We start from the raw sequence: 54,970 nt of genomic DNA on the forward strand, positions 1-54,970 counted from the left end.
CGCCACACACGTCAGGTATGCGTCAAGAATTTCCTCGGTTCTTTGATCTTTCAAGCTGGGGCGTGCCATGGCTTCCTCGTTTATTGTCACAAATGACAAATAAACACTCGAAGTAATTTGTCAATCATGACAATTAATGTTTGCTGCGATCATCCTCGACCTTGCAGCAGAAAGCGGCCATCGATCTGCACAAGGCAAACCACCTTTCTGAAGAGCAAATTCGGATTCATAGTTCTGTGCGCGGATGGATACGCAAGGCGAAACCAGTGAACATATTTTGCGCGCCTGTGCCGAAAAAGCCCAAGATGGGTCAGGCGGCAGAGTTTTTGCGTTTGCAGAAAAGGTCCTATTGACCTCAATTTTCGCTTGTTCTAGTTAGTAATTCTACTGCGCGGGCGTTGTGTAGTGGTAAGACCTTAGCCTTCCAAGCTAATGACGCGGGTTCGATTCCCGCCGCCCGCTCCAAACCTTCCCGAAATCTCTGGAACTGCGGCCAACCGGTCTGTAATTCGCCTTGATCGCGCGTCAGTCTTCGATCTTGCGTGCTTCGTCGACCAGCATCACCGGAATACCGCCACGGATCGGAAAGGCCAGATTGGCGGCCTTTGACAATAGCTCTTGCTTGTCCGCGTCATAGGTCAGCTGGGTCTGCGTAACAGGGCAGACCAGTGCTTCGATCATGCGGCGGTCGAACTTGGTTTCCGCTGGGGTGGTCATTGAACTTTCTCCTCGCCCGCGCCTTTGCGCAACGCAAATTCCATAAGAGTTACCAGAGTTTCACGGCGCGTTGGCAGCGAGGGGGCCTCTAGCAGTGCCTGCTTATCCTCGGCCGCAAAGGGGCACAACATGGACAAGGCATTGATCAACAATTCGTCCTCGGCCGCTTCAAGGCTTTCCCAATCGGTCTGCAATTCCTGCAGATTGAAATAGCGGGTCAGCAGCGTCAGAAACGCCTCTCGATTCAGACCTCGGTCATGCTCTGGCTTGCCGAGGTCGCGGTCGAAACTGTCCCAACCCATCTGTGCTTTCAGATAGGGTGTGAACCCCGTTTCGATCGGCCCCAAACGAAAGCGCGACACGCCAGTCAGTGTAACCATATAGCGCCCGTCATCAGTTTCCGTGAACGATGTAATCCGCCCTGCGCATCCGATGCTGTGCAGCCGCGTATCTTCACCGCATTCTTCGCCAATGGGTTGGATCATTCCCAGCAACCGCTGGGGCGTTTTCAGCACATCGTCGACCATCGCAAGATAGCGCGGCTCGAACACATGAAGGGGAAGCCGGCCACGGGGCAAAAGCAGCGCGCCCGGCAAGGGGAAGATCGGAAGAATATCCGGCAAGTCAGCTGATGAGATCATAACACCAGTCTAGCGCGACTTTTCCGTTCACACAAAGATCATCGACGACAGCTTGCGACGACCCGTCAGAGCGATCGGATCCTTGGCGTCCAGAGCATCGAAAATGGTGAAAAGCTGCTGTTTGGCGGCCGCGTCATTCCAGTCTCTATCCCTGCGGAAAAGCTCCAAAAGCTCATCCACTGCGCCTTGCACATCACCATCTGCATTCATTGCAATGGCCAGATCAAAGCGCGATTGGTGATCGTCGGGATTAGCATCCACCGCGGTGCGCAGTTCGGCCAAGGGGCCAGCACTTTCGGCCTGACGGGCAAGTTCGATTTGGGCACGGACAGCTTCAAGTTCGGGCGCGTCCGAGATCTCAGCAGGGGCACCATTCAGTGTCGCCTCGGCGTCATCCGCGTTATCTACAGCCAGATGTGTGCGGGCCAGACCAGCATAAGCTGCGGCCGAATTCGGGTCTTCTTCAAGGATTGCGGCATAGGTCTGAGCAGCGTCCTGCACTTCGCCAGCTTCCAGCATTTCATCGGCGGCAGCAATCGCATCCGCTAGCCCGCCATCACCGCCAAGCTCAGCAACGCGATCCACGAAAGCTTTAATCTCGCTGGGGGGAACTGCGCCCTGAAAACCATCCACGGGTTGACCCTGAAAGAAGGCATAGACGGTCGGGATTGACTGCACACGCATCTGACCTGCGATCGCCTGGTTTTCATCCACGTTCACCTTGGCCATTCGAACCTTGCCGCCTGCCTCAGTCACGGCAGCTTCCAAAGCTGGACCAAGCGTTTTGCACGGGCCACACCACGGCGCCCAGAAATCGACGATCACTGGCACCTCTTGCGAGGCCTCGATCACGTCCTGCATGAAGGTCGCTTCGCCCACATCTTTGATCAGTTCTACGCCCGCAGACGCGCCGTCCAGTCCGAATTCCATGGCTTTGGCTCCGTTTGATAGATTTAACGCTTATATGGCGTGGGTAAGACAGGTTTTAAAGGTCGAATGTCGCGAATACCGGCGCGTGATCCGACGGCTTTTCCCAGCCGCGCGCATCGCGCACCACCCGCGAGCCGTGACCCGCATTCGAGATATCGGACGTGGCCCAGACGTGATCTAGACGACGACCTTTGTCGGCAGCATTCCAGTCGCGGGCCCGATAGGACCACCAGCTGTAAAGCTGCCCTTCGGGAATATCCTGACGGGTAATGTCGACCCAACCGGCGGCATCTTGCACATCACCCAGCGCCTCGACCTCGACTGGGGTGTGGCTGACTACTTTCAGAAGCTGTTTGTGCGACCAGACATCGTCTTCGCGCGGGGCGATGTTCAGATCGCCCACAAGGATCGATTTCTGTGGCTTGGCCTTCCTGAAATGATCGCGCATGTCCGACAGGTAATCGAGCTTCTGGCCAAACTTCTCGTTCACCTCGCGATCCGCTACATCACCGCCTGCGGGGACATAGAAATTGTGCACGGTCACGCCGTTTTCCAGCTGCCCTGCAATGTGGCGGGCGTGGCCCAGATCGGCGAAATCAAAGCTTTCGGTTTCGACCATTGGGATGCGCGACAGGATCGCAACGCCGTTATAGCCCTTCTGCCCACGCGCAACCATGTGCGTATAGCCCAGCGCCGCGAACCCTTCGAGCGGGATCTTCTCGACCGGGCTTTTACATTCCTGAAGGCAGAGCACATCGGGTGCCTCTTCTTCCAACAGCTTCAGCACAATCGGCTCGCGCAGACGGACCGAGTTGATGTTCCAAGTGGCTAGGGTGAAGCTCATTGCGTCCTCCGGTTTCGCACGTTTGATGCGACCATACTGGACGGATCAAAAAGAGAACAGGGGCGAGTTTGACCCGCCCCTATTTCATCAAGCGTAGGATACTACTTCCCACTCAACGCCGTCATGGTCGTCGAAATAGAATCTCTTGCCCGGCTCGTAGTCCCCGTGATTATGCGGTTTGAATCCAGCAGCTTTCGCACGCGCCTCGACTGCGTCAATGTCATCAACAACGACACCCACATGGTTCAATCCGGCACGGGTGGTATAGGAATGCTGCGGGTCTTTCATTGCCATATTGGGCGTGTATAGAGCCACATAGCTGTCTTCATCCCCCACATGAGCGGTATAGCCACCCGACATCGCGTCGCCTTCCCAGCGGATCTTCCAACCAAACACAGCGCCCAGCCACGCGGCGGTTGCTTTGGGGTCGCTGACGGTCACATTCACATGCTCTAGATTTGCCATTTCGGCCTCCTTGATCTTCGTTGCGACTCGGTTGATAATTCCTAAAGCTTACTTTAGCTCAAGCTTTTTCTTTCGGAGATTGCGCATGGAACGCAGAAACGAGATATCCATTGGCACACTGGCAGACCGCACCGGGTTGGCCGTGTCCGCGATCCGGTTTTACGAGACGCAAGGACTGGTCGCGCCGGAACGCAATGCGGGCGGGCAGCGGCGGTTTCTACGATCCGACATCCGCCGCCTGAGCTTCGTCATGATCGCGCAAAAGTTCGGCTTCACGCTGGATCGTATCCGCGAGGTTCTGGGCCGCCTTCCCCAAAGCCGCACACCCACCGCCAAGGACTGGACTGAAATATCTCAGGACTTCCGCGCCGAGTTGGATGAACAGATTCAGGCTCTAACCCGCCTGCGCGACAAGTTAGACGGGTGCATCGGGTGTGGGTGCCTGTCACTGGATCGTTGTGCGCTTTACAACCCGGATGATGTCGCGGCGGATAAAGGGGCGGGACCACGATATCTGATGGGGGATCAAGCCGTGAGACCCGAGGACTAAATACAGCTGGACCTCGACCAGCATCTTGATCTGCCTTAAGGCGGCGCGGCGAACAGCCGTTCAGACTGCCCTGAAGGAGACCATACATGACGGATCATGGACACAGCCCACAAGAGATCACCGCTCGCATCGGCGCACCACCCGGACGTGGAGTTCTGAAAGATGCCGTCTATGGCGCCATCGACGGCGCGGTGACCACATTCGCCATCGTCGCGGGCGTCGCGGGCGCCGGGCTGTCGCCACTCATCATCGTCATTCTTGGGCTGGCAAATGTGCTGGCCGACGGGTTTTCCATGGCGGCCGCCGCCTATTCCGGGACCAAAGCGGAACAGGACAATTTCCTGCGCATCCGAAAGATCGAGGAAGACCACATCGCACGAAACCCCGAAGGCGAATGGCGCGAGGTCCGCGAGATCCTGTCGCAAAAAGGCCTGTCAGACCAAATCCTGGACGAGGCAACAGACGCCATCACCAAAGACAAGGAAAACTGGATCGCGATGATGATGGAGGGCGAGTACGGGCTGGGCGGAATAGACCCTAATCCACTGCGATCTGCCACAACGACCTTCGTGGCGTTCCTTATTGCCGGCATGGTTCCTCTGCTGCCCTTCATACTGAAACTCGACGCCGCCTTCACCTTGTCCGCGTGGATGACCATGGCCAGCTTCTTTGCCATCGGCGCGCTGAAAAGCCACTGGTCGCTCAGCCCGTGGTGGCGATCAGCGATTGAGACCCTGCTGATCGGAGGCGCGGCGGCAGGGTTGGCTTATGGGGTGGGGAGTTTGTTCAACACGTAGGGGGCAACACGGTTCGATTCTACGAACTCCCATCTCAGGGCTCTAGCGGTGGAAGATGATGCCCCAAAGTCGGAGGAGTGAGGGATCAATTGCCAGCTCGGTTCCGTTTCGCCACAACCTCAATCAATTCCTTGATTGTGCTTCATTTCCGGGAGACAAATGGGCATTGGTTAAAAAGGATTGAAGATGCAGGAAAGATCACTCGCCCAGGCATTTTTTATTGCGATAGCTGCTTTGGCCTTTTTCTCTATGTGCTTTAATGGCGTGATGGTCGCGTTTCGCGCAATCGGGATTACGCATCGGCGCCATGACTGGGTGCAACCTTACTTGAATGATTGGTTGCTCTACTCTTTTTTGGTCTTTGTTGCAGGAACGATCCTCGCGTTCGTTTTTCGGCCAAAAGGTTCCCAGTTCAAGACGGTCGATCAACTTCATGAAATTGCGTGGGAGAAGAGTTCAAAAGGCAAGTCGTTGAGCGACGCGGAAAAACTGTGCCTCAATGCGGTCGGCCTCAACAACTATGTTGTGTCAGGTGGCGTAGAGAGTGGCGTTGCTAACTGGGGCGTAGACGGCGTTCGCAATGCTTTGCCCACCCTCGACACTTTAGGGCTGAGCCAAGCCAAGGAAATTCTGACTGAAGCGGTCGATTTTGTTGAGTGGTCGGATGCAAACGAAGACAATTTCTATGAGTCAGAACAGATCGCCTATTTCGAAAAGTGTGCTGACTATGATCGGAGGCTACGAGACGCCGGTCTGCATCAGGTAAGAGACCGACTGGGAGATTGGTTGAAGTCGAATAACCGCTGATCGCAATTCATACCATCGGGAACTAAAAAAAACCGGGCCACGCGGGCCCGGTCAGTCTTCAGGGAGGAATGTGCCCTTAACCTCGGGCACAGGAGGATCTTTAAGCGTTCAGGCGATACCCGCCGCTTTCTGTCACCAGCAGCCGTGCGTTCGAGGGATCGGGCTCGATCTTTTGGCGCAGGCGATAGATGTGGGTTTCCAGCGTGTGGGTCGTGACGCCTGCGTTATAGCCCCAGACCTCGTGCAGCAGCACATCGCGGGCCACAACACCATCGGTCGAGCGATAGAGGAACTTCAGGATGTTCGTCTCTTTCTCGGTCAGGCGAACTTTGCGGTCATCCTCGGTCACCAGCATCTTCACGGACGGCTTAAACGTATACGGCCCAAGCTGGAACACGGCGTCTTCGGATTGTTCGTGCTGGCGCAGTTGGGCGCGGATGCGGGCCAGAAGCACCGGGAATTTAAAGGGTTTCGACACATAATCATTGGCACCCGCGTCCAGACCAAGAATGGTGTCCGCATCGGTGTCATGACCTGTCAGCATCAGGATCGGGCATTTCACACCCTGCTTTCGCATCACGCGGCACAGTTCGCGACCATCGGTATCGGGCAAGCCCACGTCGAGGATCACCAGATCATACAGCGCTTCCTTGGACTTGGTGATCGCCTCGGCCCCGTTTCCGGCTTCGAAAACGTCAAAATCCTCGGTCATCAGCAGCTGTTCGGCCAACGCGTCGCGCAGATCCTCGTCGTCATCTACCAGCAAAATCTTTTTCAACGTGGACATGGCGCCCTCCTCTGTCGTGTTGCTGATAGATTTGTGGGCGCGCACGGAAATGACAAGATATGCAACAAAACTCTCACGGCCTCGTGTCAATTCACCGGGAAATGTTTCATATCGTGTCATAACCGCCTATCTAAGGCGGGAGAGGAACGCCATGACGCTTGCCCCAAACCAGACCGAGCTTCTTGCCCGCGCCCGCGCCGATTTGCGTATGGGGGTGCCGGTTGTGTTGCGGCTGGACGGGCGGGATGTGATCGCTGCGGCTGCCGAAACCCTGTCCGCCGGGCGTTTGGACAGCTTGCGGGCCTTAGGGGACGCTGTTCTGGCGATCACGCCGAGACGGGCGGAAACGCTGAAGGCGCGCGCCTACTCCGACCGGGTGGCGCGGATCGAGCTGCCATCAGATGCGGATACCCGTTGGATTGCCTCGGTCGCAGATCCGGCGGATGACCTGTCGCACCCGATGAAAGGCCCATTTCGCACCTGCCGCGGTGGTGATGACGCGCTTGAGGCGCACGCGATTGCGCTGTGCAAAACAGCACAGCTTTTGCCGTCCGCCTTAGTCGTGGAAACGCAGGATGCCGACACCCTGGCCCTGTCTCATGGTCTAACGCTGGTGCATCTGGACCCTGAAACGCTCCGTGATCTGCATCTGGCACCCGTGGTCCATGCCCGCCTGCCCATGCAGGTATCCGAGACCGGGCGGCTGCATATTTTCCGACCTGAAGATGGGGGCGAGGAACACTATGCTGTCGAAATCGGACGCCCTTCGCGCTCTGAACCGGTACTGGCGCGGCTGCATTCGGCCTGTTTCACCGGCGACGTGCTGGGCAGCCTGAAATGCGATTGCGGCCCGCAACTGAACGCCGCGCTGGCGGCTATGGGAGCAGGTGGCGCAGGCGTACTGCTTTACCTAAACCAAGAGGGCCGCGGCATTGGCCTTGCCAATAAAATGCGCGCTTATTCCCTTCAAGATCAAGGGTTTGACACGGTCGAGGCCAACCACCGTCTGGGCTTTGAAGACGACGAACGCGATTTCCGTATCGGGTCCGAAATCCTGAAGTCCATGGGGTTCTCTCAGGTCAAACTGATGACAAACAACCCACGTAAAGTGGCGATGATGGAAGACAACGGCATCAAAGTGGCCAAGCGCGTGCCGCTTAAGGTCGGCGAAGGCACGCATAACGCGGCTTATCTTGCGACCAAAGCCAAGAAATCCGGGCACCTTCTGTGACCTTTCCCCGCCGTCACGACATGGTCGTCACCCGCTGGGGCGCGCGCTTCATGGGGCGGCGCTTTCCCGTGGCGATCGGGCGCGGTGGCATGACCGACGACAAACATGAAGGCGACGGAGCAACCCCCCGTGGTGTCTGGCGCCTGTTGGGTGGCAACTTTCGTGCGGATCGTCTGTCCCATCCTGATACCCAGTTTGACCTGAACACCATCGGCCCGATGGATATCTGGTCCGACGACCCTGCCGATCCAGCCTATAATCACGGGCTACGCGCCCCGAACTATCCCCACAGCCATGAGAAGATGCGCATGACCGCGCCACTTTACGACGTGGTACTGTTCAGCGATTGGAACTATCCGGATGCCACCCCCGGCAAAGGTTCGGCCATTTTCGTGCATCAATGGCGCAAACCACGACACCCAACGGCGGGCTGCTTGGCCTTCGCACCAAATGACCTGCGCTGGATTCTCGAACGTTGGACCCAGCGAAGCCGGATCATTGTCCGCTAACTCTATTTTCTTACCAAAAATATCCTGGGGTGAGAGCCGCAGGCTCGAGGGGCAAAGCCCCTACGCGACCTAGGGCCAAGCCTCTACGCATAATCCCGCTCGCCAAAAATCGCCGAGCCGACGCGCACATAAGTCGCGCCCTGCGCAACCGCGCGTTCGAAATCACCGCTCATCCCCATCGAAAGCCCCTCAAACCCGTTCTGTTTCGCCAATTTGGCCAAAAGCGCGAAATGCAGGCTAGGCTCTTCGTCTGAAGGCGGGATGCACATCAGACCCTCAACAGGCAGGTTAAGTTCGCGACATAGGGCCACCAGCTCGGACAAATCATCCGGCAGAACACCCGCTTTCTGGTCTTCTTCGCCCGTGTTCACCTGAATAAACAGGCGGGGACAGTGACCTTCTTCCTCGGCAATGCGGGCGATGGCACGGGCCAGCTTTGGGCGGTCGACGGAATGGATCACGTCGAACAGCCCCATGGCTTGCCGAGTTTTGTTGGTCTGAAGCGGGCCGATCAGATGAAGCTCGACCCCGTCGAACTTTTCCTTCAGGTCAGGCCATTTTCCAGCGGCCTCTTGCACCTTGTTTTCACCGAAGACGCGATGACCTTCTTCCAACACAGCAACCACGCGCTCTAACGGCTGAACCTTGGACACGGCAATCAATTGCGCCGATCCCGGGGTGCGACCCATGCGGGCCTCTTCCTTGGCAATGCGGTCTTGAATGTCTGAAAGTGCCATGGGTCATCCTGTCGTTTCTACAATGACAGATGTCCCAAAAGAAAAGAGCGGGCGCAAGGCCCGCTCTTCCCATTCCAAATAATCCGTTAGGATTAGAAGGTCATGATGATGCCCAGGTCAGCAACGGTTACGCCGCCAACTTCGCCAACACCGGCGTTAACCGAAGCGCCACCGCCCAGGTCGTACGAAACGCCCAGACCGTATGCGTCAGCCGAAGCACCTGCAACGTCAACTTCCGAGTAAGCAGCCGTTACGGTTGCAGCACCCATGGTGTAAGCAGCGGTCAGACCGTAGCTGGTTACGTCCAGATCGTCGTTACGCGAGTACAGAGCGTCAAGAGCGATATCGCCGATGTCTGCGCCCAGTTTAACCGAGATAACGCTCGAGTTCGAAGCGTTGCCCCAGTCGTCGTAACCCAGACCGAATTCGTAGTCGCCCATCGAGTAGATGGCTGCCAGCGAGAAGTTTTCAACACCAGCCATGTCGTACGAAGCAGCAACGGTGAAGTCACCGAACGAGCCCGAGTACATGATGTTGCCGATGTCGCCAGCGTCGATCAGAGCTTCTGCAACGTTGTCCATGCCCAGACCCGAGTAACCGATGTCCGACAGGCCCAGTTTGGCGTCGGTGGCCGAACCAACAGCACCAACGGTCAGTTTGCCGAAGCCGCCTTCAACGTATACTTCGGTGTCACCAACAGCAGTTGCGCCGCCGTCCATGGTGATGTCGAAGTCTGCGCCGAACGACAGGCCACCATCGGTTTCGCCAGTCATGGCAACCGACAGAGTGGTGTAGTAGTCAGGCTGCCAGTCGTCGATGGCGGTTACTACGTCATCAGCAGTACCCACAACGCCGTCAGCACCAGCGTCTACAGAAACGCGGCCGTCAAGGTAAGTTACACCAAAGCCAGCTTCACCCGAGAAGCTGATTTCAGCGGCTGCGAAGCCAGCAGAAGCGACCAGAGCGGTCGAAGCGAAGAGAATCTTTTTCATTTCGTTTTCCCTCATATTTCAAGAGTTGACCTCAATTCAGGGGAATCCGAATTGAGTATGCTTGGGTAATTCCACCTTTCCGGCGGTCATTGCAAGCGGGCTGAAACGTCTGAAACGGTTTGCGGGGCGCATTGGTGCTTCTATGCCACAGTTTCTTTCCCGCATCCGGCGAAAACCCGCAATATCAAGTGATTCTGCGAATATAGGGGTGATTTACAGCATTTGGGAAAACGCTTGCCCGCCCGCAGGCGCTTATATACTAACAAGAGGAATTTTTAGCATATGGGGCTGTTTCATGGGCATCCTTAGAACTTCTGCTTTTGGTCTGTCGCTGGTTGCGATTCTAGGTCTGTCGGCCTGTGGTGGCAGCCGTGGGTCCGCTGGGTCCGGCAACATATTCGGCGGCGGCGGGAACGCACAACAACAAGGTGGCGGGCTCGGGCATACTCCTGAAGTGGAAGAGCCGCGCGAGACCATCTGGGATCTGTTCAAGAACGTAGACGACCCCAATACCACCGTCGAAGTAAACCGTTATATTTGGAATGCGTCGCTGGATGTCCTGAGCTTCATGCCAGTTCAGGCGGCGGATCCGTTCTCGGGTATTATCGTGTTTGGCCTTGGCCGTCCGCCAGGTGGCGGCGCCGCTTATAAAGCCACTGTATATGTGCGCGACCCCGCATTGGACGCTCGTTCACTGTCGGTTGCGCTGTATTCAAGCAGTGGCCGGCCAGCCAGCGCCGAAGCTGTTCGCAAAGTCGAGGACGCGATCCTGACCCGCGCACGCCAGCTGCGTATTCGTGACGGCAAGCTCTAACAAAAGACAGGGTCTAGACCCGGAACGACCAGACTTATAAGACATGCGCCGGGCCCACTGCCCGGCGTTTTCACATCAAGGACCTGACGAATGTCGCGATACATTGCCGCCGATATCGAGCCGAAATGGCAACAAGCCTGGGACGAGGCCGGAATTTTCACCGCCAAGCGTGATGAGACCAAGCCAAAGTATTATGTGCTCGAGATGTTTCCCTATCCGTCAGGCCGGATTCATATGGGTCACGTGCGCAACTATACGATGGGCGACGTGATCTCGCGCTATAAGTCCTCGTGTGGGTTTTCGGTCCTGCACCCGATGGGATGGGACGCCTTCGGGATGCCCGCCGAAAACGCGGCGATGGCACAGGGTGGCCACCCCGGCACGTGGACCTATGACAATATCGCCACCATGAAGGGCCAGATGCGCCCCTTGGGTCTGTCGATTGACTGGTCGCGCGAGTTTGCCACCTGTGACCCGGAGTATTACGGCCAGCAGCAGGCGATGTTCATCGACTTCATGGAACGTGGTCTGGTTTACCGCAAGAACGCCACGGTGAACTGGGATCCGGTCGACATGACCGTTCTGGCCAACGAACAGGTCATCGACGGCTGCGGCTGGCGCTCGGGTGCGCCAGTGGAACGTCGCGATCTGACGCAGTGGTTTTTCAAGATCTCGGATTATTCAGGCGAACTTCTGGATGCGCTGGATGGCTTGGACAACTGGCCCGAGAAAGTGCGCACCATGCAGGCCAACTGGATTGGCCGCAGCCAAGGTCTGCAATTCAGCTTTGAACGTGTGGATGGCGGCGAAGCGATCGAGGTCTATACGACTCGCCCAGACACCCTGAACGGCGCCAGCTTCGTCGGCATCTCGCCCGATCACCCGATTTCCAAGGCGCTCGAGGCGGAAAACCCCGAGATTGCAGCGCAACTTGTTGAAATGCGCAAGGGCGGCACCACCGCCGAAGCGATCGAGACCGCCGAGAAGCTGGGCTATGACACCGGCATCCGCGTAGAGCACCCGCTGAACCCGGAATGGGAGCTGCCCGTCTGGATCGCCAACTTCATTCTAATGGACTACGGCACCGGCGCGATCTTCGCCTGTCCGGCGCATGACCAGCGCGACTTGGACTTCTGCCGCAAGTACGATTTGCCGGTGATCGATACGTTCCTGTCGATGGAAAACCCCACGCCCGTCGAAAACGAAGCTTTCGTGCCGCCGAAAACCGAGAAGGTGAAATGGGTCGACCACTTCGCCGGTCTGGATGAAGCCACAGGCGAGGAAGCGATCGACGCGACCGTTAAGTTCGCCGAAGACGCCGGCTGGGGTACAGGCGTCGAGAAATTCCGCCTGCGCGACTGGGGTCTGAGCCGCCAGCGCTACTGGGGCTGCCCGATTCCCGTGGTGCATTGCGACGATTGTGGTGTGGTGGCCGAGAAGAAAGAGAACCTGCCGGTCAAACTGCCCGAAGACGTCACCTTTGACGTACCCGGCAACCCGCTGGACCGTCACCCGACTTGGCGCGACTGCACTTGCCCGTCCTGCGGCGAGCCCGCGAAGCGCGAAACCGACACGATGGACACGTTCGTCGATTCGTCCTGGTACTACGCGCGCTTCACCTCTCCGAACGCAGCGACGCCGACCGATCTTGAGGAAGCGTCCTATTGGATGAATGTCGACCAATATATTGGCGGCATCGAGCACGCGATCCTGCACCTGCTCTATTCGCGCTTTTTCGCCCGTGCGATGAACATCTGCGGCCACCTGCCGGATTCAGCCCGCGAGCCATTCAACGCGCTGTTCACGCAAGGCATGGTGACCCACGCGATCTATAAGAACGACGAGCGCACCGATGAAAACGGTCGCGCGATCTATCACTACCCTGAAGAAGTCGAGGAACGCGATGGTGTGATGGTCGTCTCTGAGACCGGCGAGAAGGTCAAAGTGATCCCCTCGGCCAAGATGTCGAAGTCGAAAAACAACGTCGTCGACCCGGTGAACATCATCGAAGCCTTCGGTGCCGATACCGCCCGTTGGTTCGTCCTGTCCGATTCACCGCCCGAGCGCGACGTGGAATGGACAGCCTCTGGCGCAGAAGCCGCTGCCAAACACTTGGCTCGCGTTTATGCCACCGCCGTAAAGATCGCCGACATGGATGACGCGGACGGCAATGATGAAGAACTTCTGCGCGCCATGCACAAAGCGATCCATGACGTGACCATGGGCGTGGAAAGCTTCGGCTTCAACGCCGCCATCGCCAAACTGTATGCCTTCCAAAACGCGATTTCGAAGTCGAAAGCAGGCGGCAAGGCGCAAAAACTGGCCATGCGCACCATGGCACAGCTGATGTCGCCCATGACTCCGCACCTGTCAGAAGAGATCTGGACGATGCTGGGCGGCGAAGGACTGGTCGCTCAGGCGGCTTGGCCCAAAGCGGACGATGCCATGCTGGTCGAAGACACCGTGACCATGCCAATCCAGATTAACGGCAAACGCCGTGCGGAAATCAGCGTACCGAAAGATATGGACAAAGCCGAGGTTGAAAAACTCGCGCTATCCGAGGAAGCTGTCGTCAGGGCGCTGGACGGTAAGGCCCCCAAGAAAGTCATCGTTGTTCCGGGGCGTATTGTGAATGTCGTGGTCTGATCGCCGCCATTTCCTGAAAATCACCGCCGCTGCCGCGCTTTTGTCCGGCTGCGGTTTCACCCCGGTCTATGCGCCGGGTGGCTCGGCTGATGGATTGCGCGGGGCGGTAACGATCACTGCACCGGATGACGCCAATAGCTATGAGTTCGTGAAACGGCTTGAGGAACGGTTGGGTCGCAATCTGTCCGCTCCTTATCGTCTGGACTACACGATCACCACGCGATCCGAGGGCGTTGGCGTCACGCCGCGCCAGGAAATCACGCGCACGCAGGTTCTGGGCGCGGTCGAATTCTCGGTCACGGCCATCGCTTCGGGTGAAGTGGTCGAACGCGGAACAGTATCGAATTTCACGTCTTATTCGACCGAAGGGTCCACCGTATCGACCGCCGCGGTCGAGCGTGACGCAAACCGCCGCTTGATGGTGCTGCTTGCGGATCAAATCACCACACGTTTTTCGGCCACCTTCGCAGGCTGGGGCGAATGAAGCTTTCCCCTCGGGACGCCAGCGGCTATTTCGCCAAGCCCGATCCCAAACGGATGGGTGTGCTGATCTTCGGGGCGGACGCGATGCGCGTGGCGCTGAAGCGGCAAGAGCTAATTGCCAACCTAATCGGCCCAACTGGTGAAGAGGAAATGCGCCTAACCCGCATTCCCGCCGCCGATCTGCGCAAAGACCCCGCAATGCTGTCGGATGCGATCAAGTCACAAGGCTTCTTCCCCGGCCCACGTGTGGCTTTCGTAGAAGACGCAACCGATACGCTGGCCAAAATCATTACCCCCGCCATTGCCGACTGGCAGGATGGCGACGCACAGGTGGTGGTCACGGCAGGTTCTCTGACCGCTCGCTCGGCCCTGCGCAAACTGTTCGAAGGGCACCCTAATGCATATGCGGCAGGGATCTATGATGACCCTCCCTCGCGTGATGAAATCGAGGCCGATCTGAAACGCGCAGGTATCGCGCAAGTCAGCCCCGAGGCGATGAACGATCTGATGGGGCTTTCCCGCGCGCTGGACCCGGGCGATTTCCGTCAGACGGTGGAAAAGCTTGGGCTGTACAAGCTCTCTGACCCGTCGCCGGTTATGCCCGACGATGTGTTGGCCGTCGCGCCTGCCTCGACCGAGGCCGCGCTGGACGACCTGCTACACGCAGTGGCTGAGGGCCGAGCTGGTGAAATAGGCCCTATTCTTGCGAAACTGCAGGCTCAAGGCGTGGCCGCCGTAGGCCTGTGCATCGGCGCGACCCGCCATTTCCGTGCGCTTCATGGGGCCTCGTCGGATCCCGCCGGGCCCGGGCAAGGCATCAATCGTCTGCGCCCTCCTGTGCATTTCAAATCCCGCGATCGGATGGTGCGACAGGCCAACAAATGGGGGCTGCGGCGCTTAGAAAAGGCGCTTGAAGTGCTAATTGATACGGATTTGAAGTTGCGTTCCGCACAGAAGGCTCCGCAGATGGCGCTGATGGAGCGGACCTTGATCCGACTGGCGATGATGGGTGGCCAGCGCTAGGCCAAGGCATAGGCCGCAGCGGCGCGACCTGCATGCCGACCAGTCGCCAGACAGGTGGTGATCAGATAGCCGCCGGTCGGGGCTTCCCAATCCAGCATTTCTCCGCAAGCAAAGACGCCGGGCAGCGTTTTGATCATCAGACCATCATCCAGCGCGTCAAACGGCAAACCGCCTGCGGTCGAGATCGCCTCGTCCATGGGGCGTGGGCCTTGATGGGTGATCGGAAGGGCCTTGATCAACGCGGCGAGTTCAGCAGGATTAGTGGGCAAAGGCCGCGAAAACTCCTGCATTAGAGACAGTTTTACTGGGTCCAGCTTCAGCGTTTTGCGCAGATAGTTGGACAGGCTGGCTTTGCCACGAGGACGGGACAGTCGCGAAGTGATGTCTTCAAGACTGCGACTGGGCAGCAGATCCAAGGTAAGGGGCGCACCTTCGCGCATCGCACGGCTGACGGCATAGATGGCGGACCCCTCAAGTCCACGTGACGAGATCACGAACTCGCCCAGCACAGATTGATCCCCGGCTGTCACGCGCACAGATTTCACGGGCTGGCCGAAGTGACGCTCAATATGGGTGCTCCACGTGACTGCAAAGCCCATATTGGCAGGCTGGAACGGTGCGCAAGAAACACCATTTTGGGCAAGAATAGAGACCCATTTGCCGTCTGATCCCAGGCGTGACCAACTGGCGCCGCCCAACGCAAGGACGGTCACATCTGGATGCAGGACTTGTAGCCCCTCTGGCGTTTCAAACTGCAACGCACCCGCATTAATACCGGTCAATCGCCAGTTCCGACGCAGTTGCACCCCCGCTTGATTTAGCCGAGCAAGCCAATTTCGCAGCAGCGGCGATGCCTTCATCACCTTGGGGAAAACCCGGCCAGAGGATCCGGTAAAGACTTCTTGCCCTAGATCACGTGCCCATTGCTGAACGACATCGGGGCCGAACTCAGACACGATATCCCGTAGGCTGTCCGGCCCGTAAATATTGGACAAAAAGGCCGAAATAGTCTCTGATTTCGTCAGGTTTAGACCCGACTTCCCTGCCATCAGAAGCTTTCTGGCGGGCGAAGGTTTGGCGTCAACCACCGTCACGGATAGCCCAACTTTCGACAGCTCTTCAGCCGCCATCAAGCCTGCTGGACCTGCCCCAATGACTAGCGCAGATTTCACGAGGTTTTGGCCCCGTCGCCCAGCATCTCGACCACGCGGTGCGGATAGGGGATCTCGATGTCATTGGCCTTAAGCGCTTTCCAGATCTGCATCATGACACGCGGTGTGAATTTGTTGCGTCCGTCGTCGATGCCGTTCACCCAGAACTCCAAGGCGAAATCGACGCCGCTGTCACCGAAGGCACGTAGCTCGCAATCAGGCATATGTTCTTCGCTGTCTGTCAGAATGAAATCAAGCTCGGCCACCGCTTTTTCGATGATGCCCGGAACCGCTTCGATGTCGGCCTTATAGCTGACCGAGAACGGCGCCTCGTACCGGTTGGCACTGCCTGCGTCCGAGTAGTTCACTACACGGGTCGTGATGAAGTGTTCGTTCGGCACGACAATCCAGCGGCCATCAAACGTCTCTAATATAGCGGCGCGGGCCGTCATTTTGACAATGGTACCGGCTTCGCCTCCGTCTAGTTCGACGTAATCGCCAACCGTGGCCTGCCCTTCAAGCAAAAGGATAATGCCTGAAATGAAGTTCGATGCGATCTGCTGAAGGCCAAAGCCCAAACCGACACCAATCGCGCCCCCAAGAACGGCCAGAGACGTCAGGTTGATGCCCATGATGTTCATCAGAACAAGGAACGCGACGCCGAAAATGCCGATCTCGGCGGCTTTGACAGCCAACTCGCGCGTGGCTGGGCGCATCTCTTCCTGCTTCTTGATCGCCTGTGCTGTTTGGTTGTTTGACCAACGCCCAAACCAGAAGATCACCCCGCCCAGAACAGCGAAGCGGATGGCAAACAAAAGCGAGAAGCTCATGTTTCCAAGGGGCACAACTGTCTCGTCCAGCTTTGTGGTCACAGCATCCAGAAAGCCTAATGTATAAAGCGCTGCCATCGGGATCAGCAGGTACTTACCCAGCAGCTGAAGGAACGGATCCTTGATAATCTTGTGTACGAAAGCGCGCACAGCAAGGAAAAGGAACACCCTTTTGCCGAACGCAATCACGGCGCCGGAACCAAAGATCGAACGGGTTACTTGTTCGCCGAGTGCGGTATAGGCCCAGGCCAGAAGCGGCATGGTCAAAGGCAAGAAGATCAGTGCAAACAGACGCACCTTGGCAATCGGATGATTTCGTTCGCCATTGGGGGTCAGGATGCGTGTCAGGAAGGGTTCTAGCTTCTTGTCAGTAAACCGTGCAGCCAGATAAGCGACGATCAGAAGACCGAACTGAGACCACGCTGCGGGCGACAACAGCCAGCCTTCGGCGATCCCCCACCCTTGGTTCAGATAATCCAGCGCGGTGTCCACGATCTGAGGTCGATTTTCCATCTGCTTTCCCTTGCCTTCACTCGAACGCTATTGAAACCTTTGGAAATGGATAGCGGTTTGACCTCAAAGGGCAAGACTTCCTTGCCGGAATGCGCATTGTGCGGGCGCGTGATTCCGCCGAATGTGGCGCAAAGCCATCATCATCTGATCCCGCGGTTGAAGGGCGGGAAAGGAGGTGAGACGGTGCTGTTGCACCAGATCTGCCACAACCAAATCCACCTTGAACTTAGCGAGGCCGAGCTGGCGCGTAGTTATCACACGCCTGAAGCCCTGCGCGCGCATCCCGGTCTGGCCAAATTCATCACATGGATCGCCAAACGTCCACCGGATTTCTATGCCGTCACCAAGGGTACGCGGCGCCGAAAAGGACGAAGTTAGGCTAGATTAGAGCCTATTTCAGGGGATCATCCGCTTCATCGCGGCCACGTGGTCGGCGCTTTGCGACCGGGCATGGTCGGCTAGCTCAAGTGCGGCATCCATCAGCCCCTCAGGCTCGACCACACGGTCGATCAGCCCCCATGACAGCGCCTCGTCCGTCTGGATTTTCTGGCCGGCCATCAAGATCATCTTGGCCCGCGCTGGACCAACCAGCGCAGACAGGCGCGAAGGGTCAGAGGGCTGGGGCAGATAGCCCAGTTTCATCACTGGATAGAAAAACTTGGAACTCGGCACCGAGATGCGCAAATCGCAGGCCAAGGCCATGCCGAATGCGCCGCCCGCCAGTGTTCCGTTCAGAGCGGCGATGGTCAGACAGGGCGCGGCAGCGATGGCGCCAGACAGGCGCTCCCACACATCGTCGGTGGCCAGACCTGCCTTCGCTTCGTCCAGATCTGCGCCAGCCGAGAACACTTTTCCTGTGCCAGTCAGCACCAGAACGCGCGCGTCCCCCGCAGCGTCTTGCGCGATTTGGGCAAGACGCTCCAACATCGCTTTCGTCAACGAGTTTGCTTTGTCCGGACGGTTGATGGTCACCACCCAGACGCCATTTTCTTTTGTCAGTTCAATCATCCGAATACATTCGCCCTTTGCCGGATCGACACATCACGCAGCGAGATTTCCTGTCCCTGAAACTCGTCGGCATCCTCGCTGCACATCCACAACAATGTACGGGCGGGCCATTCGGCTGGGATATGATCGTCCCAGTTCAGCTGCGCGACCGCGTTTATGCCCGACGACTTGATCTCGCGCTGCATTTGGGTGGCCACGGTGCCCGGCGACAGGCCGATGGCGCGGATCCCTTTGCCAGCCGTTTCAAGGTGAAGCGCGCGATTGAACATGTTCACTCCGGCCTTCGAGGTGCAGTAATGCGCCCAACCTTCCAGCGGGTGATGTGCAGCCCCGGAACTGATCGTCAGGATCGAGCCCCCGCCTTGTTCGATCATGTGCGGTAATGCGGCTCTTGCGCCGTAATAGACACCTTTTAGATTCACATCGATGACATGGCTCCACCCTTCGGGATCCGAGGTTTCAAGCGGACCGATGGGTTCGATGACACCGGCGTTGTTGATCAACACATCGACCGTTCCAAAGCGTCCGTGGGCCAGATCAATGGCGGCTTTCACTTGGCTCCAGTTCGACACGTCACACGTAACAGCCAAGGCGCGCTCGCCGATGGCTTCCGCAATGGCTTGAATCTGCGCCGCGCTGCGGGCGGTCAGCACCACGTTGGCTCCGGCCTGCGCAAAGATGTGCGCGGCGGCTTCTCCGATCCCGCGGCTTGCGCCGGTGATCACAACGGTTTTCCCTGTCATATCATGCATATGGTGCCCTCCCTTCCGTTGATGCTAGCGCAGCATTCACACAGATGCCAGAGACACATCTTGCGAGCGCGGGGTGCAGGGGTTACCTGAAAGGCACGTAACTGAAAGGACGCCCCATGCGCGCATCGCTTGATAGCCTGACCCAACAGCTTTTGGACGCCGCCCGTAAAGCGGGGGCCGACCGCGCCGATGCGTTGGCGGTGGATGGCACATCGGTGTCGATTGACGTGTTGAACGGCAAGCTTGAGCACGCAGAACGGTCCGAAGGCGTGGATATTGGCCTGCGCGTGATGCTGGGTCAGCGTCAGGCCTGTGTATCCGCGTCGGACGTATCCGCAGCAACGATCGAGGCGATGGCAGAGCGCGCCGTGGCAATGGCCAAGGAAGCGCCGGAAGATCCCCATATCGCACAGGCCGATCCGGCGGATTTGGCGACGAAGTGGGATCTGGACGCACTGGAAATGGCCGACCCGAGCGCCGAGCCGGATCCCGCTGCGCTGGAACGCGACGCGTTGGAGGCGGAAGCCGCAGCACTGGCCGTGAAGGGCGTGTCGCAGGTCAGCAGCTCTTCGGCTGGTTATGGGCGGCATCAGTTTCATCTGGCGTGTTCGAACGGGTTTTCTGGCGGTTATGGACGTACTCACCGGGCCATTTCCACAGTGGCCATCACCGGCGAAGGCGCGACGATGGAACGTGACTATTCAGGCGAAATGCGCACCTTTCAGGCCGATCTGCCTAGCGCGGAAGAAATCGGAACCAAGGCGGGCACCCGCACTGTCGAACGTCTGGGCGCGAAGAAACCGCCAACGGGCGCCTATCCCGTGCTCTATGACGAGCGCATCTCGGCGTCATTAATCGGGCATCTGCTGAGCGCATCGAACGGGGCGATGATCGCCCGTGGATCGTCATGGCTCTTGAACGCTTTGGGTGAACAAGTGCTGCCCGACGGCATTGACTTGATCGAGGATCCGCACCGTGCCCGGATTTCCGGTTCGCGACCGTTTGACGGGGAAGGTCTACCCACGCAGATGCGCAAAATTATCGACAACGGACAGCTAACCGGCTGGACGATGGACATCTCCACCGCGCGCCAACTGGGGATGCAAAGCACCGCCAGCGCATCACGCGGGACCTCTGCGCCCCCGTCGCCGTCGATCTCAAATGTGGCTCTAACGCAGGGTAATTTGACGAAAGAGGATCTGATCGCGCAGATGGGGACCGGGCTTTTGGTGACCTCGATGATCGGATCCACGATCAACCCGAACACAGGCGATTATTCCCGCGGGGCGTCAGGATTCTGGATCGAGAACGGGCAGATCGCTTACCCCGTCAACGAATGCACCATCGCGGGTAATCTGCGGGACATGTTGAAGCGGATCATCCCGGCAAATGACGCGGAATCGCATCTCAGCCGCATGATCCCCAGCCTGCTGGTCGAAGGGATGACCCTTGCCGGTGACTGATGACCTGAAACTTCTGATCGACGCGGCGGAAGCGGCGGGCAAGATCGCCTCGGGCTTCTTTCATGGTTCGGCCGAACGCTGGGACAAGCCCGGTGGGCAAGGCCCTGTGACCGAAGCCGATCTGGCCGTCGATCGCATGTTGCGAAACGAGCTGACCGGCGCGCGCGCCGACTATGGCTGGCTATCGGAAGAAACCGAGGACAATCCCGCACGGCTTGAGGCCGAACAGGTGTTTATCGTCGACCCAATCGACGGCACGCGCAGCTTCATCGAAGGGTCCACCACCTGGGCGCATTCTCTGGCCATCGCGCGCAATGGTATTGTCGAGGCTGCTGTTGTCTATCTGCCCGAACGCGACAAATTGTATGCCGCCGCCCTTGGACAGGGTGCCACGCTTAACAGCGCGCCGCTGACCGTCAGCCCCAAAACAAACATCGAAGGTGCCACGGTTCTGGCCGCAAAGCCCAACTTAGACCCCAGTTTCTGGCGGAATAGAGACGTCCCGCCAATTGAAAGGGTGTTCAGAAGCTCGCTGGCCTATCGCCTTTCTCTGGTGGGCGAAGGTCGATTTGATGCGATGATGACCCTGCGCCCCACATGGGAATGGGATGTCGCCGCAGGCGCGCTAATTGTTGAAGAGGCCGGCGGTACCGTGACCGATCAGGTCAAGGGATCCGCTCGCTTCAACAACCCACATCCGCAACTGCACGGCATGGTGGCCGGAACGCCGCCAGTGCAAGATGCGTTGGTCACACGGTTAGCGGAACCGTTAGTCTAACATCCCTTTGAAATTGGGGCATTGCCAAGCGCATATCTATCGCTAACATACGGCAAGCCCCACATGTTCAAGGATGCCTACGTGACAGATAGACAGACCCCCCCGAACCGCCGCCCCCTGACCCTTCGTGACGTGTCTGAAGCCTCGGGCGTCAGCGAAATGACGGTCAGCAGGGTGTTGCGAAACCGTGGGGATGTCAGCCAGGCGACCCGCGACCGCGTGCTAGAGGCGTCAAAGGAACTGGGTTACGTGCCCAACAAGATTGCAGGTGCACTGGCCTCGCAACGGGTGAACCTGGTCGCGGTCATCATCCCATCCCTATCCAACATGGTCTTCCCTGAAGTGATGATGGGCATCAACGAGGTGCTGGACGAAACACCTTTGCAGCCTGTCGTAGGCGTCACAAATTACGACCCTAAACGCGAAGAAAAAGTTCTGTACGAGATGCTGTCATGGCGTCCATCCGGCGTGATTATCGCAGGGTTAGAGCATTCTGACGCGGCGAAAGCGATGCTGAAAGCTGCTGGCATTCCAGTGGTCGAGATCATGGACACCGACGGCGACGCCATCGATGCCTGCGTGGGCATTTCACACCGCCGCGCGGGCCGCAAAATGGCCAAGTCCATCCTAAAAGCTGGCTACAAGAACATCGGCTTCCTTGGCACAAAAATGCCGCTGGACCACCGCGCCCGCAAACGGTTCGAAGGCTTCACCGAAGTGCTGGCCAAGGAAGGGATCGAAATCGCAGATCGCGAGTTCTATGAGGGCGGGTCGGCGCTGGCCAAAGGCCGCGAGATGACCGAGGTCATGCTGGAACGTACGCCCGAGCTGGATTTCATGTACTACTCGAACGACATGATCGGCGCAGGTGGTCTGCTTTACTGTCTGGATAAAGGCATCAATGTACCTGGCCAGATCGGCCTTGCTGGCTTTAATGGGGTCGAACTGTTGGACGGCCTACCCCGCCAACTGGCAACGATGGATGCCTGCCGCAAGGAAATCGGGCGCGCAGCAGCGCAGATTATCGCGGACCGCAGCACCGAAGCTGGCGACACCGGCGGCGGCGAACGGATCGAGCTTACGCCCAAGATCGAAGCCGGCGAGACCCTGAAACGCCGCTAGACAAGCCCCGCCCGCTTGCCTATCTCCTGCGCAAACGGCCCCGTGGCTCAACTGGATAGAGCAGCCCCCTCCTAAGGGGCAGGTTGCAGGTTCGAATCCTGCCGGGGTCGCCAAAACTGCCTGAAAAATATGGCTTATTTACAGGACGTTGTGCGGGTGCGCGCAGAAAGTACCAAGAGATTTCAATTCGAATTCTCCCGATTTGGCCGATTTCTCGTACAAAACCTGTACAAATTTCACGGCGACGAAGTGCGAACAAATCCAATGCAATGGACCGTATCTGTGCCGTTTTCCGCATATTTGGAGAGGTAACGCGGTTCCAACTCGTATCCAATTCTGCCATGGCGGAGGGCGCACAATGATGCGCGTTCAACCACATGGCGGACTTCCCGAGTGCACTCAGCGATTTGACTTAATCAAGATCCTGCGTCCGTTGGCGAGCAAGCTCGGCATTCGGGCTGTTGATCTCCAGTACCTCGAATACGCAATCGAACGAACGATGAAAGCCGACTACGAAACCGGCCGAATTTGCATGATGTGGGTCTCTGTTGAAAAGATGTGCGCCGATCTATCGCTCAGCCCGCGACAACTGAACCGCATTGAACAACGGTTAGAAGCGGCCCACCTAATTCGTCGCTGTCTCTCAGCAAACAAACGACGCTTTGGTGAGCGCGACAATTGTAAACAAATCACGTTTGGTTGCGGAATCGACCTTGGACCGATGATAGATCGCGCATCCGAGCTCAAGATCTTGCTTAAGGGTGTTCAGTATGAGTTTCGTAGGCTTGTCGAGCTCCGGTCACGATGTAGCTCGATCTTGAAGCGCCTACGAGCTCTAGGTTCAGAGGACGCTATTAATCGTGCGCGCGAAGTCTTTCCGCGTCTAAGGCCGTCAGAAGTGACAAGCCACGAACATCTCGAGGAAATCTGTGATGCATTGAAGGTAATTGCATCGGATTTCGAAATGCTCTCGCGCCAGACTGTTGGGACCGCCGCGTCGGACAAAAACGTCCGACCCGATACAAAGACAAAAGACAAATCTCTAACTTGTAGCAAGCCATCGCAGACAAGGAATACGAGGACATCCAAACCAAAGGCCACCCCCAGACAAATCCAGCTTTTGACAAGCCAACGCATCCAAGAGGCAATTGCCTTTTACTCAGCTGGACTAAATGAATCCAAGTCCAACCCCACTTGGAACGCGACCATCATGGCGATCAAAGACAGCGCATTAAGTGTCGGAATAAGGCGTCGTGATTGGGATGCAGCTGCAAGCGAAATTGGCGAAGAGATGGTGGCTTTAGCCTTTGCCATTGTGGACCGAAATAGCGAGCGCGACGGCAGCACCTGGCATGTCAAAAGCATACCTGGTGCGTTCATCAACTTGCTAAGAAATGAAATAGCTCATGGACGACATGTTGAACGTCTTTGGGCTGCTCTTTTGCATGAGAGGGATCCCGAATGACCTCGCGCTCGCTACGCTTGGCCAGCGAAGACTTCGAGAATGTTCCTGCCCACTGCAGCCTTTGGTTCGAAAGTGTGCCGCCAGACGCCGACGGGCGAAAGATCCCTGAGTACATTGAAGCTTTCCCTCTGTTCGACGAATTCCACGTCAATCTCGAATGGGGATGGGAGCCTGCCGCATTCAAGCTTCTGATCGCCGCTGAGAACCGATTGATTCGAGATGCCGAGCACATTCGAGATGAGGCCGTGGAGCAATTCAAAGAGGCTCGCAGGTACGACAACCGATCGACACCCAACTTGGGGATCAAAGTTCGCATTCGAGCCGACACGTTTGGACCTAGGATACATTGGGTACGATTTACCGGAAAAGGCGCAACAGGGACGTTCGGAAAGACTCAGCACTACACAGAGCCATACAGGCTCTCTGGGCGGTTCCGTACATCTAAGAAGATCTTTGCTAAGTTCCCCTGCGAGATCCGCCAAGCGCTTACGGAACTCGAAGATCGTGCGGCCAATGTTCGGTATCAGGTGGAAAAGCTTTCACGGTTCAAAAAGCTTCTGTACGAGCCCCAATCTTTGCCGAGTTAGCACCTCCATTTCCGTTTATGGGACGGGTTAAGCCTTCCGTCCCAGTAAAACAGTGTGCTGTCGACACGTAGACGCGTTTCCTAAAGCCTAATTTCACGGGATCTCAAATGAACCACTCAGACAACCAGGCATTGGCCCTAGGCCGTTACTATCGTGCCGCGCGCTTTCCGGTCTTTTCAGTCGAGCTAATTCTTGCTTCCTATGAGCGGGAGATAGACGACCTGATCAGCAATTTGCCTGTCAGGCTACAGGAGCTTGAGGCTGACATACGCCTCTTTATCCGCAACACTGTCTCTCAAATGATGGCATTACCAGCATCTTCGACCCACCATCATCGTTGTGCCGGAGGACTTTTCTATCACAGCCTCGAAACCGCTACATTGGCCGCCAATAAGGCTCGCGAAACCGCACATTCGGATCGAATACTGGCCGCGTTCATTGCTGGGCTTCTTCACGACATCGGAAAGAGCGCAAGCCTCTTCACGGTTTTTAAATTAGAGCAGCATGACTATGATCCCAACTTTGGAAAGTTGGATCCACAAGAGCGGGAAGGTATCGTCTGGGATCCGAACAATTGTTCCCTCGCAGACTGGTGCCAATCCAACGATGTGCACCACCTGGGCCTTCGGTTTCATTACATTTCACGACTTGGCCACGTGGTTGTTGGTGCTGAATTTTGGCGTGCGGTGGTTCCGCAAAAATTGATGGATTTCGTAGCACGAAAACCCAAAACGTTGGATGAGCTAGAGCGATATCTAGATGGGGACTTCGAGAAAACCACTCTCAACAATTGGGTAAGCTGGGCGGATAACGAAAGCATCATTCGCGATCTCAACCCTGGCCTCAGAACACAGCCAAAACGCACGGACCTGCATATCGTGCGCCGCTTCTTGGAGTTTCAACATTTGGTCACCAAGAACACTTCGCTATCGCCCTTCGTCCTCGCGGATGTTTACATTGGAGACGACGAAACCCCCTGCGACCTAAGGCTTCCTTTCTTCGTGGCAGAACGTTTCCACATCCGTCAGTTTTTGGACTACATACGCTCCGAGGATCTATACGGTCATGCGCCAGCAGACAGTTATGAACAACGATTGCTCTACATCTTGGAAAGCCATCGCGTCCTGAAACGGACATTGCCAGGCCACTATTCTCTCGGCCGCGACGCAAATTCGAGCGACTATGTCGCACCATTCAGAGCTCAGTTGATTTTTCCACATGAAGCAGAAAAACGAAATAACGCCCCGCTTTGTTTCTTTCCGATGATGCAGGCTGAGAGTTGGCGCGATCTGTTACCCGTTCGCGCAGTTTTAAACGGAAGCAACTTTCAGCGAGAGCTGGTGCAAGCTCAATCACGGGATGAACTGCCTGTCAGCCGAAGCCAATAACCGTATTCAAGATGACAACGACACCAACCACGATGGCAAACATGAAACCTTGGGCAATCAATACCGACTGAAAGACATCAGATTTCTTGACCATATTTTCTTCGAGATATTCGAACCTTTGGTCGATCCTATCGAACTTGCGGTCGATGTTGTCGAACCTTTTGTCAATATGGGCCATCTGGGTCATCAGCTGATTGAATTGCTCTTCAGACATGTTCTCTTCACTTTTCGCTGCTTCCATCCAAGCGTAGGATGCGAAGCATTCAGAAGCAATTGGTTCGTTGCCAGATACGGGTGCTCCATTCTTGTGCCTTTTTGACCAGGCAGTTCCCAAGCGTCGGTTCGGCAAAAGTCTCTTTTAGCAAGGTAGACTCCAGCCGCAAAACATTGACTGCTGGAGAATTCACATGACGAACCCTGTCTTCCAAACCTGTTCTTCGAGAGCAGTCTTCAATCACTGATTCAGTACATCGTCCCGAAAAATACCATCGTCAGTTGTCTAAGCTTTTCGACTGCTTTGATCTCGCCACAAGCAGCAATAGAGTACTCAAAGCGGCCTATGCGGTGAAACGAGCAGCGGTGTCGCGGCTGCATCGCACGATGCTGATAGAACGAGGCGACGTGAATTCATGGCAAAATGGCCTGAGTAGAGTTTGTGTTGCATTAACTGTCGTGCTCGATGCTTAAGCCTTTCAGGATCGGGCAATCCGGGCGATGATCTCCGGCGCATTCTTCAGCTAGGTGAGTCAGTGTTTCATGCATTGCCTGAAGGTCGACGATCTTGGCCTCGATTTCTTCCAAGTGCTTATTGGTGATCTCCTTCACCTCTGCACTTGCGCGCGTGTCATCTTCGTACAAAGCGAGAAGTGTGCGACAGTCTCCAATCGTAAACCCAAGAGTCCGCGCTCTACTGAGAAAGGTCAGCTTGTGAAAATCTGATTCCCGAAAGACGCGATAGTCATTTGTATCGCGCAAAGGTGTTACCAGTCCGATTTCCTCGTAATAGCGAATGGTCTTCGCGCGTAGGCCGGTGCGCTTGGAGACTTCTCCGATGTTCAGGTTCATGTCATTCTCCTGCGTATTCAGCCAAAGCTGGCCTCGTTGTTTCACGACCCTGAATCGGGCCATTGGACTCCGGCCTAATAACCGGCTTCACCCAACGAAGACGCAGTGCATTTGACAAGACAAAAACACTGGAAAGCGCCATCGCACCCGCAGCCAGAACAGGCGAAAGCAGCAAGCCGAAAGAAGGGTACAACACGCCCGCGGCGACTGGGATCAGCATCGTATTATACCCGAATGCCCAAAACAGGTTCTGACGAATGTTGCGCATTGTGCGGCTTGAGATGTCGAAGGCGTTGACCACACCGGTCAGATCGCCTGACATCAAAACCACGTCAGCGGCTTCAATCGCAACATCCGTCCCAGTGCCGATTGCGACACCCACATCCGCCGTCGCCAATGCAGGTGCGTCGTTGATGCCATCTCCAACAAAGGCCAGCTTGCCATGGGCCCGCAATTCTTCCAGCGCCGTGACCTTACCTTCGGGCAGGACTTCCGCCACGACGATGTCGATGCCAAGTTCTTTCGCGATTGCGTCGGCGGTGCCCTGATTGTCCCCCGTAATCATTGCGACACGCAGCCCAAGGTCGTGCAGGGCAGCAATGGCGGCCGGTGAGGTGGGTTTTACAGGGTCAGACACCCCAATGACGGCGGCAACCTTACCGTCGATGGCAGCGTACAGGGGGGTTCGCCCCTTGAGACCCAGGCTGTCGCCGCTTCCTTCAAGCGCACCAAGAGCAATCCCTTCGCGGGTCATGAAACGGTCAGCGCCAACTAGGACGTGTTTGCCTTCGACCTTGGCTTCGACACCATATCCGGTGACCGAGGTGAACGCCTCGACCACAGCACCTGTCAGCCCTTTGCACACCGCAGCACGGGTAATGGCTTCGGCGATCGGGTGCTCGGATTGCGCCTCGACGGCTGCAACAAGACCCAGCACCTCATCTTCATGAAACCCGTCGGCGAGGATCAGGTCTGTCAACTCCGGTCGACCTTCTGTCAGGGTGCCCGTCTTGTCCAGGGCAACCACACGTGCTTCGTGCAACATCTGAAGCGCATCCCCTTTTCGGAACAGGACCCCCATCTCGGCCGCGCGTCCGGTGCCGACCATGATGGATGTCGGGGTCGCCAAACCCATCGCACAGGGGCAAGCGATGATCAGCACGGCAACGCCCGCAATGAGCGCAAAGCTCAGGGCCGGATCGGGGCCGAACACCAACCAGCTCAGCACTGTCAGTGTGGCAATGGCCATAACGGCGGGCACAAACCAGCTGGTGATTCGGTCAACTAGGCCTTGGATCGGAAGCTTTGCCCCCTGGGCTTGCTCCACCATCTGGATGATTTGTGCCAACATCGTGTCCGCACCAATCTTGGTCGCTTGGAAAACCAGCGCGCCAGTACCATTTACCGTTGCACCCACCACACCAGCCCCCGTGGATTTCTCGACCGGGACCGGTTCGCCGGTGATCATGCTTTCGTCGACAAAAGAGCTTCCACTTGTGACATCGCCGTCTACGGCGATCTTTTCGCCAGGGCGCACGTGAATAAGGTCTCCGACAACGATCTCCTCGACTGGAAGTTCGACAATCGCACCTTTTCGCTCAACCCGTGCCGTCTTGGCTTGCAGCCCAACCAGTTTGCGGATCGCCTCGCCCGTGCGGCCCTTTGCACGTGCTTCCAGAAAGCGGCCGAGCAGGATAAGAACGACGATCACCGCCGCAGCTTCGTAATATACATTGGCCGCCCCCTCGGGCAGCACGCCCGGTGTGAACGTTGATACCAACGAAAACCCGTAGGCAGCCGAAGTACCAAGCGCTACCAAGGAATTCATGTCCGGGGCCCCTTTGAAGAGCAACGGGAATCCCTTGGTGTAAAAGCGCAAACCGGGCCCGAACAAGACAATCGTTGTCAGCACAAACTGGAGGAGTCGGCTGTTTTGCAGGCCTATTATGCCTTCGATCCACATGTGCATGGCTGGAAACACATGACTTCCCATTTCAATGACAAAAACCGGAAGAGCCAGGATTGCAGCAACTAGCGTAAGTCGGCCCAAACGCGTGATCTCAGCCACTTTACGGTCCTGCTTGTCGTGGTCCTTGCCGTCTTTTACTTTCGCCGGGTATCCCAGATCCGTGGAAATCCGGGCCAATTCTGTCGGGGTGACCGCTCCAATCGCGTAGTGCACAGTCGCAGTTTCAGTTGCGAGGTTCACCTGCGCGTCGATCACGCCGCGACTGGCCTTCAATTTACGCTCAACCCGGCCAACACAGCTAGCACAGGTCATGCTTTCTACGTTCAGTGTAACCTCGCCGGTTGTCGCCGGATAACCCGCATCGCGCAAAGCGTCGATCAAGCCGCCTAGTTCCGCAGGAGCAGCAAAGCTGACACGCGCCGATTCATTGGCCAGGTTGACTGCAGCCTCGAACACCCCGGGAACTGCGACCAAGGCTTTTTCGACACGCCCTACGCAAGACGCGCACGTCATACCTTCAATCGACAAAATAACCGTATTCTCATCCGACATGACATTCTCCGCGAATCAGGTTCTCGGCATTGGTCTGAGGGTTCCAGTGTGGGTAAGGTCAAGCGTTAAGCATCACATTATCTGGATGCTTGACCTTACCCCTTGGGAACCCCCACCTATCACAGCGAAGCAATAGTTGGAGTGTAAGATGAGCAAGTTTAACGTACCTGACATAAGCTGCGGTCATTGCATGACTGCTATTGAAAAGGCAGTGGTTGCCGTGGACAGAGGTGCAGTTTTGTCCTTTGATCTAGAGGCGCACACTGTCGATGTTACCAGCCGTCTGAACGAAACTGAATTGGCCGCAATCCTCGACAAAGAGGGTTATCCCAATACGCTTGCGGACTAGCTCAATACAACGCTTGGCCGGTTACCAATCAGCTTCTACACAAGGATGTGCCGCGATAAATCAAGGCTGTCGTCACATATTTCTTCTTGGGATGTGCCCAGCCAGTTCTATCGCGCAAACGCCCTATCAAGGCTAATCCGGCATGGCCTGATAAACAACAACTCGAATATCAGGAACCACCCTGCATCTGCTCTCCTTCAGTGCGAACAGCTTGTGTTTCCCGCATTCGATCAGGCCAGGTCGATTTGATGAAAGCAAGAATGTCCCAGATTTCCTGATCACTCAATTGATCGCCAAACCCTGGCATTCCACTGGCGAAATCTTCGACTCCAGACGCCTCAAGCGCCAATCGACCACCCAGCTTGGTATAGTTGAATAGCAAGGCATCCCCATGGTGCCAAGTATGACCGGTTTCATCATGCGGAGGAGCGGGAAGGGTGCCGTCATCCTTCTGGCTGCGCCAATTAAGTTCGCCCTCTAGCTGTACGCCGTGACACGATGCGCAGTTCTCGGCATATAGAGCAGCACCTGCCTTCGCGTCTGAGGCTTTCGGTTGCTTCGGTGGTCCGGCCTCTGCCCGACTGGAACCAAAAATGGTTATTGCCCCAGCAATGCTCAGCAGAGTTGCGGTTACGGCGACCGACAGCTTGATTATGGACATTGTTTCACTCCACGCCATGATAATTCTGTGTATTGCTCGACTGTCATGATACCTTGATCCAAGTTGCCATGCCGTCCGCGCTATGGCTAAGCATGTGACAATGAAGAAGCCAGCGGCCTGGATTGTCGAAAACACAGGCGATCTTACGGACTTCTCCCGTTTTGACCAGCAGAGTGTCGCGCCAAGGGCCAAAGGTAGCCGATCCCAGTACCTCGCGAAAATGATGCCCATGCAGATGGATGCCATGATCGAATGCAGTCGGGTTCGACAGAGTGATCTCAGCGGTGTCCCCCCGGCGAAACTGTCCCAACGGATCCATGGGTAACCCAGAGACGCTGTTGAAAGACCAGGTTCCGAAACCTCCGTGGTCTGGATCGCCCTCCCCCCCGCGCATAAGCAGTTTCAGCGATTGGGATGGGCTGACAGGTGTGGGTAGCCCATGACCGGGTAGAGGTTGCAGCAACTCAGGTCCTGGTGTCGGGTTCGTTCCATTCATGGCAATACGCCCAATCTGCTTAAGCGATTCATCGTCACCCATGAATATTGAAATATCAGAGGTCACACTTCCTATGACATCCACACGCTGCCCGGGTGCCATTGTCAGATGTTCCAGCGCGGTTGGTTGAGCAAGTGGCATACCATCCAGTGCAAACACAGATCCGTTGATCCCGTTTAGGTCCAGCGGGAACACGCGATCAATTGCAGAGTTGATCAATCGCAATCGAACGCGATCCCCCTTACGCACAGTCCCTTGAGATAGGAAGACGCGCATTGTGTCACCAAGGCGCCCCCGGCGAGCAAAATCTTCCGTGACACCAATATTTGTGTCGAACTGCCCATCCGGTGTCATCCTGAAATCTGCAAACATAGCTGTGATGTCGTGGTCTACCTCCGGCGGTTCTCTTTCCTCTACGATCAAAGGGCCAAACAAACCTCGACCTACCTGTTCGTAGGAAAGATAATGTGAGTGATACCAGTAAGTGCCTGCGTCTGGCGGGGTGAAATCATAGTCGAAATACGCCCCCGGCGGCACGACCTCTTGCGTTAGAATCGAGACCCCGTCCATACGGTTTGGCAGCCGAATCCCATGCCAGTGGATCAGTGCGCCCTCCTGCAGACCATTCTCCAGGCGAACACGCAGCGGCTCGCCCTGTCGCACCCTGATTTCGGGTCCAGGGAGTGCGCCGTTGAACCCGAGAAAACCTTCCAATTTATCGGCGTATCCCGGCCAATGCACTGACACTGGGGCGGGTCGCAAGGTTAACCTCGTGCTCTTTGGCAGTGCAGGCTGCGGAACCAAAATGCCAGCCATCGCGCCAAAGAGCATTTCTCTGCGGTTGAGGGTCATTTCACCGTAACCAGGTCGAGGTTTCAAGTGAGGCATAGATCAAGACATCGGTGTCGTTTGAGGCCACTTCAAGGCACCGATTCTGAAAGCCGAACTGAATTGGCCAAAGGCGATAAAGCCCCTGTTCATTTCGACTGATTTTTAGCCATACGGACTCGGCGGCCGCCAGCAGGCGGCGCCCTCGGATCATTCCGGACCTTTCCGCGTTGCGTTTACGATTTCTTCCAGCTTGGCTTGCTCTACGAAACCCGGCACCAAATCATCCCCGATCACAAATGACGGAGTTCCGTTGAACCCAAGAGACTGCGCAAGGCTCATCGAGGTCGTGAGGTGTTCGTCGATTTCAGGGGCGTCCATGTCCCGGCGCAACTGGTCAATATCCAAGCCAACTTCGGCCGCAACACGCAAGACGCTTGCTTCTTCTGCGCGGCCAGTCATACCCATCATTGCCCAGTGAAATTCCTCGTATTTTCCTTGTTCACGCGCAGCCAGCGCGGCTTTGGCGGCGAAAACAGATCCTTCTCCAAGGATAGGCCATTCGCGATACACCAGACGCACGTCGTCATCGGCATCCATCAGGCCCTGCACTTCATCCATAGCGCGGCGGCAATAGGGGCAATTGTAGTCGAAAAACTCGACAACCGTTACGTCCCCATCCGGATTACCGAGTACAGGTGCGTTTGTGTCCTGTTCAAGAAGCGCACGTTGGTTGCTCAGGACATCTGCACGTGCCACTTCCGCCGCATTGGCCTGGCGTTGTTCCAATATGGCAACGGCTTCCATGACGATACTTGGATTTTCCCGGATCGTTTCCAGAACAAGCTCTTTGACCCGGTCCTCGCTCAAGCCATCCGACCACGCGGTCAGTGGCAAAGCGATGGCTGCGGCAAAGGTGAAAACCCCATGTCTAAGTCTCATTGATGCGTTCTCCCAGTTCTTATCATATTCAAGTCACATTGATCCATGTCGCCATGCCCGACGCTGTATGCGCCAGCATATGACAATGGAAAATCCATTTACCCGGGTTGCCCGCGACGAATGCGATTTCGCGGGTCTCGTCTCCGAATACCAACAGAGTGTCTCTCAGAGGGCCAAGTTTGCCATCGTCCATGACTTCGCGAAAATGCATCCCGTGAAGGTGCATGGCGTGCGGGAAGGCCGTGTCGTTGTGAATGCTGACCCGCACGGTTTCACCTGATGACAGATCGGCAAGTGGCGTATCCGTCATTCCGACAACGCCGTTGAAAGACCAGAATTGATTTTCTGCAATCAGTTCGCGAAAGCTCATGGATTCACCATTTAGAATAGCGCTCTGAAGCCTGCCCATGGCGCCACCTTCCATGTTCAACTTGAACAGGCGGGCCTTGTCCACCTCGGGAACATCCATATTTGGGTTAGGCGGAAGTGGAATCGGCACCTCTCGCGCCGCAACTGATGAAGGGGTTGCCTCGACTGGAAAAGCCACTTGCGAGAAACCTTCCTCGTCATCGATGCGCACCAGGTGGGCGGATTCTCCGGGTCCTGCTGTTACGTCGACAAACAGATCAATGCGTTGACCCGGTGCCAGAAGGAATGTTCCGCTCACTTTCTCAGGCACATCCAGCGGCATGCCGTCATAAGCCATGATCCACCCGTCAAAACCTGAAAGGGCAAGCTTAAAAATTCGCGCATTGGCAGCATTAATCAGGCGCAGCCTCAGCCGTTCATTCTGTTTCGCGGGAAGCTCGGTAAACGCAGCACCGTTTGTTGCGATGTAGTTTCCGCGGCGCCCTGCATGGCTTTTGTCATGGGGGGAGTCGAACTCTGGGTCCAACTGGGCTGTTTCCGGGTTCAGCAACCAATCGTCAAGGATCAGAACCTGTTCCCGATCGACATCAACCGGCTCGGCTTCTTCGACAATCAGCGCACCATAAAGCCCGCGCGCGACCTGCTCCATCGACCGGTTATGCGCGTGATACCAATAGGTGCCCGCATCATGTACGATGAAGTCATAGTCAAAACTTTCACCAGATGGCACGGCTGTCTGCGTCAGACCGGCCACGCCATCCATCCCGTTGTCCAGACGCACCCCATGCCAGTGGACCGAACTGGCCTGTGGAAGCTCGTTGAAAAAGCGACGTGTAACCCGGTCGCCTTGTTTGACTCGTATGGGTGTGCCCGGCATTTGCCCGTCATAACCCCAGATCTGCGTTTGTGGGTACTCTGAAGGGGCAAGCTGCACACTGGCAGGTCGCGCGATCAGCTTGATTGGGTCGGCCGTCGCCGCGCGAATGGTGCCGGGCACCAATACGCTGAGCCCCAGTGAGGCGCTCAAACTTAAAAAATCTCGTCGTGTCTGTGTCATTTGGTTTCCTGTTGAGGCAGGGGCCTTAGCCCTCTGCCCTGTCATGTCACGCGGTTTCAACCGCCGGTATGATCATCCATCAGATAGGTCGCCATGGCTTTGCGGTCTTCATCCGTAAGGAAACTCGTTCCATACATGACAACCTCTCCCATCGAACCGCCGAAAGCGTCCCCGTCGGGTTTGACACCTGTGCGCAAGGCATATGCCAGGCTGTTTACAGTCCATCCGCGCATTTGAAGGGTTTCATAGTCGATGGCCGGGGCTTTGCCGCCGCCGGGAAGTGACCTGCTGCCTTTGAAGTGCTGGCTGTCGGACTGGCGGGCTCCTGCGAAGTTGCGCGCTGTGTGGCATGCAGCACAGTGAGTCGCTCCCTCGACAAGTTCTCGTCCCCGGTTCCAGACGACATCATTTCCTTCGACCGGATCTGTTCGGGGCGGCACCAAGAAGGCCGCACGCCACAGTTTCAAACCCCAACGTTGGTTGAACGGAAAGGTCATTTCCTGATCCTTGGACGGTTCGTTAACGGCGGGCACGGTTTGAAATGCCGCCCAAAGATCAGCAATGTCCTGATCGGTGAAATTGCCGTAGAAGGGATAGGTAAAGGCTGGATAATATGGCGCGCCGTCCGGTGAAACACCTTGGCGCACAGCGCGGGCAAACTCTTTTATCGTCCAACCGCCGATCCCGTGCTTCGGGTCAGTGGTCAGATTGGGTGAGTAGAGTGTGCCAAACGGGGTGTCGAGCTTTACGCCTCCTGCCAGCGGGGCTCCACTTGCCTCGAAGTTGGTGTGGCATGCAATGCAGCCGCTTGCGCGTGCAAGGTATGCGCCTCGGTCCACGTCACCGTTCAGCGTGATGATCCCATTGTCCTGGCCGATTGGCCAGGCAACGAGCGCCCCGATAGCGACGGCGCCGAATGCCGCCGCACCTAGGGTCATTCTCGGAACCCAGCGCATTTACTGGCTTTCCGCGCGGAACTTCGTGTGGCAAGCCGAGCATACTTGGGTGACCATGGTAAACGCGCCGTCTGCGGGCATGCCGGCAATTTGCTCGGCGGTCATCATTCCGCCGCCCATCATAGCACCACCGCCCATCATTGCGCTGTTGCCCATCATGCTGGCGTCGCCGCCCATCATAGCGCCCGGCGAAGAGCCATCATCGCTCGCGGCCATCAGCCCGTTATCCGCGGCACCTGCAAGCCCATCGGCAAGTACACCCAACCGTTCGGCCATATCCGAAAATTCTTCCCATTGGCTCCAGACCGTTTCCTTGGCTTCGGACGGGGCACCGCCAGAGCCTTCGGGGAACAACTGGGTCATGGAATCGCCAGCGTGGCGGGAAAATGTGGCGGCTGCCTGACGGATGACGTCTACGTCATAGGCCGCTTCGCCACGCATCATCGGCGTAACCGCTTTCACGGCTTTCCCCATGTCCGCCATTGCGTCCATGCGTTCCTTGACGATACCGGTCGCGCCGCCATGGGCAAATGCGGCCAAGGCGGTCGAGCTTGCAACAATCGCCGCGAAAACAGGAGTTTTTTTCATGAGTTTAGTCCTTGATCTGTCTGATATTTTGATTTGGTGGGATCAAGAAAAGTATCGGGGAGGAGGTTTGTCCGATGAAGGAATCCAGCGATCGTTTTCGAGCTTGATGAACCAGACCTTCGCTTCGCTGGCTTTAGATGGGTTGGGCAAGCTAGGGGCCATAAGGAATGCGGCTACGGTGAAGCAATCCAACCCGGGGTGGCAGTGTCCGCCAGTGATCTCAGTGTCAGCGTGATCGTCGGCCACCGTGCCACCGTCATAGATGATGTGCAGGTCGTTGGATTTGTCTGCATGTGCCCATGCGGCGTCAGGCAAACCCGAAAGGGCCACAAAGCCGCCGATCAGGGTGGCAAACAGAATTCTGAACAACTCGACACCGGCCCACTTCGACATCAGTTAATACCATTCTCGCGCTGCAATTCTCGCACGTAGGTCGCGATGTATTGAACATCCGCTCGGGTCAGCCCAGGAACCGGAGGCATATTCCCAAACTTCCAGTGATGGGCCCGCACCCCGCGTTGGGCGGCGATTTGGAACGCTTCATCCGAGTGATGGCTTGGTTCGTAGATCTTGTGCACAAGCGGTGGAGCGATACCGTTTTGACCCGCAGCATTTGCCCCGTGGCAAGCTGCACATTTCGCCTCGAAGGCGCGTTTGCCAACGACAGCGTTCGAGGACAGCTCTGCTGGGACCCGAACATCTTCAATGGGATCTCCCATCGCGATGTCGCTCGTATCGGGCGGCACCATGGAATGTCCCGGTTGCGCCGGCGCGGGTTGAAGAACCTGCCATCCAACTGCCACGACACCAGCCAGCAGCGCACCACCGACAATTAGTCCCCAATTGCTCATAGTTTCATCCTTTGGGTTGATTGATCAGCGGTCAAATCAGCTTGACTTGCGTGCCGATGGGCACCCGGTCATAGACCTCTTCGATCTTCTCGTTGTAAAGACCGATGCAGCCGTTTGACGAACGTCGGCCAATTTTCCGCGTGTCCTGTGTTCCGTGAATACGATAGTACTGCCAGGAAAGATAAAGCGCGCGTGTCCCAAGTGGATTGATAGGATCGCCACCTTTAACATAGGCTGGCCATTCCGGGTTACGTTCTCGCATCGATGGCGTCGGAGCCCAGCCTGGGTTCTTTCGCTTCTCTACCACTTCGGTATAGCCGCGACGTGTCAGCTCTTCGGTCAGAGGCACTGAGGTCGGGTAGATCCGCATCTCTCCATCGGCGGTCCAGTGCTGCAAGACTCGTGTGATTGTGTCAGACAACAGGATACCTTTGCCAAGGGTATCGAAGTGGTCGCGCCATTCGTGCAAGGCGAAAGACGAGATATTGCGTTGGACAACAGATCCCGGAATGTTCGATGGCGCATCTTGCGCCCTCAGGATTGACGGGGTTGCCAGAAACGCAGCGATGCCGGTCAGCGCCCTGCGTCTTCCTAGTTTGAGATTGCCTGTCATGCCGCCTCTCCATTAAATCCAGTTGGGTGCCTTTAGAGACATTTTTTCGCCTGAACAGCGGCCACCATCAACCGTTGGAAGGGCGGAGATTTGTATCGAAATGTATCCTTGACCTTTACTGTAGAGAGGCCTGCATATGGAGTTATTCCAGCTGGACGAGGTACCCATGATGAGCAAAACCGAAACCAAATCCATGAGGCAAGGCCGAGCTAACTCCAAGCCCATGCACATAGCCATGATGGCGTGTTGCGTTGTGATGTTGCTGCCGATCGCAGGGTACTTTGTTGCCGGAGGCTCCCTGAGTGGGCTTGGTGGCAATCTGGCAACCTTCGCACCGTTGCTCCTGTGTGTGGGCGGGCATTTCGTCATGCATAAGATGATGGGCAGAAGCTGTCATGGGAGCGACAAGCAGGACGAAACGGAAGAGCCTCGCAAAGTTGCCCGTGATGTAACATCAGTTATTCCACAAGTGCGTCGAGGTTGAAAAAGTGCTTAAGGCGTGGCCTTGGCGCGTAACTCTTTCGGCTGTGATTCTAGGTGGTTGCGCTTCTTCCAACAAGCTATGTGAGAAGCCAGGCCAGACAGCATTCACTTTTGGGGGTGAGACGTTTTCTGCCCCCGAAGGGTGTCGGTTTATAGACGACGCAAACGGTCCTGTACGGGCGATTACCTGTGATGATGGGCGCGAAGGCTTGGCAATCGCCGATACCTCGAAAATCTCGGTGGGAACAGGTGGATGACCGTCAGATGTACTAGGCCCAGGATGCGACCATGATTGCCTCTATGACATCGATAGCCCGCAGGATCGGGTTTGCCCTGTTACTAGGTTTGAACCCTCTCGCGACCGCGCACGTCATGGCCGCAACGTCCGAGAGCTTCTCGTCAACCGCGGTAACAGCGACGCTGATTTCAGTGCAGGATGGCGTTCCCCCTGGCGCCGAAACGCTGTCAGCGGGTCTTGAACTGGATCTGGCGAACGGTTGGAAAACCTACTGGCGATCCCCTGGAGAGGTCGGCATTCCGCCCCAGGTCGATTGGAGCGGCTCAACCAATATTGCCAAGGTTGAAATGCTCTGGCCCGCTCCCGAGCGATTCACAGCGTTTGGGATTGAAAACTTCGGATATAGCGACGAAGTGGTCCTTCCCCTTCAGGTCGCGCTTAAGCGGCCAGGCGAGCCTGCGCAATTGACGGGTGCCGTCAATCTGCTGGTCTGTTCCGCAGTCTGCGTACCACAGGCCTTCGAGCTGAGCCTGTCCATTCCGAGAGGGACAGGGATCGACGGGTTTTCAGCCTCTCGGATAAGCACCTTTCTTGCACGCGTTCCTGTCGAGGGAACCCAGACCGGCATCACCTCAGCGGCAGTGTCTGTCGATACCGAGCAGGCCACCCTGACCTTGGAACTGCAAAGCACAACAGCTTTTGACTCTCCTGATGTCTTTGCCGAGCTCGGGACAGGAACGGCGCTGGGAAAGCCCGATATTCGGCTTGGAAACAACGGTAGCACGCTCTGGGCTCGAATCCCGATCCTGACCGCTCTCGATGAGGTGTACACCGATCCAGTACTGACGGTGACGGATGGCCCGGAAAGGGCCCTAACTCTGACACCCGAGTCGTCAGCCACCCCCCCTGTCCCGCCATTTCGGTTAGAGACCTTGGCGCCGGGTCTGGGTCAAATGGCTTGGATTATTCTTATCGCTTATCTGGGTGGGTTGATCCTGAACGTGATGCCATGCGTGCTGCCGGTTCTGTCGATCAAGCTGTCATCCGCAATCAAAGCGCAGACGCGCGAACCAAGGTCTGTACGTGCCGGTTTTCTGGCAGCCGCTATGGGCGTCATGGCCTTCATGTGGTCGCTGGCGGCGATCCTTTATATGCTGCAACAGTTCGGTGTGGCCGTCGGCTGGGGGCTACAGTTTCAGAACCCGGCCTTTCTGGCGTTTATGTTCGTCGTATTGGCTGTCTTCTCTGCCAGCCTGTTGGGCCTGTTCGAGTTCTCACTTCCGGCATCGCTACAATCACGACTTGCAGGAGCGGGAGGTGTGTCCGGATACGGTGCAGACTTCGCAACAGGTTTTTTCGGCGCAGTATTGGCAACCCCCTGTTCGGCGCCATTTCTGGGCACCGCGATTGCCTTTGCGCTGGCTGGGCGGGGGGGTGATATCGTGACTGTCTTCACAGCCCTTGGGCTTGGGCTGTCAACGCCGTATCTCGTTGTTGCCGCCGTCCCCGGATTAGTGCGTGCCTTGCCAAAACCGGGTCGGTGGATGCTTGGGCTGAAACTTATTTTGGGCGTCCTGCTTCTTGTCACTGCCTTGTGGCTGTTGTGGGTATTGATCGGTGTTGCCGGTCCTCTGTCGACGATTGTGGTCGCTGCTTTGGCCCTTCTTTTACTTGTGCTCCTGACCCGACGCCCCCTACCGCACGCGCCTCAGGCGCTCAGCGTTGTTCTGTTGGTTATTCTGCCGATGATCGCTGCCGAGCTTCTCGTGCGCCAAATGCCGTCCGAGATAGAAAACCGCACCGGGCGCATCACTTGGGTATCGTTCGACCGAAGTGAAATCGCGCGGCGAGTGTCGCGAGGTGAAGTGATCTTCGTGGATGTTACGGCCGACTGGTGCCTGACCTGCAAAGCCAACAAAGCGTTGGTCTTGGACCGCGACCCTGTGTTGTCTGCGCTAAATCGTGAAGGCGTGACAGCAATGCAGGCGGATTGGACGCGCCCGGATGAACAGATCGCGCGCTATCTGGAAGCAAACAATCGCTATGGGATCCCGTTCAATGCGGTTTACGGACCGGCAACACCAAACGGGATTGTCCTCTCCGAAGTCCTGTCGTCACAGGATGTTCTCCAAGCCCTTGAAACCGCTGGCGCCAGTAGGGTTACAGCAGAAACCTTGAGCTTGAAATTTAACGCGGCGCAGAGGAATTAGAACCTCATGAGTGCCAACTACAATAAAAATTGCAAATGAACAGAAGGTAAAGCCATGTTGACTCGGCGCCATTTTATAAGCTCGACCACTGCTCTGTTTTCGGTCCCTATTGCTAGCACTGCTTGGGCCGCGCCAACTTCAGATCGGTCAAGATGGTCGGAATGGGATTCTCAAGTGACCCCTGCGAATTACGACCCTGCAACGTCGAACCCTTGGGGGCTACCAAAACGCTTCCTTCCCCAGATCGTCGAAGCAAATCCCAACTTGACTCCGGGCGATATTCACGTCGATGCCGTCGCAAGGTATCTGTACCACATTCGTGGCAGCGGCACGGCGATGCGATATGGCGTGGCGATTGCCCGCGGGAATCTGTACGAGCCCGGAATTTATAAGATCAGGCGAAAGACCAAATGGCCAATTTGGACGCCGACTGCGGCCATGATCAAGCGAGAACCGGAAGTCTACGCACGAGACGCAGGCGGCGTGGATGGTGGGCCGACAAACCCCCTGGGATCGCGTGCCTTGTATTTGTATGTCGGGAATCGAGACACATATCTAAGGATTCATGGATCACCAAGCCCGCGATCCATCGGGGGACGGGCCAGTTCGGGCTGCGTTCGTATGGTCATGGCACATATCAATGGCCTGTATGAACATGTCTCGCTTGGTTCAACGGCATACCTTCACCCACCCGAAGACGCGATTTCTGCGCCAAGCTAATGCGCAGTTTGGCCAGAGTTGCCGGGACCAATTCGCAACGGAACCTTCCTTATTGGCACCAGTTCATTGGATGCAAATGGGCTGGCCTCTTACGGATCTCAATGGAAGGAACGTTGTCTCAACCGGACCAACGTGGCGATATACATAGCACCTGTTTGCTTGGTCAAGTCGCACAGCGGTAAGGTCTTGATACGGGGCAGCGATCGCAAGTAGGCTATCGGGCAACTCCGCGATGAACTCATCAGAAGAGTCTTGCTGTCCGCCTTCATAGGTTTCGCAAGACGCAAGTAAAACGGTTGCGGCTCCCAGAAGTAAGGTCGTTTTTTTCAAAGTTATATCCTCCAGATAGATCGAAATATTTTGGCCCGGTTCTTGTGGAAAACCGTTGCTTTCCCACGATTAAATCTGCAGATGACGGTGCCCTTTGTCAGGCCTCCTCTAAGGACGGATAGCAAGCACCGCATTTGCTATTCCCTCAATTCAGACAAAGCCTGTTCAACAGTTTGGTGACGTGTATCATCCGGTGCGAGATCGGATAGAAGCGTAGCGGCTTGTTCAAAAGCCGACAGCGCCTTTGGCTGCTCGCCTAAGACTTTGTAGGCATTCGCTAGACGGATCCACCCATCCAAATCATTGGGGTTTTCCTCAAGCCGGGACGCAAGCCGGTCGACCATCGAGCGGATAAACGCGCCGCGATCCTCGTCGGTCATCTCGCCCGCCGCAGCGATGTCTTCGGCCGAAGGTCCTGCCCCGCTGCGTGCCATCGGGGCATAGTCAGCTAGAGCGATTGGCTTACGGCCAAGCGTTTCCGCGATCTGGTTCGCTTGTACGACAAAAGGCTCCATCCAGCTCGCAAAGCCATCTGCGGCTTCCAGATGGGACAGCAAAAGAGCATGTGCTGCTGGCTCTTCACCCCTTTGAGCCAGCGCCATCGACTTATAGAAAATTCCGGCCGGGTTCGTAGCATCCAATGCAACCGCTTTGTCGATTGCGGCTTCGGCCTTTGGGGTCACGACACCTTGTTCAGCGCTAATCAAAGCCTCTGCCAACATCGAATGGGCCGCCGAAGTGGCATCAGCACGGGTGGCTACGATTTCAAAAGCATCCGCGGCCCGTTGATACTCGCCCAGCCGAGAATAGGTTTGCCCAAGCAGCATCCACCCCTCCGAAGCACCACCATCGGGTTCGGATGTCAGACGTGCATAGAGCTTGCCGGTAAGCGCGACGATTTTCTCCCGCTCAGCCCTTTCGGCTTGGCGTTCGGCAAAGGCAAGGCCCGAGATCTCGGGCGATCCCATCAGCGCATAGTAACCACCAGCAACAAGCGGGACGGATAGCGCCGCCAGCCAAAGCCCGCCCTGCCCACCATTGCGATCAGTGTCAGACCCTTTGGGGGCCCTTCGTGCCGCGGTCAGTATACGGCGCTTGATTTCCAGCTGGGCAGCAGTGGCTTCACTTTGTGAGATGACGTTGCGATCAAGGTCGCGTTGAATCTCGTCCAACTGATCCACCAAGACGGCTGGCGTTGAATCTGCCGCGACCGCGGCGACGCGCCCTTTCCAAATCAACGGAAAGACCACAAAGCTGGCAGACACCGTGGCCAACAGCCCCATCCATACGAAAATCATGTGTTGTTCTCCGCTTTCTGCTTTTCGATGAAGCGCCGAACTTCCTGTTCTTCTGCCTCACTCAGCATGGCTCCGGCGACCTTCTTTCGCCTGCGCATCAATATTGCCCAACCCATTCCGATCGCGATCACAAACATCGCAGGAGGCGCGATCCACAATGCATATGTCTGCATATTCAAAGGCGGTTTTAGCAACACATAGTCACCATATCGCGCCTGTATAAAGGCCAGGGTTTCACTGTTGCTGTCGCCCGCAACGATGCGTTCGCGCACCAGCAATCTCAGGTCACGCGCCACGCCAGCGTTCGAACTGTCAATGTCCTGGTTCAGGCAGACAACGCAGCGCAATCCTTTAGATACCTCGCGCGCGCGGGCTTCCAACGCGGGATCATCCAGAATCTCATCTGGTTCGACTGCCATGGCGGCCATCGGAACCGTCAGCGCCAAAAGCAAGACCATTCGTCGCAACATCACTGGTTCCCCCTATTCAACACACCCGCCTGCGCAAGTGCTTCGCGGAATCTGCTGATCGCGGCATCACCCACAACAGGCCCCACGTATCGATAAAGCACAGTGCCATCCGCACCGATGATGAAGGTTTCCGGCACGCCGGAAATGCCCCATTCGATGCCTGCGCGCCCCGACAGGTCTGAACCGATCCGGCTATAGGGGTTTCCGAGGTCAGAAAGCCAGCGGGCGGCGTCATCTGGTTCGTCTTTGTAGTTGATACCGAACAGGCGAATGCCGTCCCGCTCGACCAAACTGGTCAGCACCGAATGTTCCGCGCGACACGGCACACACCAGGACGCAAACACATTTACGACGACAGGCATGTCATTGCCCACCAGATTTGCCCGAGACAAGCCCGGGGTTTCTGTACCCGCAACCGGTTCAAGATCGAACTCAGGCGCAGGTTGAGAGATCAAAATGGACGGGATCTTGTTCGGATCCCGATCCGGGTTCAAACCCCATAGAAAGAAACCACCAAAAATGACGGCGATCAGAAGCGGTAGGAGGGCCAGAGTGCGAGTCATGATTTATTCCGCTGGAGTTGGTGCGGCTTGAGTTGCCCGAGTCCGCTTCGGGGCCCCAACTCGCAGACGCCGATCTGACAAGGACAGTCCGCCGCCCAAGATCAGAAACGTAGCGCCCAACCAGATGAAATTGACAAGCGGCTCATAGAGAATGCGCAGCGTCCAGGCTCCGCTTAGCTCTGCATCTTCGGATGCCGGTTGGGCAATTGATGCGTATAGATCGCCAGCCAATGTGGACCGAATTGCGCTTTCAGTCGTCGAGCTTTCGGCAATTGGATAATAGCGTCGTTCGGGGAAAAGAGTTGTGACGGCCTGCCCATTGCGCGTGACCTCAAGCGTGCCACGATCGGCGAAATAGTTCGGACCCTGAACCCGATCAACCCCCTCGAATGTGACGTCGAACCCAGCGATCTCAATGGTGGTTCCGGGTACTACAAATGCGATCTCTTCAGATTTCCAGGCGCTGGAACCGATAAAGCCGAACATGGCCACCGCAAGGCCCGCATGGGCGATGGTCATACCATAAGACGCCCGCGGCAAGTTTCGGGCACGGCGCATCGCATCGGGAAACGGGACGTCGAACAAACGAATGCGCATCGCCCATTCGCGCAAAGTGGCGAACAACAGCCAAACGGCCAGCAAGATCGACAGATGTGCCAGCAACGGTCCACCTTCTTGCAGATACCAAATCACCAACGTCGCAACGATCGAGGCCAGTGCGACAAAGCGCACGCGTTGCAAAACACCGGCCAGATCCGCCCGCTTCCAACTTAGGAAAGGCCCCACCCCCATGAAAATGACCAAAGGCAGCATCATCGGAATGAATGAGGCGTTGAAGAACGGGGCGCCGACGGAAATCTTGTCCCCGGTGACGGCCTCAAGGAACAGTGGATAAAGCGTGCCGAACAACACTGTTCCGGTGGCCGCACCAAGGATCAGGTTGTTGACCAACAATCCGGCTTCGCGGCTGATCGGTTTGAACACCCCGCCCGCCTCCATCATAGGCGCACGCCACGCGTAGAGCGCCAGAGAACCACCGATCGACAGGGCAAGCAGAAGCAGAATATAGAGGCCACGCTCGGGATCGACTGCAAAGGCGTGAACGGACGTCAACAGCCCCGAGCGCACTACAAACGTTCCCAGTAAAGACAACGAAAAAGTCAGGATCGCCAGAAGGATCGTCCAGCTTTTGAACGCGTCTCGTTTTTCGGTAACAATCGCCGAGTGCAACAACGCGGTGCCAAGGAGCCACGGCATGAAGCTGACGTTTTCGACAGGATCCCAGAACCACCAGCCGCCCCAGCCGAGCTCGTAATAGGCCCACCACGAGCCAAGCACGATCCCCGCTGTCAGGAAAATCCACGCAGCCAATGTCCACGGACGGACCCAGCGTGCCCACGCCGCATCGACACGCCCCTCAAGCAAAGCCGCCACTGCAAACGAGAAGACGATCGAGAAACCGACATAGCCAAGGTACAGGAACGGCGGATGCAGGGCGAGGCCGACATCCTGCAGCAGCGGATTGAGGTCGTTCCCATCCGCAGGGGGGGGAAACACGCGATCAAACGGGTTCGACGTCAGCAGCATGAAAGATAGGAACCCCAAACTGATCCACGCCTGCACCGCCAAGGTGCGCGCCTTCAGGGTTTCGGGGATGTTGGAGCCAAACAGCGACACACCCGCGCCAAACAGGGTCAAAATCAGCACCCAAAGCAGAAGAGACCCTTCATGGCTGCCCCAGGTTCCCGAGATCTTGTAAAGCATTGGTTTGAGTGAATGCGAGTTTGACGCGACGTTGACCACAGTGAAATCGCTGACGACGAAACTTCTCATCAGAGCTGCAAACGCGATCCCAACCAACACAAGTTGCGCGATAGAGGTCGCCCGCGCCGATTGCATCCAAAGCAGTTTGCCGCGATTGGCGCCGACAAGCGGAAGCACGCTTTGGACAAGTGCCAACGCAAAAGCCAAAGCCAGGGCGAAGTGGCCGATTTCGGGTGTCATGATGCAATCCTATCAATAGGGCGCGGCAAGGTTGCCCCCATCCTCGAAAGGATAAGAGCTGTCCGGCGGGTTCAGTCTTTGAGTGCGGCTTTGCGTTTGCGGAATTCGTCTTCGTCGATTTCCCCTTTGGCAAAACGGGATTTGAGGATGTCCATTGCATCCGTAGATTTACTCCCGCCGGGACGGTCGCCGGCGAACCAGCGAACCGTCATCACGATCAGGGCTAGGATCACGCCCCAGAAAACCAGCATCATAAGCCCGCCAAACATTCCGTAGCCTCCTCCCCATGTCATATGCCCAAACCCTCGGCCCCAATCGTCCACCGAGTCTGCGTAGGCGACGTTTGACACAAGCAAAGCAGCAAGGGTCGTCGCACTGAGTTTCACGGTCATGTCAGTCTCCTTTCATTGGTTAGTCACCCGCGAACGGGATCGCGATCGTTGCTCGCAGCCCCCCTTCATCGCGGTTGGATAGCGAAATATCTCCACCATGGGCACGGATGATCGTCCGGGCGATGGACAGGCCCAGGCCGTGTCCGCCTGTCTCCAGAGATCGGGATTGTTCCAAGCGAAAGAATGGATCAAAGACCCGTTCCAGTTCCGGAGCTGGAATGCCTGGCCCATTGTCTTCAACGGTTATGATGAACTCGTCGTTTCGCGCTTGATGGCCGACCCGGGTCGCGCCTCCGTAGCGCTCGGCGTTTTCAATCACATTGCGCAATGCTCGTCGCAGGGCGTGGGGGCGAATTCGAGCCTCTGTGAACGGCCCCTCATCGAGGAGGAATGGTGTCACCATGTCCGATTTCAGCGCATCGAGGAATTCGCCGATATTGACGGTCTCCGGTTCCTCGGAGCCCGCAAGTCCCCGTGCAAAGGTCAACGTGGCTTCGACCATGGACTGCATCTCCTCGACAGAGGCGACAAGGCTTTCGCGGGTTTCTTCGTCATCAACCATTTCGGCCCGCACTCGCAATGCCGTGAGCGGAGACCGCAGATCATGTCCCAGGGCCGCAAGCAGTCGGGTTCTGTCCGCGACAAACCGGGTCAGACGATCCTGCATACGGTTGAACGTCAAGGTCAGGTCACGCACTTCGGTCGGGCCAACCATCGGCAAATCCGTGATGTCTTCACCCCGCCCCAATCGGTCGGCCGCGCTCACAAGCCGCCGCAACGGGCCGGTCAACCGGGTCATCAGGAACCAAAATATCACGATAAGTATGACAGCTGCGGACAGTGCAAAGGTCAGCATAGAATAGACAGGCCATTGGATTGGTGGCCGTTCAAATCGCGTTCCCACGTTCAACCAGCGCCCACCCGCAATGGCGATGGACAGGTTCATCTCGACCGCGGACAATTCGCCGCGCATCATGGCCATGTGCATTTCAGCCATCTCTTGCGAGAGATGTGGCAGCGGCAAAATCTGTCCTTCTATTTCATGCAGTTCGACGCGAATGTCGCGGCTGTAGCCATCTCCGAGCAGCGCCCTGATACGCCCTTCTACGAGCCCGCCGTCCGAATGATCGGTGTGTTGGACCGTCGGATCCTCAGACAGGTCAAAGCGAACCAGTGGTGAATTGGCAGCGCGCAGGATCGACACGCGCAAATCCTCAGGTGCTTCTTCGATCAAGCGTGCAACATTGGCAGCGCGCCCTGCGGCTTCAAACCCAAGAGCAGCACGAACTGCCAGGCTGCGCTCATCAGCAAAAAGCCAGAGGCTAATGAGCTGAGCTGCGGTTAAGGCGGCGACGACCAACAGGACAAGTTGAACCCGTAGAGTATTAAATGGTCTTGAATTCATTCCGCCACCTCAACATCGGCAGTGAGGCAATACCCGCCATTGCGGATGGTCTTGATAATTTTTGGACGTAGGATATCTGGCTCGATTTTGCGACGCAGCCGGCTGATTTGATTGTCTATTGTTCGGTCAAGTGGACCAGCAGCACGCCCCGCGGCCAGATCAAGCAGTTCATCCCGGCTGAGGATCATCCGAGGACGCTCAATCAGTACCAATAGCAGCTTGAAATCCGCATGGGTCAACGCCGTTTCTTCGCCGTCATCGCTCACAAGAACCTGTCGGTCGACATCCAATGACAAATGTGCAAATCGGACAGTCTTCCCGGCAAAGTCACCTGAAACTGTTTCAATCTGCGGGGCACGACGCAATACTGCCTTGATCCGAGCCAGCAGTTCGCGCGGGTTGAACGGTTTCGCGATATAGTCGTCTGCGCCGATCTCCAGCCCGACGATCCGATCCGTTTCCTCTCCCAACGCCGTCAGCATGATGATTGGGATGCTTTTCTCAGAGGCCAGTCGCTGGCAGACAGAAAGCCCGCTTTCGCCAGGCATCATGACGTCAAGCACCATCAAGTCGAAATGCCCCTTGGCCAATTTCGCATCCATATCCTGTGCATCCTTGGCAGAAGTGGCGCGCAGACCGTTTTTTTCCAGAAAGCGGGTTACGCTGTCCCGGATCTGCTGGTGATCGTCGACGACGAGGATATGCGGTGGGTTCGTCATGGTTTCTTTCTAAGCCATCTATTTGGGGGCGGTCAGACCCATTTTTGTCACCGATTGTATCAAGCTCTGGGCATTGCGACAGACGGTTACAATCCGATAGATGCGCGCCCTTCCGTTTCGATTTCTTATGCCGATATGTCTGAGAACACGAAACACGGAGAGGCTACGATGTTCAATATTGTCAAAACCACACTTGTACTTGCACTGATCACCAGCCCGGCTGGCGTGGCCTATGCCGACGCCGGTCATCACGACGCGGATAAGCCAGGTGCAGGGCAAACCATGCCGCAGAACCCGGCTGCCAAGGGTACGGAAATGGGGGCGACTGGCATGATGGGCCAAGCGGGCATGATGGGTGGCAACCATCATGAAATGATGCGGGGCATGATGAAAATGATGATGCAGATGCATGGTGGGATGATGGGCGCTGGTATGCATCAGATGGGCGCCAAAGGAATGATGAGCGGCACCGAGCAGATGGGTATGATGGATGAGGACATGATGTCTCTTATGCGTAGGTCGATGATGGGCCGCACTAACGCGGATAGTGACGGTGTCCTTTCGGGCGACGAGGTAAACGGGCAACTGCAGTCGATGCATGCAGATGCCGACACGGACGGCGACGGTGTCTTGTCACTTGAGGAATTCGAAATTCTGCACGCCGAAATCACCCGGTCGACGATGGTCGACCGTTTTCAACATCTCGACAATGATGGGGATGGCATGGTGACGACGGGTGAAATGACCGCCCCTGCCGACCGTATGGACATGCGCCCGTTGCCCCAAGGAACGATGGGTGACAATTTGGGAACTCAGAATAACTGAGTTCCCAATCGGGCGCACTCAGATGGGTGCGTCCAAGTTCCCGACCGGCATTGAATTACCCCCGAGGCCGGTCGGGGCGGAAATCCACAAGGAGAACCATCATGAGCTATACCTATGACCGCCTGCTTGCCGGAGTCGCAATCGATGACGCCGACATGCGGGTTCGCCATGCCCTGAGTGAAAAGGGGTTCGGCGTGTTGACCGAGATCGATGTCAAAGACACCATGAAAAAGAAGATCGACGTGGATATGGACGCCTATCGGATCCTGGGCGCGTGCAACCCCAACATGGCGCATCAGGCGATCGGGCTGGAGCCGCGTATCGGTGCCATGCTGCCCTGCAACGTCATCCTGCGCCAAGTCGAGGGCGGCACGGAAGTCAGTGCCGTCGACCCGGTCGCCTCCATGTCCGCGGTTAAGAACAGCTCTTTGCAAGACGTAGCCGGGCAAGTTCGCGACATGCTGCGCTTGGCGATTGATGTGGCCTGAGGAGGTACTATCTTGAGAATTGACCGTCGCCAAACGCTGGTTCTATTGGCAGCTTTTCCCACGCAGTTAGTGGCAACCTCGGCACTAGGGCAAACTGGGGAGATCTGGTCCGCAGCCGATGCCTTTGAGGCACTGACGAAGGACCGGATCAGGCTTCTTGATATTCGATCGCCAGAGGAATGGAGCGAAACGGGTGTCGCAGAACTGGCTTGGCCGGTCAGCCTGCATGACGAACGTTTTCCTGAACGCCTGTTCAAGGCACACGAGTTGGCAGATGGCCGCCCCGTCGCCATGATCTGCGCAACCGGGGGACGAAGCGGCGCCGTGATGCGTAACCTTCGCCGTTTGCGGTATGAAGGTTTCATTGATGTTTCCGAAGGCATGCTTGGATCGCGGGCTGGGACCGGATGGATAAAGGCGGGCCTGCCAGTTGTCAGCGCGCAGGTGGCAATCGCCGCTCTGCCTGACGTTCTGAAGTCGTAGTCGAAAGGGCAATTGATGAAACGCCGAACACTTCTTGGTGGACTTGCAGCCAGCACTTTTTTCTCGGGCACAGCGCCCGTGTCATGGGCTCTAGCAACGCCGAGACGTCTTACCATGCCACCACTCTTGGACGCCATGACATCTGGACGGGTCCGACTAGAGGCGCAAAAGGGGGGGACCACCTTTTCAGGTCCGTCCAGCGCTGACACTTGGGGCTTCAACCAACCGTTTCTGGGTCCAACCCTTCGAATGAAGACTGGTCAATCCACATTGACCGAAGTCAGAAACTCCCTGGATGAGCCGATTTCGGTTCACTGGCACGGGCTCCTGATCCCCGGTGAGGTCGATGGTGGTCCCCACCAGCCAATCGCGCCGGGCGCAACCTGGCGGCCAGAATTGCCTTTGAGCCAACAGGCGGCAACCGCTTGGTACCATTCTCACGTTCACGGCGCGACCGCCCGGCAGGTGCAAATGGGTTTGGCTGGCGTGCTTCAGATTGACGACGGCCAGGATGATGCGCGCGGGTTGCCATCGGAATATGGTGTTGATGACATAACTTTGGTTTTGCAGGACCGCCGTTTTACCCGTCGAGGTCAAATTGACCTGTCGCTGTCCATGCCCGAGAGCATGATGGGGTTTCTTGGCGACACGATCCTGGTGAATGGTCAAGTCGGTGCAACCGCTGTGGTTCCCAAAGGGATGGTTCGACTGAGACTGCTGAACGGTTCCAACGCGCGCATCTATACGCTCGCCTTATCAGACAGACGCCCGCTTTATCTGCTGGCCACAGACAGCGGCTATCTAGACCAACCGATCAGCTTGAAAAAACTGCGCCTCTCACCCGGCGAGCGCGCCGAGGTGCTTGTCGATTTCTCGGATGGGCGCGACGTGACGCTTACCTCGGACCACAATCCCAATACCGGCATGATGGGCGGCATGATGGGAGGTATGCGCCAGCAATCCGGGCAATTCTCTGTTCTGCCATTTTCCGTTGACCCTGCCCTCCCCGCAAGGATCACGCAATTGCCATCAGACCTAGGCGGCAGCCGCCCCAATGGTGATGCAACAAACGCGAAATGGAGGCGCCTGTCTCTGGACATGCCCATGGGCATGGGGATGATGTTTGGTCGCTCTGACAGGCGCTTTTCAATCAACGGGGATGCATATGACTTAGAGAAGATCAATTTCCATGTACCACGGGGATCTCTTGAGCGCTGGACGGTCAGCGCAGATATGATGATGCACCCATTTCATGTGCATGGCGTCAAATTTCAGGTCTTATCCGAAAATGGCCGTACGCCCCAGCGTCACAACACAGGTTGGAAAGACACCGTTCTGATCGACGGATCGGCCGATCTTCTGATCCGGTTCGACCAGCTTGCCCAAGCCGACGCACCCTTCATGTACCACTGCCACATCCTCGAACATGAAGACAGCGGGATGATGGGGCAGTTCACAGTAGGCTGATCCGCCACGTTTTGAGGGGAATGGGTCATACATGAAAGCAGGAAACCCGAGATGCAAGAAAGGAGCATGATCAGAAAAATTCCTACTGCCCTGGTGCTGCTTGGTGCTGCGGGCCTGATTGGATTTTGGGTGTGGTGGGCTCCGGACTGGGCGCAAGTGAACGCGGAAAACGTCAGGCAATGGGTGGAGGAGTTGGGCCTTTTCGGCCCCTTCGCGATCATTGCACTTATGGCCATAGCCGTCGTGGCAAGCCCTATTCCAAGTGCGCCAATTGCCCTGGCCGCCGGGGCTGCATTCGGGCATGTCACCGGCACGCTCTATGTGGCCATCGGGGCTGAAGTTGGCGCTCTGATTGCTTTTATGATTGCCCGCCTCCTGGGCAGGCAGGCTGTTGAAAGAATGCTTGGTCCGCGTGTCGGAGCAGGCCTTCTTGGTTCGCAAAATGCTTTGACGCTTGCGATTTTCGTCAGCCGCCTTCTGCCATTCGTGTCCTTTGATGCAATGAGCTACGCCGCCGGCCTAAGTCGCCTCCACCTGTGGCGTTTTCTCCTCGCAACATTGGCCGGAATTCTGCCCGCAAGCTTCGCATTGGCCCATCTGGGGGACGGAGCCCTGTCGGGTCAATTGGGCCCATCAACCTGGGTGGCCATAGGTCTTGGCCTATTGACCGCTGCACCAATTCTTTTTGTGGCGATGCGTCACAAGCCGGACGTTGTTCCCTTTGCCTCTCAATCGAAAGCTCCGAAATGACCCTTGCCGCCCTCGCCTTCCCCGAGATATCGCCAGAAATCTTCTCGATTGAAATCGGGACGATATCCTTTGCCCTCAGGTGGTACGCGCTTGCCTATATCGCAGGATTGCTTCTGGGGTGGCGACTATGCGCTCGGTTGATCCGTCAGGTTGAGTATTGGCCGGGTCACACACCGCCTTTGACATCGCAACAGCTGGAACAGTTGCTGAACTGGATTGTTCTCGGCGTAATTCTGGGTGGGCGGCTTGGTTTCGTGCTGTTCTATCAACCCGAATATTACTTGGCGCGACCATTGGAGATCCTCATGGTATGGCAAGGCGGAATGTCCTTCCATGGCGGTTTCCTGGGTGTCTCTGTTACCGCACTGGTATTTGCAAGGCGCAATCGATTGCGCGTTCTTGGTTTGGCCGACCTTCTGGCGCTTTCAGCCCCAATTGGTCTGTTTTTGGGTCGGCTTGCGAATTTCATTAACGCCGAACTGTGGGGGCGCCCAACATCCCTCCCGTGGGGCGTGATTTTTCCGGGCGAAGCCGCCCAGTCCTGCGCCGTGGTCATAGGGGTGTGCGCGCGCCACCCGTCACAGGTTTATGAAGCCGTGCTGGAAGGGCTGGTACTAGGGGCGGTCCTGCTAATCCTTGCCTTGCGGCGCGGATGGTTGCGTAGCCCAGGAGCCTTGACCGGAGTTTTCCTTGCAGGCTATGGCCTATCCCGCTTTTTGGTCGAGTTCGTCCGCCAACCTGACCTGCAATTTGTAACGGATACAAATCCGGTCGGTCATGCGCTGCATTTTTTTAATGGGGGGCTGACCATGGGACAACTCCTCTCCACACCCATGATTTTCGTCGGTGTCGCCTTGATCTGGTGGGCGCGCGCTGGACGGATCAGTCGGAAACCGAAGAAACATGCCGAAGTGGGTTGATCCTACCCCCACTGGAACCCCCACGCTTGACGCATAGATTGGAGAAAACGATGTCTGAAAAGTGCCACGATCATCATCACACCGATAGTCATCAAGACCACAATGAAAATCTAGACGGGAAACCGGGCTCTGCATTGACGGCTGTTGACCCCGTTTGCGGCATGAGCGTGGAGGTGACACACAAAACGCTCTCTATGGAGTCGGAAGGAGAGACCTACCACTTCTGTTCGGATCGATGCCTGACGCAGTTCAAAACCGATCCCTTGCTCTATGCATGGAGCGGTGGTGCGGATGGCAAGATGCATGAAGGGGCTCCCCGACTCCCTACCACAACTGGCGCGACGGGAACGCAGTGGACCTGTCCGATGCACCCGGAAATCATTCGCGATGAACCGGGGTCTTGCCCGATCTGCGGGATGGCACTCGAACCTGTCATTCCATCGGACGAACAAAGCGAAGAATTGACCGACTTCACACGTCGCATGTGGGTCAGCTCGGTTGCAGCCGTGCCTTTGATCGTTCTCACGATGGGAGAACTCGTCGGGCTTCCAGTGCGTGACTGGATTGGCCACCGGCTGGCAACATATGTCGAGTTTCTGCTTGCCACACCGATTATCCTTTGGGCAGCACAACCCTTTTTTGCGCGTGGATTTGCTTCGGTGCGAAACAGGTCGCCGAACATGTGGTCCTTGATCGCGCTTGGTGTTGGCGCTGCGTATATTTACTCCCTGTTTGCAACGTTCCTGCCCGGGATATTCCCGGAGCAATACCAATCTGATGCAGGAGTGGGCACCTACTTTGAGGCTGCGGTCGTGATCGTTGCTCTTGTGTTCGTGGGCCAGGTATTGGAATTGCGTGCGCGTGAACGCACAGGGGACGCTATCCGCGCCCTGCTTGACCTGGCGCCCAAGATGGCGCGGCGCATCCTGTCCGATGGCGTCGAACAGGACGTGCCACTTGAGCAAGTGATTGTAGGGGATCTGCTGCGGGTCCGGCCGGGCGACAGTATTCCGGTCGATGCGACCGTGGTCGAAGGCTATTCTTCGATCGACGAAAGCATGATCACCGGAGAACCCGTGCCTGTGGAAAAATCAGAAGGCGACCGGGTGACCGGCGGGACGATCAACAAGAATGGTTCTCTTGCCGTTCGCGCGACCCAGGTCGGAGCTGACACCGTCCTGTCGCAGATCGTCGAGATGGTCGCAGGCGCGCGCCGTTCGCGCGCGCCCATCCAGGGTCTCGCGGATCGGGTTTCTTCGGTGTTTGTGCCAACCGTCGTTGTCATTGCCATCGTCGCCTTCGTTACATGGCTGCTGCTTGGCCCCGATCCAGCTCTGGCCTTTGCAATCGCCTCGGCGGTTTCGGTGTTAATCATCGCCTGCCCCTGCGCGCTTGGGCTGGCAACACCAATTTCAATTACCACGGCAGCTGGACGTGGTGCCCAGGCTGGGGTTTTGATCAAGGACGCTGAAGCGCTTGAACGCATGGCGCGCGTCGACACGATCATCGTGGATAAAACCGGCACCCTGACACTTGGTAGGCCAGAGCTTACCAATGTCGTGGCTCTTTCGAACCTAGCGAGCGACTACGTTTTGATGCTTGCCGCAGCCCTGGAACTAGGGTCGGAGCATCCGTTGGCAGAGGCGATTGTCGAAGGGGCGCGTGGACGCGGGCTAAAACTGCCAAAAGCGGATCATTTCGAAGCGGTAACCGGGAAAGGGGTTCAAGGAACTGTCGAAGGTCAGTCGGTCGCGCTTGGCAATTCCGCGATGATGCAGCTTTTGAATATCGAAACTATAGGAATCGAGGACTCCATGGATGCCCTGCGGGTCGAAGGCAAGACGGCGATGTTTGTCGCGCTGGACGGTGCCCTTGCAGG

The 54,970-nt window shown here is 56.7% G+C and carries 59 protein-coding genes and 2 tRNA genes (2 of these 61 only partly in view); 29 read left to right on the plus strand and 32 right to left on the minus strand.

The annotated features are described in order from the left end of the window. On the minus strand, positions 1-69 hold the start of the coding sequence (locus tag ACP15F_RS12865) for a TetR/AcrR family transcriptional regulator (RefSeq protein WP_424941231.1). It extends 522 nt beyond the left edge of the window; the window shows 69 of its 591 coding nt (coding positions 1-69); it begins with the start codon at positions 67-69; its stop codon lies beyond the left edge, outside the window. Positions 70-391: 322 nt separating this feature from the next. Here ACP15F_RS12865 and ACP15F_RS12870 point away from each other — a divergent pair. Then, positions 392-465 (plus strand) — tRNA-Gly (locus ACP15F_RS12870). 60 nt (positions 466-525) lie between these two features. Here the strand turns inward: ACP15F_RS12870 and ACP15F_RS12875 are convergent. The 5 genes from ACP15F_RS12875 to ACP15F_RS12895 all read right to left on the minus strand — a co-directional run bounded on the left by ACP15F_RS12875 (position 526) and on the right by ACP15F_RS12895 (position 3,597). Beyond that, on the minus strand, positions 526-717 hold the full coding sequence (locus ACP15F_RS12875) for a Trm112 family protein (RefSeq protein WP_108857882.1): 192 nt from the start codon (positions 715-717) through the stop codon (positions 526-528). After that, positions 714-1,358 (minus strand): LON peptidase substrate-binding domain-containing protein, encoded by a 645-nt coding sequence (locus ACP15F_RS12880; protein WP_424941232.1) that lies wholly within the window; start codon positions 1,356-1,358, stop codon positions 714-716. Before ACP15F_RS12880 ends, ACP15F_RS12875 begins: the two co-directional genes overlap by 4 nt. Positions 1,359-1,385: 27 nt before the next feature. Beyond that, positions 1,386-2,288 carry a thioredoxin gene (gene trxA / locus ACP15F_RS12885; RefSeq protein ID WP_424941233.1) on the minus strand — a complete coding sequence of 301 codons (903 nt, stop codon included), beginning with the start codon at positions 2,286-2,288 and terminating at the stop codon, positions 1,386-1,388. Between the two features lie 55 nt (positions 2,289-2,343). Then, positions 2,344-3,132: an exodeoxyribonuclease III gene (locus ACP15F_RS12890; protein WP_424941234.1), complete on the minus strand. Its 789-nt coding sequence runs from the start codon at positions 3,130-3,132 to the stop codon at positions 2,344-2,346. 87 nt (positions 3,133-3,219) lie between these two features. Further along, positions 3,220-3,597 (minus strand): VOC family protein, encoded by a 378-nt coding sequence (locus ACP15F_RS12895; protein ID WP_424941235.1) that lies wholly within the window; start codon positions 3,595-3,597, stop codon positions 3,220-3,222. A gap of 85 nt (positions 3,598-3,682) precedes the next feature. Here ACP15F_RS12895 and soxR point away from each other — a divergent pair, with 85 nt between their 5' ends. The 3 genes from soxR (at position 3,683) to ACP15F_RS12910 (ending at position 5,751) form a co-directional block, all read left to right on the plus strand. After that, positions 3,683-4,147 carry a redox-sensitive transcriptional activator SoxR gene (soxR, locus tag ACP15F_RS12900; protein ID WP_424941236.1) on the plus strand — a complete coding sequence of 155 codons (465 nt, stop codon included), beginning with the start codon at positions 3,683-3,685 and terminating at the stop codon, positions 4,145-4,147. Between the two features lie 86 nt (positions 4,148-4,233). Next, complete coding sequence (locus tag ACP15F_RS12905; RefSeq protein ID WP_424941237.1) at positions 4,234-4,944, plus strand: VIT1/CCC1 transporter family protein; 711 nt, start codon at positions 4,234-4,236, stop codon at positions 4,942-4,944. Positions 4,945-5,130: 186 nt separating this feature from the next. Beyond that, positions 5,131-5,751, plus strand: coding sequence for a hypothetical protein (locus ACP15F_RS12910; RefSeq protein WP_424941238.1), 621 nt, complete (start codon positions 5,131-5,133; stop codon positions 5,749-5,751). A gap of 100 nt (positions 5,752-5,851) precedes the next feature. Here the strand turns inward: ACP15F_RS12910 and ACP15F_RS12915 are convergent, their stop codons facing one another. Then, positions 5,852-6,538 (minus strand): response regulator transcription factor, encoded by a 687-nt coding sequence (locus ACP15F_RS12915; protein WP_108857892.1) that lies wholly within the window; start codon positions 6,536-6,538, stop codon positions 5,852-5,854. Positions 6,539-6,689: 151 nt separating this feature from the next. On the opposite strand from ACP15F_RS12915, the gene ribA reads away from it, so the two are divergent. Continuing rightward, positions 6,690-7,769, plus strand: coding sequence for a GTP cyclohydrolase II (gene ribA / locus ACP15F_RS12920; protein ID WP_424941239.1), 1,080 nt, complete (start codon positions 6,690-6,692; stop codon positions 7,767-7,769). A gap of 20 nt (positions 7,770-7,789) precedes the next feature. After that, on the plus strand, positions 7,790-8,278 hold the full coding sequence (locus tag ACP15F_RS12925) for a L,D-transpeptidase family protein (RefSeq protein ID WP_424941632.1): 489 nt from the start codon (positions 7,790-7,792) through the stop codon (positions 8,276-8,278). 83 nt (positions 8,279-8,361) lie between these two features. On the opposite strand, the gene ACP15F_RS12930 is transcribed toward ACP15F_RS12925, so the two are convergent. Together ACP15F_RS12930 and ACP15F_RS12935 are read right to left on the minus strand one after the other, a co-directional pair. Next, positions 8,362-9,015, minus strand: coding sequence for a YggS family pyridoxal phosphate-dependent enzyme (locus ACP15F_RS12930; protein ID WP_424941240.1), 654 nt, complete (start codon positions 9,013-9,015; stop codon positions 8,362-8,364). Between the two features lie 92 nt (positions 9,016-9,107). Next, positions 9,108-10,007, minus strand: coding sequence for a porin (locus ACP15F_RS12935; protein ID WP_424941241.1), 900 nt, complete (start codon positions 10,005-10,007; stop codon positions 9,108-9,110). A gap of 295 nt (positions 10,008-10,302) precedes the next feature. Here ACP15F_RS12935 and ACP15F_RS12940 point away from each other — a divergent pair, with 295 nt between their 5' ends. The 4 genes from ACP15F_RS12940 (at position 10,303) to holA (ending at position 14,973) form a co-directional block, all read left to right on the plus strand. Continuing rightward, the gene (locus tag ACP15F_RS12940) at positions 10,303-10,821 is read left to right on the plus strand and encodes a DUF3576 domain-containing protein (RefSeq protein WP_424941242.1); all 519 of its coding nucleotides are present in this window, start codon (positions 10,303-10,305) and stop codon (positions 10,819-10,821) included. A 90-nt stretch (positions 10,822-10,911) separates the two neighbouring features. Further along, the gene (gene leuS / locus ACP15F_RS12945; RefSeq protein ID WP_424941243.1) at positions 10,912-13,467 is read left to right on the plus strand and encodes a leucine--tRNA ligase; all 2,556 of its coding nucleotides are present in this window, start codon (positions 10,912-10,914) and stop codon (positions 13,465-13,467) included. Further along, on the plus strand, positions 13,454-13,951 hold the full coding sequence (lptE, locus tag ACP15F_RS12950; protein WP_424941244.1) for an LPS assembly lipoprotein LptE: 498 nt from the start codon (positions 13,454-13,456) through the stop codon (positions 13,949-13,951). The genes leuS and lptE overlap by 14 nt, the downstream gene beginning before the upstream one ends. Next, positions 13,948-14,973: a DNA polymerase III subunit delta gene (holA, locus tag ACP15F_RS12955; protein WP_424941245.1), complete on the plus strand. Its 1,026-nt coding sequence runs from the start codon at positions 13,948-13,950 to the stop codon at positions 14,971-14,973. The genes lptE and holA overlap by 4 nt, the downstream gene beginning before the upstream one ends. Here the strand turns inward: holA and ACP15F_RS12960 are convergent. Both ACP15F_RS12960 and ACP15F_RS12965 read right to left on the minus strand, forming a co-directional pair. Next, complete coding sequence (locus ACP15F_RS12960) at positions 14,970-16,145, minus strand: TIGR03862 family flavoprotein (RefSeq protein ID WP_424941246.1); 1,176 nt, start codon at positions 16,143-16,145, stop codon at positions 14,970-14,972. The two genes, holA and ACP15F_RS12960, sit on opposite strands and share 4 nt — an antisense overlap. Beyond that, positions 16,142-17,467 (minus strand): mechanosensitive ion channel family protein, encoded by a 1,326-nt coding sequence (locus tag ACP15F_RS12965; RefSeq protein ID WP_424941247.1) that lies wholly within the window; start codon positions 17,465-17,467, stop codon positions 16,142-16,144. The genes ACP15F_RS12960 and ACP15F_RS12965 overlap by 4 nt, the downstream gene beginning before the upstream one ends. Positions 17,468-17,512: 45 nt before the next feature. On the opposite strand from ACP15F_RS12965, the gene ACP15F_RS12970 reads away from it, so the two are divergent. Continuing rightward, positions 17,513-17,845, plus strand: coding sequence for an HNH endonuclease (locus ACP15F_RS12970; protein ID WP_424941248.1), 333 nt, complete (start codon positions 17,513-17,515; stop codon positions 17,843-17,845). Between the two features lie 18 nt (positions 17,846-17,863). Here ACP15F_RS12970 and ACP15F_RS12975 read toward each other — a convergent pair whose 3' ends face one another. Together ACP15F_RS12975 and ACP15F_RS12980 are read right to left on the minus strand one after the other, a co-directional pair. After that, on the minus strand, positions 17,864-18,475 hold the full coding sequence (locus ACP15F_RS12975) for an enoyl-CoA hydratase/isomerase family protein (RefSeq protein ID WP_424941249.1): 612 nt from the start codon (positions 18,473-18,475) through the stop codon (positions 17,864-17,866). Further along, entirely contained in the window at positions 18,472-19,227 is a 756-nt protein-coding gene (locus ACP15F_RS12980) for an SDR family oxidoreductase (protein WP_424941250.1), read from the minus strand. Before ACP15F_RS12980 ends, ACP15F_RS12975 begins: the two co-directional genes overlap by 4 nt. Before the next feature lie 116 nt (positions 19,228-19,343). On the opposite strand from ACP15F_RS12980, the gene ACP15F_RS12985 reads away from it, so the two are divergent. The 7 genes from ACP15F_RS12985 to ACP15F_RS13015 all read left to right on the plus strand — a co-directional run bounded on the left by ACP15F_RS12985 (position 19,344) and on the right by ACP15F_RS13015 (position 26,030). Further along, positions 19,344-20,690, plus strand: a complete 1,347-nt coding sequence (locus ACP15F_RS12985) for a TldD/PmbA family protein (protein ID WP_424941251.1) — start codon at positions 19,344-19,346, stop codon at positions 20,688-20,690. Further along, a complete protein-coding gene (locus tag ACP15F_RS12990; RefSeq protein WP_424941252.1) occupies positions 20,677-21,468 on the plus strand; it encodes an inositol monophosphatase family protein in 792 nt (263 codons plus the stop codon). Before ACP15F_RS12985 ends, ACP15F_RS12990 begins: the two co-directional genes overlap by 14 nt. An 81-nt stretch (positions 21,469-21,549) precedes the next feature. Beyond that, positions 21,550-22,590 carry a LacI family DNA-binding transcriptional regulator gene (locus ACP15F_RS12995; RefSeq protein ID WP_424941253.1) on the plus strand — a complete coding sequence of 347 codons (1,041 nt, stop codon included), beginning with the start codon at positions 21,550-21,552 and terminating at the stop codon, positions 22,588-22,590. Positions 22,591-22,626: 36 nt separating this feature from the next. Then, positions 22,627-22,703 (plus strand) — tRNA-Arg (locus tag ACP15F_RS13000). Positions 22,704-22,948: 245 nt separating this feature from the next. Further along, complete coding sequence (locus tag ACP15F_RS13005; protein WP_424941254.1) at positions 22,949-24,055, plus strand: helix-turn-helix domain-containing protein; 1,107 nt, start codon at positions 22,949-22,951, stop codon at positions 24,053-24,055. Further along, a complete protein-coding gene (gene mobI, locus ACP15F_RS13010; protein WP_424941255.1) occupies positions 24,052-24,642 on the plus strand; it encodes a conjugative transfer protein MobI(A/C) in 591 nt (196 codons plus the stop codon). The genes ACP15F_RS13005 and mobI overlap by 4 nt, the downstream gene beginning before the upstream one ends. A gap of 107 nt (positions 24,643-24,749) precedes the next feature. Then, positions 24,750-26,030: a TraI domain-containing protein gene (locus ACP15F_RS13015; protein WP_424941256.1), complete on the plus strand. Its 1,281-nt coding sequence runs from the start codon at positions 24,750-24,752 to the stop codon at positions 26,028-26,030. On the opposite strand, the gene ACP15F_RS13020 is transcribed toward ACP15F_RS13015, so the two are convergent. The 3 genes from ACP15F_RS13020 to ACP15F_RS13030 all read right to left on the minus strand — a co-directional run bounded on the left by ACP15F_RS13020 (position 26,014) and on the right by ACP15F_RS13030 (position 29,616). After that, entirely contained in the window at positions 26,014-26,244 is a 231-nt protein-coding gene (locus tag ACP15F_RS13020) for a hypothetical protein (RefSeq protein ID WP_424941257.1), read from the minus strand. The two genes, ACP15F_RS13015 and ACP15F_RS13020, sit on opposite strands and share 17 nt — an antisense overlap. 449 nt (positions 26,245-26,693) lie before the next feature. Next, the gene (gene cueR, locus ACP15F_RS13025) at positions 26,694-27,089 is read right to left on the minus strand and encodes a Cu(I)-responsive transcriptional regulator (protein WP_424941633.1); all 396 of its coding nucleotides are present in this window, start codon (positions 27,087-27,089) and stop codon (positions 26,694-26,696) included. A 7-nt stretch (positions 27,090-27,096) separates the two neighbouring features. Then, positions 27,097-29,616 carry a heavy metal translocating P-type ATPase gene (locus ACP15F_RS13030; RefSeq protein WP_424941258.1) on the minus strand — a complete coding sequence of 840 codons (2,520 nt, stop codon included), beginning with the start codon at positions 29,614-29,616 and terminating at the stop codon, positions 27,097-27,099. A 148-nt stretch (positions 29,617-29,764) separates the two neighbouring features. Between ACP15F_RS13030 and ACP15F_RS13035 the strand changes: the two genes are divergently transcribed. Continuing rightward, entirely contained in the window at positions 29,765-29,965 is a 201-nt protein-coding gene (locus ACP15F_RS13035) for a heavy-metal-associated domain-containing protein (protein ID WP_424941259.1), read from the plus strand. A 169-nt stretch (positions 29,966-30,134) separates the two neighbouring features. Here ACP15F_RS13035 and ACP15F_RS13040 read toward each other — a convergent pair whose 3' ends face one another. The 9 genes from ACP15F_RS13040 to ACP15F_RS13080 all read right to left on the minus strand — a co-directional run bounded on the left by ACP15F_RS13040 (position 30,135) and on the right by ACP15F_RS13080 (position 37,326). Continuing rightward, positions 30,135-30,626, minus strand: a complete 492-nt coding sequence (locus ACP15F_RS13040; protein ID WP_424941260.1) for a c-type cytochrome — start codon at positions 30,624-30,626, stop codon at positions 30,135-30,137. 43 nt (positions 30,627-30,669) lie between these two features. Next, complete coding sequence (locus tag ACP15F_RS13045) at positions 30,670-31,974, minus strand: multicopper oxidase family protein (RefSeq protein ID WP_424941261.1); 1,305 nt, start codon at positions 31,972-31,974, stop codon at positions 30,670-30,672. 186 nt (positions 31,975-32,160) lie between these two features. Then, the gene (locus tag ACP15F_RS13050; protein WP_424941262.1) at positions 32,161-32,892 is read right to left on the minus strand and encodes a DsbA family protein; all 732 of its coding nucleotides are present in this window, start codon (positions 32,890-32,892) and stop codon (positions 32,161-32,163) included. A gap of 28 nt (positions 32,893-32,920) precedes the next feature. Then, positions 32,921-34,318: a multicopper oxidase family protein gene (locus tag ACP15F_RS13055; protein WP_424941263.1), complete on the minus strand. Its 1,398-nt coding sequence runs from the start codon at positions 34,316-34,318 to the stop codon at positions 32,921-32,923. A 56-nt stretch (positions 34,319-34,374) separates the two neighbouring features. Continuing rightward, positions 34,375-35,274 (minus strand): c-type cytochrome, encoded by a 900-nt coding sequence (locus tag ACP15F_RS13060; RefSeq protein ID WP_424941264.1) that lies wholly within the window; start codon positions 35,272-35,274, stop codon positions 34,375-34,377. Continuing rightward, positions 35,275-35,862, minus strand: coding sequence for a c-type cytochrome (locus ACP15F_RS13065; protein ID WP_424941265.1), 588 nt, complete (start codon positions 35,860-35,862; stop codon positions 35,275-35,277). A gap of 42 nt (positions 35,863-35,904) precedes the next feature. Then, positions 35,905-36,255: a hypothetical protein gene (locus ACP15F_RS13070; protein WP_424941266.1), complete on the minus strand. Its 351-nt coding sequence runs from the start codon at positions 36,253-36,255 to the stop codon at positions 35,905-35,907. Beyond that, positions 36,255-36,713, minus strand: a complete 459-nt coding sequence (locus tag ACP15F_RS13075) for a c-type cytochrome (protein WP_424941267.1) — start codon at positions 36,711-36,713, stop codon at positions 36,255-36,257. The genes ACP15F_RS13070 and ACP15F_RS13075 overlap by 1 nt, the downstream gene beginning before the upstream one ends. A gap of 31 nt (positions 36,714-36,744) precedes the next feature. Next, positions 36,745-37,326, minus strand: a complete 582-nt coding sequence (locus ACP15F_RS13080; protein WP_424941268.1) for a L,D-transpeptidase — start codon at positions 37,324-37,326, stop codon at positions 36,745-36,747. A 256-nt stretch (positions 37,327-37,582) separates the two neighbouring features. Between ACP15F_RS13080 and ACP15F_RS13085 the strand changes: the two genes are divergently transcribed. From ACP15F_RS13085 to ACP15F_RS13095, 3 genes are all read left to right on the plus strand, one after another. Then, complete coding sequence (locus ACP15F_RS13085) at positions 37,583-37,810, plus strand: DUF2933 domain-containing protein (protein ID WP_424941634.1); 228 nt, start codon at positions 37,583-37,585, stop codon at positions 37,808-37,810. Between the two features lie 371 nt (positions 37,811-38,181). Then, complete coding sequence (locus ACP15F_RS13090; protein ID WP_424941269.1) at positions 38,182-40,257, plus strand: protein-disulfide reductase DsbD family protein; 2,076 nt, start codon at positions 38,182-38,184, stop codon at positions 40,255-40,257. A gap of 54 nt (positions 40,258-40,311) precedes the next feature. After that, entirely contained in the window at positions 40,312-40,977 is a 666-nt protein-coding gene (locus ACP15F_RS13095) for a L,D-transpeptidase (protein WP_424941270.1), read from the plus strand. A 467-nt stretch (positions 40,978-41,444) separates the two neighbouring features. Here ACP15F_RS13095 and ccmI read toward each other — a convergent pair whose 3' ends face one another. The 7 genes from ccmI to ACP15F_RS13130 all read right to left on the minus strand — a co-directional run bounded on the left by ccmI (position 41,445) and on the right by ACP15F_RS13130 (position 48,158). After that, positions 41,445-42,605: a c-type cytochrome biogenesis protein CcmI gene (gene ccmI, locus ACP15F_RS13100; RefSeq protein WP_424941271.1), complete on the minus strand. Its 1,161-nt coding sequence runs from the start codon at positions 42,603-42,605 to the stop codon at positions 41,445-41,447. Further along, positions 42,602-43,075 carry a cytochrome c-type biogenesis protein gene (locus ACP15F_RS13105; RefSeq protein WP_424941272.1) on the minus strand — a complete coding sequence of 158 codons (474 nt, stop codon included), beginning with the start codon at positions 43,073-43,075 and terminating at the stop codon, positions 42,602-42,604. Before ACP15F_RS13105 ends, ccmI begins: the two co-directional genes overlap by 4 nt. After that, positions 43,075-43,638, minus strand: a complete 564-nt coding sequence (locus ACP15F_RS13110; RefSeq protein WP_424941273.1) for a DsbE family thiol:disulfide interchange protein — start codon at positions 43,636-43,638, stop codon at positions 43,075-43,077. The genes ACP15F_RS13105 and ACP15F_RS13110 overlap by 1 nt, the downstream gene beginning before the upstream one ends. A 3-nt stretch (positions 43,639-43,641) precedes the next feature. Then, positions 43,642-45,642, minus strand: coding sequence for a heme lyase CcmF/NrfE family subunit (locus ACP15F_RS13115; RefSeq protein ID WP_424941274.1), 2,001 nt, complete (start codon positions 45,640-45,642; stop codon positions 43,642-43,644). A 71-nt stretch (positions 45,643-45,713) separates the two neighbouring features. Next, complete coding sequence (locus tag ACP15F_RS13120) at positions 45,714-46,034, minus strand: SHOCT domain-containing protein (RefSeq protein WP_424941275.1); 321 nt, start codon at positions 46,032-46,034, stop codon at positions 45,714-45,716. Between the two features lie 19 nt (positions 46,035-46,053). Then, the gene (locus ACP15F_RS13125) at positions 46,054-47,439 is read right to left on the minus strand and encodes an ATP-binding protein (RefSeq protein WP_424941276.1); all 1,386 of its coding nucleotides are present in this window, start codon (positions 47,437-47,439) and stop codon (positions 46,054-46,056) included. Continuing rightward, on the minus strand, positions 47,436-48,158 hold the full coding sequence (locus tag ACP15F_RS13130; RefSeq protein WP_424941277.1) for a response regulator: 723 nt from the start codon (positions 48,156-48,158) through the stop codon (positions 47,436-47,438). The genes ACP15F_RS13125 and ACP15F_RS13130 overlap by 4 nt, the downstream gene beginning before the upstream one ends. A 168-nt stretch (positions 48,159-48,326) precedes the next feature. On the opposite strand from ACP15F_RS13130, the gene ACP15F_RS13135 reads away from it, so the two are divergent. The 7 genes from ACP15F_RS13135 to ACP15F_RS13165 all read left to right on the plus strand — a co-directional run. Then, positions 48,327-48,983: an EF-hand domain-containing protein gene (locus tag ACP15F_RS13135; protein WP_424941278.1), complete on the plus strand. Its 657-nt coding sequence runs from the start codon at positions 48,327-48,329 to the stop codon at positions 48,981-48,983. A 101-nt stretch (positions 48,984-49,084) separates the two neighbouring features. After that, positions 49,085-49,471: a DUF302 domain-containing protein gene (locus ACP15F_RS13140; RefSeq protein WP_424941279.1), complete on the plus strand. Its 387-nt coding sequence runs from the start codon at positions 49,085-49,087 to the stop codon at positions 49,469-49,471. Between the two features lie 12 nt (positions 49,472-49,483). Then, a complete protein-coding gene (locus tag ACP15F_RS13145) occupies positions 49,484-49,954 on the plus strand; it encodes a rhodanese-like domain-containing protein (RefSeq protein WP_424941280.1) in 471 nt (156 codons plus the stop codon). 15 nt (positions 49,955-49,969) lie between these two features. Continuing rightward, a complete protein-coding gene (locus ACP15F_RS13150) occupies positions 49,970-51,421 on the plus strand; it encodes a multicopper oxidase domain-containing protein (RefSeq protein WP_424941281.1) in 1,452 nt (483 codons plus the stop codon). A 66-nt stretch (positions 51,422-51,487) separates the two neighbouring features. Further along, entirely contained in the window at positions 51,488-52,171 is a 684-nt protein-coding gene (locus tag ACP15F_RS13155; protein WP_424941282.1) for a TVP38/TMEM64 family protein, read from the plus strand. After that, on the plus strand, positions 52,168-53,091 hold the full coding sequence (gene lgt, locus ACP15F_RS13160; RefSeq protein ID WP_424941283.1) for a prolipoprotein diacylglyceryl transferase: 924 nt from the start codon (positions 52,168-52,170) through the stop codon (positions 53,089-53,091). The genes ACP15F_RS13155 and lgt overlap by 4 nt, the downstream gene beginning before the upstream one ends. 50 nt (positions 53,092-53,141) lie before the next feature. Next, on the plus strand, positions 53,142-54,970 hold the 5' portion of the coding sequence (locus ACP15F_RS13165; RefSeq protein ID WP_424941284.1) for a heavy metal translocating P-type ATPase. Its footprint extends 571 nt past the window's final position; 1,829 of the gene's 2,400 nt are visible here — the first part of the coding sequence; it begins with the start codon at positions 53,142-53,144; the stop codon falls past the right edge of the window.

This window comes from Aliiroseovarius sp. S253 (assembly GCF_049800855.1).
Classification (GTDB): Bacteria; Pseudomonadota; Alphaproteobacteria; order Rhodobacterales; family Rhodobacteraceae; genus Aliiroseovarius.

Excerpts from the sequence above, each read along its gene's own strand:
- ACP15F_RS12875 (WP_108857882.1), bottom strand. The coding sequence starts at position 717 with ATGACCACCCCAGCGGAAACCAAGTTCGACCGCCGCATGATCGAAGCA.
- ACP15F_RS12880 (WP_424941232.1), bottom strand. The coding sequence starts at position 1,358 with ATGATCTCATCAGCTGACTTGCCGGATATTCTTCCGATCTTCCCCTTG.
- trxA (WP_424941233.1), bottom strand. The coding sequence starts at position 2,288 with ATGGAATTCGGACTGGACGGCGCGTCTGCGGGCGTAGAACTGATCAAA.
- ACP15F_RS12890 (WP_424941234.1), bottom strand. The coding sequence starts at position 3,132 with ATGAGCTTCACCCTAGCCACTTGGAACATCAACTCGGTCCGTCTGCGC.
- ACP15F_RS12895 (WP_424941235.1), bottom strand. The coding sequence starts at position 3,597 with ATGGCAAATCTAGAGCATGTGAATGTGACCGTCAGCGACCCCAAAGCA.
- soxR (WP_424941236.1), top strand. The coding sequence starts at position 3,683 with ATGGAACGCAGAAACGAGATATCCATTGGCACACTGGCAGACCGCACC.
- ACP15F_RS12905 (WP_424941237.1), top strand. The coding sequence starts at position 4,234 with ATGACGGATCATGGACACAGCCCACAAGAGATCACCGCTCGCATCGGC.
- ACP15F_RS12910 (WP_424941238.1), top strand. The coding sequence starts at position 5,131 with ATGCAGGAAAGATCACTCGCCCAGGCATTTTTTATTGCGATAGCTGCT.
- ACP15F_RS12915 (WP_108857892.1), bottom strand. The coding sequence starts at position 6,538 with ATGTCCACGTTGAAAAAGATTTTGCTGGTAGATGACGACGAGGATCTG.
- ribA (WP_424941239.1), top strand. The coding sequence starts at position 6,690 with ATGACGCTTGCCCCAAACCAGACCGAGCTTCTTGCCCGCGCCCGCGCC.
- ACP15F_RS12925 (WP_424941632.1), top strand. The coding sequence starts at position 7,790 with ATGGTCGTCACCCGCTGGGGCGCGCGCTTCATGGGGCGGCGCTTTCCC.
- ACP15F_RS12930 (WP_424941240.1), bottom strand. The coding sequence starts at position 9,015 with ATGGCACTTTCAGACATTCAAGACCGCATTGCCAAGGAAGAGGCCCGC.
- ACP15F_RS12935 (WP_424941241.1), bottom strand. The coding sequence starts at position 10,007 with ATGAAAAAGATTCTCTTCGCTTCGACCGCTCTGGTCGCTTCTGCTGGC.
- ACP15F_RS12940 (WP_424941242.1), top strand. The coding sequence starts at position 10,303 with ATGGGCATCCTTAGAACTTCTGCTTTTGGTCTGTCGCTGGTTGCGATT.
- leuS (WP_424941243.1), top strand. The coding sequence starts at position 10,912 with ATGTCGCGATACATTGCCGCCGATATCGAGCCGAAATGGCAACAAGCC.
- lptE (WP_424941244.1), top strand. The coding sequence starts at position 13,454 with ATGTCGTGGTCTGATCGCCGCCATTTCCTGAAAATCACCGCCGCTGCC.
- holA (WP_424941245.1), top strand. The coding sequence starts at position 13,948 with ATGAAGCTTTCCCCTCGGGACGCCAGCGGCTATTTCGCCAAGCCCGAT.
- ACP15F_RS12965 (WP_424941247.1), bottom strand. The coding sequence starts at position 17,467 with ATGGAAAATCGACCTCAGATCGTGGACACCGCGCTGGATTATCTGAAC.
- ACP15F_RS12970 (WP_424941248.1), top strand. The coding sequence starts at position 17,513 with ATGGATAGCGGTTTGACCTCAAAGGGCAAGACTTCCTTGCCGGAATGC.
- ACP15F_RS12975 (WP_424941249.1), bottom strand. The coding sequence starts at position 18,475 with ATGATTGAACTGACAAAAGAAAATGGCGTCTGGGTGGTGACCATCAAC.
- ACP15F_RS12980 (WP_424941250.1), bottom strand. The coding sequence starts at position 19,227 with ATGCATGATATGACAGGGAAAACCGTTGTGATCACCGGCGCAAGCCGC.
- ACP15F_RS12985 (WP_424941251.1), top strand. The coding sequence starts at position 19,344 with ATGCGCGCATCGCTTGATAGCCTGACCCAACAGCTTTTGGACGCCGCC.
- ACP15F_RS13005 (WP_424941254.1), top strand. The coding sequence starts at position 22,949 with ATGATGCGCGTTCAACCACATGGCGGACTTCCCGAGTGCACTCAGCGA.
- mobI (WP_424941255.1), top strand. The coding sequence starts at position 24,052 with ATGACCTCGCGCTCGCTACGCTTGGCCAGCGAAGACTTCGAGAATGTT.
- ACP15F_RS13015 (WP_424941256.1), top strand. The coding sequence starts at position 24,750 with ATGAACCACTCAGACAACCAGGCATTGGCCCTAGGCCGTTACTATCGT.
- ACP15F_RS13020 (WP_424941257.1), bottom strand. The coding sequence starts at position 26,244 with ATGTCTGAAGAGCAATTCAATCAGCTGATGACCCAGATGGCCCATATT.
- ACP15F_RS13030 (WP_424941258.1), bottom strand. The coding sequence starts at position 29,616 with ATGTCGGATGAGAATACGGTTATTTTGTCGATTGAAGGTATGACGTGC.
- ACP15F_RS13035 (WP_424941259.1), top strand. The coding sequence starts at position 29,765 with ATGAGCAAGTTTAACGTACCTGACATAAGCTGCGGTCATTGCATGACT.
- ACP15F_RS13040 (WP_424941260.1), bottom strand. The coding sequence starts at position 30,626 with ATGTCCATAATCAAGCTGTCGGTCGCCGTAACCGCAACTCTGCTGAGC.
- ACP15F_RS13045 (WP_424941261.1), bottom strand. The coding sequence starts at position 31,974 with ATGACCCTCAACCGCAGAGAAATGCTCTTTGGCGCGATGGCTGGCATT.
- ACP15F_RS13050 (WP_424941262.1), bottom strand. The coding sequence starts at position 32,892 with ATGAGACTTAGACATGGGGTTTTCACCTTTGCCGCAGCCATCGCTTTG.
- ACP15F_RS13055 (WP_424941263.1), bottom strand. The coding sequence starts at position 34,318 with ATGACACAGACACGACGAGATTTTTTAAGTTTGAGCGCCTCACTGGGG.
- ACP15F_RS13060 (WP_424941264.1), bottom strand. The coding sequence starts at position 35,274 with ATGCGCTGGGTTCCGAGAATGACCCTAGGTGCGGCGGCATTCGGCGCC.
- ACP15F_RS13065 (WP_424941265.1), bottom strand. The coding sequence starts at position 35,862 with ATGAAAAAAACTCCTGTTTTCGCGGCGATTGTTGCAAGCTCGACCGCC.
- ACP15F_RS13070 (WP_424941266.1), bottom strand. The coding sequence starts at position 36,255 with ATGTCGAAGTGGGCCGGTGTCGAGTTGTTCAGAATTCTGTTTGCCACC.
- ACP15F_RS13075 (WP_424941267.1), bottom strand. The coding sequence starts at position 36,713 with ATGAGCAATTGGGGACTAATTGTCGGTGGTGCGCTGCTGGCTGGTGTC.
- ACP15F_RS13080 (WP_424941268.1), bottom strand. The coding sequence starts at position 37,326 with ATGACAGGCAATCTCAAACTAGGAAGACGCAGGGCGCTGACCGGCATC.
- ACP15F_RS13085 (WP_424941634.1), top strand. The coding sequence starts at position 37,583 with ATGTTGCTGCCGATCGCAGGGTACTTTGTTGCCGGAGGCTCCCTGAGT.
- ACP15F_RS13090 (WP_424941269.1), top strand. The coding sequence starts at position 38,182 with ATGGCCGCAACGTCCGAGAGCTTCTCGTCAACCGCGGTAACAGCGACG.
- ACP15F_RS13095 (WP_424941270.1), top strand. The coding sequence starts at position 40,312 with ATGTTGACTCGGCGCCATTTTATAAGCTCGACCACTGCTCTGTTTTCG.
- ccmI (WP_424941271.1), bottom strand. The coding sequence starts at position 42,605 with ATGATTTTCGTATGGATGGGGCTGTTGGCCACGGTGTCTGCCAGCTTT.
- ACP15F_RS13105 (WP_424941272.1), bottom strand. The coding sequence starts at position 43,075 with ATGTTGCGACGAATGGTCTTGCTTTTGGCGCTGACGGTTCCGATGGCC.
- ACP15F_RS13110 (WP_424941273.1), bottom strand. The coding sequence starts at position 43,638 with ATGACTCGCACTCTGGCCCTCCTACCGCTTCTGATCGCCGTCATTTTT.
- ACP15F_RS13115 (WP_424941274.1), bottom strand. The coding sequence starts at position 45,642 with ATGACACCCGAAATCGGCCACTTCGCCCTGGCTTTGGCTTTTGCGTTG.
- ACP15F_RS13120 (WP_424941275.1), bottom strand. The coding sequence starts at position 46,034 with ATGACCGTGAAACTCAGTGCGACGACCCTTGCTGCTTTGCTTGTGTCA.
- ACP15F_RS13125 (WP_424941276.1), bottom strand. The coding sequence starts at position 47,439 with ATGAATTCAAGACCATTTAATACTCTACGGGTTCAACTTGTCCTGTTG.
- ACP15F_RS13130 (WP_424941277.1), bottom strand. The coding sequence starts at position 48,158 with ATGACGAACCCACCGCATATCCTCGTCGTCGACGATCACCAGCAGATC.
- ACP15F_RS13135 (WP_424941278.1), top strand. The coding sequence starts at position 48,327 with ATGTTCAATATTGTCAAAACCACACTTGTACTTGCACTGATCACCAGC.
- ACP15F_RS13140 (WP_424941279.1), top strand. The coding sequence starts at position 49,085 with ATGAGCTATACCTATGACCGCCTGCTTGCCGGAGTCGCAATCGATGAC.
- ACP15F_RS13150 (WP_424941281.1), top strand. The coding sequence starts at position 49,970 with ATGAAACGCCGAACACTTCTTGGTGGACTTGCAGCCAGCACTTTTTTC.
- ACP15F_RS13155 (WP_424941282.1), top strand. The coding sequence starts at position 51,488 with ATGATCAGAAAAATTCCTACTGCCCTGGTGCTGCTTGGTGCTGCGGGC.
- lgt (WP_424941283.1), top strand. The coding sequence starts at position 52,168 with ATGACCCTTGCCGCCCTCGCCTTCCCCGAGATATCGCCAGAAATCTTC.